At 72.0% G+C, this 48,352-nt stretch carries 46 protein-coding genes and 2 riboswitches (1 of these 48 only partly in view); of the genes, 23 read left to right on the top strand and 23 right to left on the bottom strand.

Annotated features, from left to right (window positions below):
- Positions 1–2,366 (bottom strand): nitrate- and nitrite sensing domain-containing protein (locus tag C2L59_RS21320; protein WP_199199178.1); only part of this gene is annotated, 2,366 nt, incomplete at its 3' end.
- 187 nt (positions 2,367–2,553) lie between these two features.
- On the opposite strand from C2L59_RS21320, the gene C2L59_RS21315 reads away from it, so the two are divergent.
- Together C2L59_RS21315 and C2L59_RS21310 are read left to right on the top strand one after the other, a co-directional pair.
- Positions 2,554–3,519, top strand: a complete 966-nt coding sequence (locus C2L59_RS21315) for an ABC transporter substrate-binding protein (RefSeq protein ID WP_103351261.1) — start codon at positions 2,554–2,556, stop codon at positions 3,517–3,519.
- 58 nt (positions 3,520–3,577) lie between these two features.
- Positions 3,578–4,963 (top strand): FAD-dependent oxidoreductase, encoded by a 1,386-nt coding sequence (locus C2L59_RS21310; protein ID WP_103351260.1) that lies wholly within the window; start codon positions 3,578–3,580, stop codon positions 4,961–4,963.
- On the opposite strand, the gene C2L59_RS21305 is transcribed toward C2L59_RS21310, so the two are convergent.
- Positions 4,960–5,601, bottom strand: coding sequence for a hypothetical protein (locus C2L59_RS21305; protein ID WP_103351259.1), 642 nt, complete (start codon positions 5,599–5,601; stop codon positions 4,960–4,962). The two genes, C2L59_RS21310 and C2L59_RS21305, sit on opposite strands and share 4 nt — an antisense overlap.
- Before the next feature lie 89 nt (positions 5,602–5,690).
- Here C2L59_RS21305 and C2L59_RS21300 point away from each other — a divergent pair, with 89 nt between their 5' ends.
- From C2L59_RS21300 to C2L59_RS21290, 3 genes are all read left to right on the top strand, one after another.
- Positions 5,691–7,337 carry a DNA repair helicase XPB gene (locus tag C2L59_RS21300; RefSeq protein WP_103351258.1) on the top strand — a complete coding sequence of 549 codons (1,647 nt, stop codon included), beginning with the start codon at positions 5,691–5,693 and terminating at the stop codon, positions 7,335–7,337.
- An 820-nt stretch (positions 7,338–8,157) separates the two neighbouring features.
- Entirely contained in the window at positions 8,158–8,919 is a 762-nt protein-coding gene (locus C2L59_RS21295) for a DUF4253 domain-containing protein (RefSeq protein ID WP_103351257.1), read from the top strand.
- A 298-nt stretch (positions 8,920–9,217) separates the two neighbouring features.
- Positions 9,218–10,063 carry a DUF72 domain-containing protein gene (locus C2L59_RS21290; protein WP_103351256.1) on the top strand — a complete coding sequence of 282 codons (846 nt, stop codon included), beginning with the start codon at positions 9,218–9,220 and terminating at the stop codon, positions 10,061–10,063.
- A 107-nt stretch (positions 10,064–10,170) separates the two neighbouring features.
- Here C2L59_RS21290 and C2L59_RS21285 read toward each other — a convergent pair whose 3' ends face one another.
- Positions 10,171–12,966 carry an AfsR/SARP family transcriptional regulator gene (locus C2L59_RS21285; protein WP_103351255.1) on the bottom strand — a complete coding sequence of 932 codons (2,796 nt, stop codon included), beginning with the start codon at positions 12,964–12,966 and terminating at the stop codon, positions 10,171–10,173.
- 74 nt (positions 12,967–13,040) lie between these two features.
- Here C2L59_RS21285 and C2L59_RS21280 point away from each other — a divergent pair, with 74 nt between their 5' ends.
- The 3 genes from C2L59_RS21280 (at position 13,041) to C2L59_RS21270 (ending at position 14,756) form a co-directional block, all read left to right on the top strand.
- The gene (locus C2L59_RS21280; RefSeq protein ID WP_103351254.1) at positions 13,041–13,970 is read left to right on the top strand and encodes an o-succinylbenzoate synthase; all 930 of its coding nucleotides are present in this window, start codon (positions 13,041–13,043) and stop codon (positions 13,968–13,970) included.
- Positions 13,971–14,048: 78 nt separating this feature from the next.
- Complete coding sequence (locus C2L59_RS21275; protein WP_103351253.1) at positions 14,049–14,267, top strand: PspC domain-containing protein; 219 nt, start codon at positions 14,049–14,051, stop codon at positions 14,265–14,267.
- Between the two features lie 171 nt (positions 14,268–14,438).
- Entirely contained in the window at positions 14,439–14,756 is a 318-nt protein-coding gene (locus tag C2L59_RS21270) for a hypothetical protein (RefSeq protein ID WP_103351252.1), read from the top strand.
- Between the two features lie 50 nt (positions 14,757–14,806).
- On the opposite strand, the gene groL is transcribed toward C2L59_RS21270, so the two are convergent.
- The 5 genes from groL to C2L59_RS21245 form a co-directional block, all read right to left on the bottom strand.
- The gene (groL, locus tag C2L59_RS21265; protein ID WP_086857657.1) at positions 14,807–16,435 is read right to left on the bottom strand and encodes a chaperonin GroEL; all 1,629 of its coding nucleotides are present in this window, start codon (positions 16,433–16,435) and stop codon (positions 14,807–14,809) included.
- Between the two features lie 873 nt (positions 16,436–17,308).
- The gene (locus tag C2L59_RS21260) at positions 17,309–18,817 is read right to left on the bottom strand and encodes a serine/threonine-protein kinase (protein WP_199199177.1); all 1,509 of its coding nucleotides are present in this window, start codon (positions 18,815–18,817) and stop codon (positions 17,309–17,311) included.
- A gap of 64 nt (positions 18,818–18,881) precedes the next feature.
- Positions 18,882–19,088 carry a cold-shock protein gene (locus tag C2L59_RS21255; protein ID WP_003085446.1) on the bottom strand — a complete coding sequence of 69 codons (207 nt, stop codon included), beginning with the start codon at positions 19,086–19,088 and terminating at the stop codon, positions 18,882–18,884.
- A gap of 111 nt (positions 19,089–19,199) precedes the next feature.
- Positions 19,200–19,823 carry an AIM24 family protein gene (locus tag C2L59_RS21250; protein WP_103351250.1) on the bottom strand — a complete coding sequence of 208 codons (624 nt, stop codon included), beginning with the start codon at positions 19,821–19,823 and terminating at the stop codon, positions 19,200–19,202.
- Positions 19,823–20,500, bottom strand: coding sequence for a TIGR00266 family protein (locus C2L59_RS21245; protein WP_103351249.1), 678 nt, complete (start codon positions 20,498–20,500; stop codon positions 19,823–19,825). The genes C2L59_RS21250 and C2L59_RS21245 overlap by 1 nt, the downstream gene beginning before the upstream one ends.
- A gap of 73 nt (positions 20,501–20,573) precedes the next feature.
- Between C2L59_RS21245 and glp the strand changes: the two genes are divergently transcribed.
- Positions 20,574–21,767 (top strand): gephyrin-like molybdotransferase Glp, encoded by a 1,194-nt coding sequence (glp, locus tag C2L59_RS21240; protein ID WP_103351248.1) that lies wholly within the window; start codon positions 20,574–20,576, stop codon positions 21,765–21,767.
- On the opposite strand, the gene C2L59_RS21235 is transcribed toward glp, so the two are convergent.
- A complete protein-coding gene (locus tag C2L59_RS21235) occupies positions 21,721–22,974 on the bottom strand; it encodes an MFS transporter (protein ID WP_103351247.1) in 1,254 nt (417 codons plus the stop codon). The two genes, glp and C2L59_RS21235, sit on opposite strands and share 47 nt — an antisense overlap.
- Positions 22,971–23,531: a helix-turn-helix transcriptional regulator gene (locus C2L59_RS21230; protein ID WP_103351246.1), complete on the bottom strand. Its 561-nt coding sequence runs from the start codon at positions 23,529–23,531 to the stop codon at positions 22,971–22,973. The genes C2L59_RS21235 and C2L59_RS21230 overlap by 4 nt, the downstream gene beginning before the upstream one ends.
- Positions 23,532–23,603: 72 nt before the next feature.
- Between C2L59_RS21230 and C2L59_RS21225 the strand changes: the two genes are divergently transcribed.
- The gene (locus C2L59_RS21225) at positions 23,604–23,888 is read left to right on the top strand and encodes a GlsB/YeaQ/YmgE family stress response membrane protein (RefSeq protein ID WP_103351245.1); all 285 of its coding nucleotides are present in this window, start codon (positions 23,604–23,606) and stop codon (positions 23,886–23,888) included.
- Positions 23,889–23,927: 39 nt separating this feature from the next.
- Here C2L59_RS21225 and C2L59_RS21220 read toward each other — a convergent pair whose 3' ends face one another.
- On the bottom strand, positions 23,928–24,140 hold the full coding sequence (locus C2L59_RS21220; RefSeq protein ID WP_103351244.1) for a hypothetical protein: 213 nt from the start codon (positions 24,138–24,140) through the stop codon (positions 23,928–23,930).
- A gap of 237 nt (positions 24,141–24,377) precedes the next feature.
- Here C2L59_RS21220 and C2L59_RS21215 point away from each other — a divergent pair, with 237 nt between their 5' ends.
- The 3 genes from C2L59_RS21215 (at position 24,378) to C2L59_RS21205 (ending at position 28,532) form a co-directional block, all read left to right on the top strand.
- Positions 24,378–25,103 carry a phosphatidylserine decarboxylase gene (locus tag C2L59_RS21215; protein ID WP_103351243.1) on the top strand — a complete coding sequence of 242 codons (726 nt, stop codon included), beginning with the start codon at positions 24,378–24,380 and terminating at the stop codon, positions 25,101–25,103.
- Positions 25,104–25,106: 3 nt separating this feature from the next.
- Positions 25,107–26,057 (top strand): CDP-diacylglycerol--serine O-phosphatidyltransferase, encoded by a 951-nt coding sequence (gene pssA, locus C2L59_RS21210; protein WP_103351242.1) that lies wholly within the window; start codon positions 25,107–25,109, stop codon positions 26,055–26,057.
- A 213-nt stretch (positions 26,058–26,270) separates the two neighbouring features.
- Entirely contained in the window at positions 26,271–28,532 is a 2,262-nt protein-coding gene (locus tag C2L59_RS21205) for an AAA family ATPase (RefSeq protein ID WP_103351241.1), read from the top strand.
- Between the two features lie 46 nt (positions 28,533–28,578).
- On the opposite strand, the gene C2L59_RS21200 is transcribed toward C2L59_RS21205, so the two are convergent.
- Together C2L59_RS21200 and C2L59_RS21195 are read right to left on the bottom strand one after the other, a co-directional pair.
- Positions 28,579–29,265 carry a LytR C-terminal domain-containing protein gene (locus tag C2L59_RS21200; RefSeq protein WP_233223615.1) on the bottom strand — a complete coding sequence of 229 codons (687 nt, stop codon included), beginning with the start codon at positions 29,263–29,265 and terminating at the stop codon, positions 28,579–28,581.
- Positions 29,262–29,570: a DUF3263 domain-containing protein gene (locus C2L59_RS21195; RefSeq protein ID WP_003101701.1), complete on the bottom strand. Its 309-nt coding sequence runs from the start codon at positions 29,568–29,570 to the stop codon at positions 29,262–29,264. The genes C2L59_RS21200 and C2L59_RS21195 overlap by 4 nt, the downstream gene beginning before the upstream one ends.
- Before the next feature lie 154 nt (positions 29,571–29,724).
- Between C2L59_RS21195 and C2L59_RS21190 the strand changes: the two genes are divergently transcribed.
- Positions 29,725–30,303 (top strand): peptide deformylase, encoded by a 579-nt coding sequence (locus tag C2L59_RS21190; RefSeq protein WP_103351240.1) that lies wholly within the window; start codon positions 29,725–29,727, stop codon positions 30,301–30,303.
- A 223-nt stretch (positions 30,304–30,526) separates the two neighbouring features.
- Here C2L59_RS21190 and C2L59_RS21185 read toward each other — a convergent pair whose 3' ends face one another.
- Positions 30,527–32,701, bottom strand: a complete 2,175-nt coding sequence (locus tag C2L59_RS21185; RefSeq protein ID WP_103351239.1) for a glycoside hydrolase family 15 protein — start codon at positions 32,699–32,701, stop codon at positions 30,527–30,529.
- A gap of 202 nt (positions 32,702–32,903) precedes the next feature.
- On the opposite strand from C2L59_RS21185, the gene C2L59_RS21180 reads away from it, so the two are divergent.
- The 4 genes from C2L59_RS21180 (at position 32,904) to C2L59_RS21165 (ending at position 37,025) form a co-directional block, all read left to right on the top strand.
- Positions 32,904–33,815 (top strand): S1C family serine protease, encoded by a 912-nt coding sequence (locus C2L59_RS21180; RefSeq protein WP_103351238.1) that lies wholly within the window; start codon positions 32,904–32,906, stop codon positions 33,813–33,815.
- 38 nt (positions 33,816–33,853) lie between these two features.
- A riboswitch (TPP riboswitch) is annotated at positions 33,854–33,975 on the top strand.
- Positions 33,969–35,606 (top strand): phosphomethylpyrimidine synthase ThiC, encoded by a 1,638-nt coding sequence (gene thiC, locus C2L59_RS21175; protein ID WP_103351237.1) that lies wholly within the window; start codon positions 33,969–33,971, stop codon positions 35,604–35,606. (Overlaps the previous riboswitch by 7 nt.)
- Positions 35,603–36,403 (top strand): bifunctional hydroxymethylpyrimidine kinase/phosphomethylpyrimidine kinase, encoded by an 801-nt coding sequence (gene thiD, locus C2L59_RS21170; protein WP_103351236.1) that lies wholly within the window; start codon positions 35,603–35,605, stop codon positions 36,401–36,403. The genes thiC and thiD (C2L59_RS21170) overlap by 4 nt, the downstream gene beginning before the upstream one ends.
- 43 nt (positions 36,404–36,446) lie before the next feature.
- Positions 36,447–37,025 (top strand): dihydrofolate reductase family protein, encoded by a 579-nt coding sequence (locus tag C2L59_RS21165; protein ID WP_103351235.1) that lies wholly within the window; start codon positions 36,447–36,449, stop codon positions 37,023–37,025.
- Here C2L59_RS21165 and C2L59_RS21160 read toward each other — a convergent pair.
- The gene (locus C2L59_RS21160) at positions 37,022–37,417 is read right to left on the bottom strand and encodes a helix-turn-helix domain-containing protein (RefSeq protein WP_103351234.1); all 396 of its coding nucleotides are present in this window, start codon (positions 37,415–37,417) and stop codon (positions 37,022–37,024) included. The two genes, C2L59_RS21165 and C2L59_RS21160, sit on opposite strands and share 4 nt — an antisense overlap.
- Positions 37,418–37,508: 91 nt before the next feature.
- On the opposite strand from C2L59_RS21160, the gene C2L59_RS21155 reads away from it, so the two are divergent.
- The gene (locus tag C2L59_RS21155) at positions 37,509–38,432 is read left to right on the top strand and encodes an NADP-dependent oxidoreductase (RefSeq protein ID WP_103351233.1); all 924 of its coding nucleotides are present in this window, start codon (positions 37,509–37,511) and stop codon (positions 38,430–38,432) included.
- On the opposite strand, the gene C2L59_RS21150 is transcribed toward C2L59_RS21155, so the two are convergent.
- Positions 38,429–39,439, bottom strand: coding sequence for a phosphatidylinositol-specific phospholipase C domain-containing protein (locus C2L59_RS21150; RefSeq protein ID WP_103351232.1), 1,011 nt, complete (start codon positions 39,437–39,439; stop codon positions 38,429–38,431). The genes C2L59_RS21155 and C2L59_RS21150 overlap by 4 nt on opposite strands.
- A gap of 105 nt (positions 39,440–39,544) precedes the next feature.
- Here C2L59_RS21150 and thiD (C2L59_RS21145) point away from each other — a divergent pair, with 105 nt between their 5' ends.
- Positions 39,545–40,372, top strand: coding sequence for a bifunctional hydroxymethylpyrimidine kinase/phosphomethylpyrimidine kinase (thiD, locus tag C2L59_RS21145; RefSeq protein WP_103351231.1), 828 nt, complete (start codon positions 39,545–39,547; stop codon positions 40,370–40,372).
- A gap of 59 nt (positions 40,373–40,431) precedes the next feature.
- Positions 40,432–41,235 carry an ion transporter gene (locus C2L59_RS21140; RefSeq protein ID WP_103351230.1) on the top strand — a complete coding sequence of 268 codons (804 nt, stop codon included), beginning with the start codon at positions 40,432–40,434 and terminating at the stop codon, positions 41,233–41,235.
- Here the strand turns inward: C2L59_RS21140 and C2L59_RS21135 are convergent.
- The 4 genes from C2L59_RS21135 to thiO form a co-directional block, all read right to left on the bottom strand.
- Entirely contained in the window at positions 41,232–41,657 is a 426-nt protein-coding gene (locus tag C2L59_RS21135; RefSeq protein ID WP_103351229.1) for a MarR family winged helix-turn-helix transcriptional regulator, read from the bottom strand. The two genes, C2L59_RS21140 and C2L59_RS21135, sit on opposite strands and share 4 nt — an antisense overlap.
- Positions 41,658–41,944: 287 nt before the next feature.
- A complete protein-coding gene (locus C2L59_RS21130; RefSeq protein WP_103351228.1) occupies positions 41,945–42,703 on the bottom strand; it encodes a thiazole synthase in 759 nt (252 codons plus the stop codon).
- A gap of 1 nt (position 42,704) precedes the next feature.
- A complete protein-coding gene (gene thiS, locus C2L59_RS21125; RefSeq protein WP_103351227.1) occupies positions 42,705–42,905 on the bottom strand; it encodes a sulfur carrier protein ThiS in 201 nt (66 codons plus the stop codon).
- Positions 42,905–43,978: a glycine oxidase ThiO gene (gene thiO, locus C2L59_RS21120; protein ID WP_103351226.1), complete on the bottom strand. Its 1,074-nt coding sequence runs from the start codon at positions 43,976–43,978 to the stop codon at positions 42,905–42,907. Before thiO ends, thiS begins: the two co-directional genes overlap by 1 nt.
- A riboswitch (TPP riboswitch) is annotated at positions 43,972–44,077 on the bottom strand. It overlaps the preceding gene by 7 nt.
- 31 nt (positions 44,078–44,108) lie before the next feature.
- Between thiO and thiE the strand changes: the two genes are divergently transcribed.
- Positions 44,109–44,768, top strand: coding sequence for a thiamine phosphate synthase (gene thiE, locus C2L59_RS21115; RefSeq protein WP_103351225.1), 660 nt, complete (start codon positions 44,109–44,111; stop codon positions 44,766–44,768).
- Between the two features lies 1 nt (position 44,769).
- Here the strand turns inward: thiE and C2L59_RS21110 are convergent, their stop codons facing one another.
- Entirely contained in the window at positions 44,770–45,498 is a 729-nt protein-coding gene (locus tag C2L59_RS21110; RefSeq protein WP_103351224.1) for a hypothetical protein, read from the bottom strand.
- Between the two features lie 147 nt (positions 45,499–45,645).
- Here C2L59_RS21110 and C2L59_RS21105 point away from each other — a divergent pair, with 147 nt between their 5' ends.
- Positions 45,646–46,596 carry a threonine/serine dehydratase gene (locus C2L59_RS21105; protein WP_103351223.1) on the top strand — a complete coding sequence of 317 codons (951 nt, stop codon included), beginning with the start codon at positions 45,646–45,648 and terminating at the stop codon, positions 46,594–46,596.
- 103 nt (positions 46,597–46,699) lie between these two features.
- Here the strand turns inward: C2L59_RS21105 and C2L59_RS21100 are convergent, their stop codons facing one another.
- Positions 46,700–48,226, bottom strand: coding sequence for an MFS transporter (locus C2L59_RS21100; RefSeq protein WP_103351222.1), 1,527 nt, complete (start codon positions 48,224–48,226; stop codon positions 46,700–46,702).
- A gap of 44 nt (positions 48,227–48,270) precedes the next feature.
- Positions 48,271–48,352: the final stretch of a GntR family transcriptional regulator gene (locus C2L59_RS21095; RefSeq protein WP_103351221.1), read on the bottom strand. 674 nt of this gene lie beyond the right edge of the window; 82 of the gene's 756 nt are visible here — the last part of the coding sequence; its start codon lies beyond the right edge, outside the window; its stop codon occupies positions 48,271–48,273.

Raw genomic sequence — 48,352 nt, 5'->3', positions numbered from 1 at the left:
GCGGCGAGCGCGTGGCGGGGCTGGGGTGCGGCCGGGCGGGGCTGCTCGGCGACCGGGCGGGGCTCCGCCGGGTGCCGCGGTGCTTCGGGCGCGGCCGAGGCGTCGAACCAGCGGGACAGGACGTCGCGGTAGGCGGGCATCCGCTCCGTCGGGGCGTCGAGGTCCAAGTGGGCTTCGGCGTCCACCGTGGGCCACTCCGGCGCGTGGTCGCGGGCCACCACCGGCGCCCGGCGCGGCGGGCCGGCCTCGATCGACGGCGGGCTCAGTTCCTCCCGCTCGGGTTCCGGCTCGGGTTCGGGCTCCGGCGGCGTCAGCGGCGCGAGCGGCGCCAGCAGCTCGGGTTCCGGGGCCGCGGGCGGCTCGGCGGGCGGGGGCGGCGCGGGCATCGGCGGCAGCTCGACGATCAGCGCGGCGGGCACCAGCACCGTCGCGACCAGCCCGGATTCCGCGCCCGCGCTGAGGCTGACGTCGATGTGGTGGCGGGTGGCCAGCGTCGCGACGACGAACAGGCCCATCCGGCGCGACACCTCGACGTCGACGTCCGGCGGGTGCGCCAGCCGGACGTTGGTCCGGTCGATCTCGGCCTGCGGCATGCCGGCGCCGTGGTCGATGATCTCGATCTGCCAGTCGCCGTCGTGGGTTTCGGCGCTGGCGACCGTGACCGGCGAGTCGCCGGAGTAACGCGTCGCGTTCTCCAGCAGCTCCGAAACGACGTGCACGAGGTCGTTGACGGCCTCGCCGCGGACCGCGACCTGCGGCGCCGGGCCGAGTTCGATGCGCTGGTAGTCCTCGACCTCCGACAGGGCGGCGCCGATGATCTCGTCGGCCGCCACCGAGCCGGCGTCCTCGCGCGCCGAGTCCTGACCGGACAGGACCAGCAGGTTTTCGCTGTTGCGCCGCATCCGCGTCGCCAGGTGGTCGAGTTCGAACAGCCCGGCGAGGGTGTCCGGGTCCTGCTCGTCGGCCTCCATCCGGTCGAGCACCGACAGCTGCCGTTCGACCAGGTCCTGGCTGCGCTGCGAAAGGTTGACGAACATCGCGTTGACGTTCTCGCGCAGCATCGCCTGTTCGCCGGCGAGCCGGACGGCCTCGCCGTGCACCGCGTCGAACGCGCGCGCCACCTGGCCCAGTTCTTCGCGGGTGAACACCGGCACCGGCGCGACGGCGAGCCGTTTCCGCAGGTTCTCGGGCGCGGGTTCGGGGTCGGTGAGCAGGTTCTGCACGGCCGCGGGCAGCCGGTGCTCGGCCACCTCCAGCGCGGTCCGGCGCAGGATCCGCAAGGGGCGCAACAGGGACCGGGCGATGACCACCGACAGCACGCCGGCGACGAGCAGGACGCCGAGCACCACGCCGCCGTCCCACAGCGCGGCCGTGCGGGCCTGCGCCGCCAGGCTGTCCGTGCGTTCCTGCAACTGGACCAGCAGCGCCTGCTGCACCTGGTGGGCGAGGTTCACCGTGTGCGTCGCCGAGGTGTCCCACTGGTTCGGGTCGAGCCCCGAGAGGTCCTGGCCGTTTTCGGTGCGGGTGAGCGCGGATTCGACCATGTCGTTGCCGATGTCGACGACCAGCCCGATCACCGTGTCGTCGTACATCCGCTGCTGGTCGGGGGTGGCGAAGGTGCGGTAGTCGCTGCGCGCGGCAGCGAGTTCGGCTTCGGCGCCGAGCAGCGCGCGCGTGCGGTCGCGGTTGAGGGTGCCGGCCGCGAGCGCCTCGGCCATCACCGCGCGCTTGACCGACATCTGGTCCTTGATCCGGGCCAGCGCGTTGCCGGCCAGGCGCATCCGCGCGAGTTCCGGGTCGGAGACGTCGGCGGCGGCGGAGTCGCTGATGTCGAGCAGGCCGGAGATCAGCTCGCTGTAGGAGCGCAGCACGGCGTCGGCCGGGAACGCCGAATGCTCCGCGGAAAACCGCAGGCCGCCGAGCACGCGCAGCCGGTCGTCGGTCTGCTGCAGGCTTTCCGCGGCCTTCGCGTCGAGCCGCGGCTTGCTCTCGGCGAGCGTCCGCTCGAAGGCGCCGACGGCCTGGTCGACGCGGTTGCGCTGGGCGGTGAGGTCCGCGGTGTCGCCCTGGCGGTTCTGGGCGACGAACCGGACGGAGAGGTCGCGCTCGCGTTGCAGCTCGTGCAAGGCTTCGGCGACCGTGCTGTCGACGCGGCCGCGCGTGGCGAACTCGGCGAGCTGGCGGGCGTCGCGCAGGTCGGAGCTGATCCGCAGGCCGACGAGCGCGATGACGGCCAGCGCCGGGATGAGGAGGACGGCGAAGAGCTTCGTGCCGAGACGCCAGTTCCGCAACCGCCAGCGGCCGCCCGCCGGACGCGGATCCGCCGCGTCGCCGCCCTTGCGGGGACGCTTGTCGCGACGGGTCACCTGGTTTCCTTTTCCGCCGCGGGCGGGAACCCGCGGATCGAACGGCACATCGAACCTACTGAACGGTAGCTCGCTCCATGAAGATCCGAAAGCCGCGCTGGCACGATACGGCCCTGCCCGCGATCGTATGGGGCGCGGACCATACGATCCAGCACGAGAACCAGATTCTCGCGGTAGGTGAAGGTTCATGATCAGACGCGGACGGACGATTCCGCTGGTGGCGGCGCTCCTGGCGACCGCGGGGTGCAGCGTGTTCTCTTCCGGCGGTTCCGCGGCCCCGCCGCCGCCGGAACGCAGCACCCTGCGAGTCGGTGTGGGCAACGCCATCGACACGGCCCCGCTGCGGATCGCCGTCGCGGCCGGGAAGTTCGGTTCCGCGGGGCTGACCGTGCGGCTCGTCGAACTCGGGGCCGACGACGGGCTGGCGAAGCTGGCCGCGGGCGACCTCGACGTCACCTTCGCCTCCGACATCGCGATGTTCCGCGCGGCGGCCGGCGGGACGGCGTTGCAGCTGCAGGGCGAGGCCTACACCTCCGGCCCGAACACGATGGCGCTGGTCACGCTGCCCGACTCGGACTACACGGTGCCGACGGCGAAGCGGGCCCCCAAGATCGCGGTCAACATGCTCGACGACGTCGGCGCGCTCGTCGCACGTTCGGTGCTGGGCACCGCGGGCGTCGACGAAGCGAAGATCAAGTTCCAGCAGGTGCCGTTCGACCGGATGCCGCAGGCCCTGCAGGCGGGCGACGCCGACGCCGCGCTGATGATCGAGCCGTACATCACCCGCGCCGAGAAGGACCTCGGCGCCCACATCCTCGCCGACGGCGCCCGCGGCTCGACGCTCGACTTCCCGCTCTCCGGCTACGCGGCGACCAAGCCGTTCGCGCAGGCCAACCCCCGGACGCTGGCGGCGTTCCGCACCGCGCTCGGCGCGGCCCAGGAGAGCGCGACGGACCCGGCGGTCGTGCGCGACGCGCTGCCGAAGTTCTCCGACATCGACGCGACGACGGCCGCGCTGATCTCGCTGGGCTCGTACCCGGCGTCGCTCAACGGCATCCGGCTGCAGCGCGTCGCCGACCTCATGCACAACTCGGGTCTGCTGGCCGACCGCCTCGACGTCCAGGGCCTGCTGCCCGGCAAAGCCGGGTATTAGCCACCGCAAAACCTGCACCTGGTCTACTTTTGCACTCAGTCTAGTTGAGGAGTGCGTGATGACCGACGTCCTGATCGCCGGAGCCGGCCCGACCGGCCTGCTGACCGCCGCCGAACTCGCCCTGGCCGGCGTCGAGGTCACCGTGCTCGAACGCCGGACGGGACCGGGGCTGCCGCGCCCGGTCGGCCTGCAGCCCCGCACCGCCGAGCTCCTGGACCTGCGTGGCCTGGGCCCGGCCGAGCAGGTGATCGACGGACCGAGCGGGCACTTCGCCGGGTTGCCCGTGCCGCTCGACCACGGCGTCTGGCGGACCCGGTACCCGCGGGTGCTCAACCGGACGCAGGACGACGTCGAGGCGGTGCTGGCCGCGCACGCGGCCGAGCACGGGGCGGTGGTGCGCCGGGGGCACGAGGTCACCTCGGTGGCCGCCGGCGCGGACGGCGTCACGGTCGACGGGATCCGGGCGCGCTGGCTGGTGGCCTGCGACGGCGCGCACAGCACGGTCCGGCGCCTGCTCGGGGTGCCGTTCCCCGGCCGCACCGAGACCTACGTCGCCACACTCGCGCACATCCGGCTCGCCGCCGCGTCCGACCTGGTCCCGGCCCGCGCCACGCACTTCAGCCAGGTCACGCGGCAGGTGGCCGGCTACTGGTCGATGCTCACGCCGCTCGACGACGGCGGCCACCGGTTCGTCTTCGGGACCACCGCGGGCCAGCCGGGCCGCGACGCACCCGTGTCGGACACCGAAGTGACCGAAGCGCTGACGGCGCTGTACGGCGCCGAGACGCGTCTGGGCGAGGTGTACGGCGCTTCGCGGTTCAACGACGCGACACGGCAGCTGACGCAGTACCGGCACGGCCGGGTCCTGTTCGCCGGCGACGCCGCGCACATCCACCCGCCGCTCGGCGGGCAGGGGCTCAACCTCGGCGTCCAGGACGCGATGAACCTCGGCTGGAAGCTGGCCGCGACGGTCCGCGGCACCGCGCCGGCCGGGCTGCTGGACACCTACCACGCCGAACGCCACCCGGCCGCCGCGCGCGTCCTGCGGCACACCGCGGCCCAGCGCGTGTTCACCGCGCCGGAACGCAGCGAGAACGTCGAGGCGCTGCGTGAGATCGTCGTCGACCTCATGCGGCTGCCGGACGCGAACCGCTACTTCAGCGGACTGCTCTCCGGCCTCGGGCTGAGCTACCCCGGCGCGCACCGCGTCCCCGACCTGGACCTGACGACGGCGGCCGGGCCCACCCGGCTCTCGGCGTTGCTGCACGGCGGCCGCGGGCTGCTGCTCGACCTCGGCGACCACGCCACGCCACCCGGGTTCACCGGGCAGGTCGGCGTCGTGCGCGCGGGCACCGAAGCCGACGGGTACCGCGGGCGGCTGCTGCTGATCCGGCCGGACGGGTACGCCGTCGAGCCGGCCGAGCTGACCCGGTGGTTCGGCTAGATGTTTTCGCCCGGCGGCAGCAGGCACACCACCCGGGCCGGCGGACCGTAGTAGACCCGCACGTCGTCGGCGTTTTCGCAGGCCTCCCCGTGGCTGTAGCCGGCGACCACCCGGGCGCGCTCCTTCGCCGCCGGGTCGGTACAGCTCACCTTGGCGATCGTGGCCTCGTCGTCGACGTCGCGGAGGCAGTCCCCGGTGCGGACGTTCAGGGCGAGGCAGAGCGTCCGCCCGGCGCCGGAACCGGTCGAGGTCCGGAACCGCACGTAGCCTTCGGAGGGACAGGTCAAGGTGCTGGTGTAGGACCGGTCGACCTGGTAGGTCGCGTCGGCCGCGGTGCAGCCGACGCGGTGGTAGGCGAGCTTGCCGCCGGCTTCGCGCGTCAAGTACAGGCAGTCGCCTTCCGACGGCGGGCCGCTGCGGATGGCCCAGGAGATGCCCAGCGCACCGACCGTGCCCAGGCCCAGCGCCGCGACGACGCACGCGATCAACGTGATCCGCACCTTGGTGCTGAACCAGTGCGGGATCGGCTGGTGCCCCGGCGGCATCGGCATCGGCGGCGGCGGCGCCGCGTAGTCCGGCGACGACGCCGCGTAGTCCGGCGACCGGAACGGGTTGTCGTCGGACGGTGGTGTGGTCAACGTGCCCTCCAGTGATCCCCTCGGCACCTCGGCCCACCGGCGGACCCGCGACGGGAGCGGGCCGGAGCGAGGCACGTATAACAGTAGTTGTGACTGATGGCCCGCTGATCGTCCAGTCCGACAAGACCGTGCTCCTGGAGGTCGACCACCCCCAGGCCGATGACGCGCGCATCGCGATCGCGCCGTTCGCGGAGCTGGAACGGGCGCCGGAGCACGTGCACACCTACCGGATCACGCCGCTGGCGTTGTGGAACGCGCGCGCGGCGGGGCACGACGCCGAGCAGGTCGTCGACGCGCTGACCACGTACTCGCGGTTCCCGGTGCCGCAGCCGCTGCTGATCGACGTCGTCGACGTGATGGGCCGGTTCGGGCGGCTGCAGATCGCCAACCACCCGGCGCACGGGCTGGTGATGTCGACCACCGACCGCGCGGTGCTGACCGAGGTCGCCCGGAACAAGAAGATCAGCCCGATGCTCGGCGCCAAGATCGACGAGGACACGGTCATCGTGCACCCGTCCGAGCGCGGGCGGCTGAAGCAGGCGCTGCTGAAGGTCGGCTGGCCGGCCGAGGACCTCGCCGGGTACGTCGACGGCGAAGCGCACCCGATCGCGCTGGAGGAGGACGACTGGCAGCTGCGCGACTACCAGCGCCAGGCCGCGGAGGCGTTCTGGGCGGGCGGCTCGGGCGTCGTCGTGCTGCCGTGCGGCGCCGGGAAGACGATGGTCGGCGCGGCGGCGATGGCGAAGGCGGCGGCGACCACGCTGATCCTGGTGACGAACACGGTCGCCGGGCGACAGTGGAAGCGCGAGCTGATCGCGCGGACGTCGCTGACCGAGGAGGAGATCGGCGAGTACTCCGGGGAGAAGAAGGAGATCCGGCCGGTCACCATCGCGACCTACCAGGTGATCACCCGCAAGACCAAGGGCGAGTACAAGCACCTGGAGCTGTTCGACTCGCGGGACTGGGGCCTGGTCGTCTACGACGAGGTCCACCTGCTGCCGGCGCCGGTGTTCCGGATGACGGCGGACCTGCAGTCCCGCCGCCGCCTCGGCCTGACCGCGACGCTGGTGCGCGAGGACGGCCGCGAGGGCGACGTGTTCTCGCTGATCGGGCCGAAGCGCTACGACGTCCCGTGGCGCGACATCGAGGCCCAGGGCTGGATCGCCCCGGCGGAGTGCACCGAGGTCCGCGTCACCCTGACCGACGCGGAGCGGCTCGAGTACGCCACGGCCGAGGCCGACGAGCGGTACAAGCTGGCGGCGACGGCGCTGACGAAGACCCCGGTGATCAAGTCGATCGTGGCCAAGCACGCCGGCGAGCCGACCCTGGTGATCGGCGCGTACCTGGACCAGCTGGAGATGCTCGGCGACGAGCTCGACGCCCCGGTGATCCAGGGCGCGACCCGCAACAAGGAGCGCGAGGAGCTGTTCGACAAGTTCCGCCGCGGCGAGATCCGGACGCTGGTCGTGTCGAAGGTGGCGAACTTCTCGATCGACCTGCCCGAGGCATCGGTGGCGATCCAGATCTCCGGCACGTTCGGCTCCCGGCAGGAGGAGGCCCAGCGGCTCGGGCGCCTGCTGCGTCCGAAGGGCGACGGGCGGCAGGCGCACTTCTACTCGATCGTCTCGCGCGACACGGTGGACACGGAGTACGCGGCGCATCGGCAGCGCTTCCTGGCGGAGCAGGGGTACGCGTACCACATCGTGGACGCGGACGACCTGCTCCGGCCGCTCTAAGCCGGTCGTTCGAGGAGCGCCTGCGCCTCGGCAGCCTCCGTGACGGCGGTGCCGCCGGTTCTCAGCTGCGCCCCAGACCCGTTCGACCGCGGCGGCTTCGAGCTCGTCGCGAAGCACGCCGTCCGCCACTCCGGCCAGCTCCGTCACCGCCCACGGCAGGCTCGAGCCCGGCTCCGCGAGGAACGCGAGGAGCTCCACCAGCCGGCCACGGGCCTGCGGCCGCCGCACGCCCGACGGGGCCGCCCGCATCCAGTTCCACCAGCCGGCCGTCCGCCGGGCTTCCTCCTCGGACTCCCACAAGCGTGTCACCCGGTCGTCCAGCGGCAGGCTCAGCTCGCGGAGGACGGCGGGACTGTAGATCCCCCGCACCCGGAAGTCCTCGAGGTGGTGCCGCGCGGCGACCAGCCGGGCGAGCCGCCCCCGGCCCCGGCCGCGGTGCCGCCCGAGGACGACCACGCTTTCCCCGCCATCGCCCCACTGCGGCGGCAGCACCCACACCTTCGCACCGGGCGCGAAGTGCTTCAAGCCGCGCCGAACGTCTTCGCTGCCTTCACCGTGCGTCGTCTCGGCGAGCACGTTGGCGACCACGCACCACGCCAGGAATTCCCCCTCTTTCACGGGTGCAGCCCAGCCTGGCCACCCCTTCGGCCCAGCGCATCGTCACAGGAGCAACTTCCGCAACTTTGCTTTCACACGACGTCCTGACCTGCGGTTTTCCGTATTCACCCGAACGGTTGAGCGGCCCGGACGCTGGAAATTGTCAGACCCTCGAACTACTGTTCGACATGCAGTAGCCGAACACTAGTTCGAGGGGACGTCCATGACGATCGCACCGCTCCGCCCCGGTACGCCCGCGCCGCCGGTCCAGACCCTGCCACCGGGGGCGTGGCACGGCCGGCTGTGGGTGTCCGACCTGCCGCTGACCCGGCCCGAGCGCTACCTCGGCTGCGTGGCCGAGTTCGAGCGGTCGGGGTTGTGGCCGGTGCTGATCCCCCACGACCAGCGGTTCGCGGCGAACGGCGAGGACTGGATCGACGACCGGGGCCGCCTGGCCCCGGCGGGCCACCGCGTGCCGTCGGCGGACGCGGCGGGAGCGTTGTCCCGCTGGTGGGACGGCTCCTGCTGCGACGGCGCGTGCCTGCGCCCGTTCGGCGCCCGGTTCCCGGGCCTGGCGAAGCGCAGCCCACGCCGGTCGGACCCGCTGGCGGAGGCGGGCAACACGGGTTCGATCCTGGCCAACCGCGCCCCCCACCGCCTCGGCCTGGTCCAGACCGAGCGCCCGGCGGACATCCCGGCCCTGCTGGGCTGGACGGGCATGATCAAGTGCACGGACCAGGTGGCCGAGCTGTCGGCGGTGCTGCGCAGCTGGGAGGACCGCTTCGGAGCAACACTGGTGGTACTGGGCTTCGACGCGATCGAGCTGTCGGTGGCGGCGCCCCCGAGGAACCAGGCCCGGGCACTGACGGTGGCGGCGGAGCACCGGGCGTTCAGCCTGCCGACGTTCGCCGCCCAGCCGGGAAACCTGCGGGAGTACGCATCAGGCCTGGTCCAGTCGAGGCATTGGCGGTTTTCCTGGGCGTGAAGCGGAGGCCGGGGCCGGGGCACGGCCACCCCAACAGAACTGGGTGGTCATCCCGTCGACGGGATGACCACCCAGCGACCCCACCGTAAAGGCGACCCGAAAGCACCCCCAGGGTCATCCCAGAGCCTGCCCGTCCGGCGAGGCCAGCTTTTCCCCGCACCGCAGCAGAACAGCCCCCTCAACAAGCAGACGAGCACCCCGAAACTCAGGACGACTGCCCCAACGACCGGACCACCCGTCCCACCAGACCCGCGTTTGGCCCCCCACCCCACCGGGAATCACCCACCCCGGAAGGGCGGTGAGGGCGATCGCCGAGATCCGGATCGGAACCTCCGGGTGGCGCTACACCCCGTGGCGCGGGGTCTTCTACCCACCCAAGCTCGCTCAGCGGCGAGAGCTCGAATACCTCTCCCGGCGGATGAACGCCGTGGAAATCAACGGTTCCTTCTACTCCCTGCAACGCCCCGAGCGGTACCGGGCCTGGTTCGACGAGACCCCCGCCGACTTCCGCTTCGCCGTCAAAGGCGGGCGTTTCATCACGCACATGAAGCAGCTCCGGGACGTCGAGACCGCGCTCGCCAACTTCTTCGCCTCCGGTGTCCTCGCGCTCGGGACGAAGCTCGGGCCCTTCCTCTGGCAGCTCCCGCCGCGGCTGGCCTTCGATGCCGACCGGCTCGTCAACTTCTTCGCGCTCCTGCCGCGGACCACCACCGAGGCCGCCCAGCTCGCCACCAAGCACGACGACAAGCTCAAGGGCGTCCCGTTCCTCGAAGCCGGCCCGCGCCGGCCGCTGCGGCACGCGCTCGAAGTCCGGCACCCCAGCTTCGCCCAGCCCGCCGCGACAAAACTGCTGGAAGAACACGGCATCGCCCTCGTCGTCGCCGATACCGCCGGCAAGTGGCCGTTCCTCGAAGACCAGACCGCCGACTTCAGCTACGTGCGGCTGCACGGCGACGAAGAGCTCTACGTCAGCGGCTACTCCGACCGGGCCCTGCGCACCTGGGCGGGCAAGATCCGCGCCTGGCACGACGACGGCCGGCGGGACGTGCACGTCTACTTCGACAACGACGTCAAGGTCGAGGCGCCGCGGAACGCCGAGAGCCTCGCCGATCTGCTCGGGGTGGCGCCGCAAACCGGACAGTGAAAACCGGACAGTGAGTGGACAGTGAGCGCCGTCGGCTTGGATCAGCTCACGGGCCGGACCGGCTTGCGTGCTGTCGCTGGGGGTCGGCACGCGAGCCGTCCGGGCCCTCAACCACCCACGACCACCAGGGCCGCCAGCTTGGCCCGGACGTCGTCCGCGTCCGGGTGGCCCAGCTCCGTCAGCAGCCGCACCGACCGCAGCCAGCACTCGCGGGCCGGCGCCGCGTCGCCGTGGCGGAGGTACATCGTGCCCAGCTGGGCCAGTACGTCCGCCGCCTCGTACTGCTCGTCCATCGCGAAGAACATCTCGACCGAAGCGCGGATGCACGCGATGCCCTCGTCGAGGCGGCCCAGGCCGACCAGGGCCAGGCCACGCGTGTGCTGCGTGAACCGCGTGTCCACCGGCTCGCCGTCCGGGCCGAGGATCGCCAGCGCCGCGTCGGCCAGCCGCAGCGCCTGCTCGTGATCGCCCATCGACGTGCAGATGTCGCCCAGCGCCCGCAGCACACTCGCCTCGAAGTGGCCCAGCCCCAGCTCGCGGACGATCTCCAGGGCCTGCATCCCGTGCTCGTACGCCCAGGCGCAGTCGTCGAGGTTGTGCGCCGCCATCGCCAGGTTGTACTGCGCCCGCGCCTCGCCTTCGCGCGCCCCGAGCTCGCGCTGGATCGCCAGCACCTGCTCCAGGTACCGCCGCGCCTGGGCGTACTGCCGCGCGACCCCGTTGACCACGCCCAGCCCGCTCAGGATCCCCGCCTCGCCCGGCCGGTGGCCGCTCGCCCGCGCGGCTTCGAGCGCCACCGCGAACACCGACCGCCAGTCGTCGAGCCGCGAGCGCGTCACGAAGTAGCTTTGCAGCAGCCAGGCCAGCTTCCAGCAGACGTCGTCGCGGCCCCGGCGCCGCGCCAGGTGCACCGCCGCGATGAGGTTGCCGTACTCCTCGCCGAACCAGTCCAGCGCGTCGTGGTACTCGGGGAAGGCCGGCCCGCCTTCGAGGTCGTCGAGCTCCAGCAGCCGGTAGTAGCGCTCCGGCCGCATCCGCCGTGACGCGTTCAGCGCCGACGCCAGGTACCAGCCGAGCAGCCGGTCCGAAGCGGCCTCGCGCTCGGCCGCCGGGTCCAGCTGCGAAGCGGCTTCGCCCGCGTACGCCCGGATGAGGTCGTGGAACTGGTAGCGGCCCGGCCGCGGCTGGGCGAGCAGGTGCGCCGCGGCCAGCGTTTCGAGCATCGGGCGGGTCGCCGTGACGTCCAGGCCGGCGACCGCGGCCGCCGCCGGCGCGGTGAAGTCCACGCCGGTGTGCAGCCCGAGCAGCCGCAGCAGCCGGGCCGTCGACGGATGAAGAGCCTGGTAGGAGTAGGAAAACACCGAGCGGATGTTGGTGCCTTCGCCGTCGGCGAGGTCGAACGAGCCGAGCAGGTCGCCGGCCAGTGAGCCGGCGAACTCGTCGAGCGCCAGGTCGGGGAACTGCGCCGCGCGCACGGCCAGGATCCGGATGGCCAGCGGCAGCCCGCCGCAGTGGCGCACGAACCGCCCGGCCGCCGCCGGGTCGCGGGCGACGCGGTCGTGGCCGATCGTGGACGCCAGCAGCGCGACGGCGTCCTCGTCGCCGAGCTCCTCCAGCGCGATCCGGCGGGCGCCGTGCGTCGCGACCAGGGCGCGCAGCTGCCAGCGGCTGGTGACCAGGACCAGGCAGCCGGGCCCGGGCAGCAGCGGGCTCACCTGCTCGGTGCGGTTGGCGTTGTCGAGCAGGACCAGCAGCCGCCGTCCCGCGGTGTGCGTCCGCCAGCTCGCCGCGCGGCCGTCGAGGTCGCCGGGGATCGCCTCGCACGGCACGCCCAGCGCGGTCAGCATGGCTTCCAGCGCCGCCGACGGCTCGACCGGCTCGCCCGGGCCGTAGCCGCGCAGGTTGAGGTGGACCTGCCCGCCGGGGAACCGGTCGGCGACCTCGTGCGCGAAGTGCACGGCGAGCGTCGTCTTCCCGATGCCGCCCATGCCTTCGACGGACGCGATCGGCGTCGACGCGTCGGCGTCCACAGCCTCCGGCAGCAGCGCGTGCAACGCCTTGAGGTCGCACTCGCGTCCGGAGAAGGTCCGCAGGTCGGCGGGCAGCTGGTGGGGCACCTGCGGGTCGACGCCGAGCCGGTAGCGCGCCGGCGCGGGCGTGGTGCCGCTGTCCGTGCCGGTGAGGATCGCCTGGCGGGTGCGCTGCAGCGACGGCCCGGGGTCGAGCCCGAGTTCGTCGGCCAGCACGCGGCTGATCCGGCGGTGGACGTCGAGCGCCTCGGCCTGGCGGCCCGACCGGTACAGCGCGATCATCAGTTGCTCGTGCAGCCGCTCCCGCAGCGGGTTCTCCCTGGTCAGCCGGGCGAGCTCGGGGATGACCGTGCCGTACTCGCCGACTTCGAGCAGCGCGTCGGCCCACTGCTCGCGCACGCGCAGCCGTTCCTCGGCCAGCTGGCCGGCTTCGTCGCGGTGCAGGGCGTCGGACTCGACGTTCAGCAGCGCCGGCCCGCGCCACTGCGCGAGCGCCTCGGCGAAGTGCGCGGCCGCCCGGCGGCTCTCGCCGCGGTCCATCGCCGCCTTGCCGCGGACGGCCAGCGCGCGGAAGCGGGTCAGGTCGAGCAGGTCGTCGGCGAGTTCGATCAGGTAGCCGCCGCTCTCCGTGCGGATCGCGACCTGGTCGCCCAGCGCCCGGCGCAGGCGCAGCACGTACGTCTGGAGGGCGCCCTTGGAGCGGCGGCGGTCGTCGTGCCACAGCCAGCGGCCCAGCTCGTCGACCGGCACGACCCGGTTCGCGCGCAGCAGAAGCCCGGCCAGGACGATCAGCGGCCGGCTGCCCCCGAGCGGTACCGGGCGGCCGTCGGCCGTGACCTCGGCCGGACCCAGCACGCGGAAATCGAGGACCACGGAGCCATTCTGGCCGGAAACACCCAGTCCGGCACCTGTTTGCGAAACCCGGGACGGTGGCATGATCGGGCTCGATGAAGGTCTACGCGATCCCCCTGCGCACCCGGTTCCGCGGCATCACCGTCCGTGAGGGGGTGCTGCTGCACGGTCCGGCGGGCTGGGGAGAGTTCTGCCCGTTCGCCGACTACTCCGACGCCGAGAGCGTGCCGTGGCTGCGGGCGGCGCTGGAGGCGACCGAAGCAGGCTGGCCCGCGCCGGTCCGCGACCGGGTCGAGGTCAACACGACGGTCCCGGTGGTCGGCCCGGAGCAGGCGTACGAGCTGGTCCGCGCCTCCGGCTGCCGGACGGCCAAGGTGAAGGTGGCCGATCCGCGCGTCTCCGTGGCCGACGACTGCGCGCGGGTGGAGGCGGTCCGCGCCGCGCTCGGCCCGGACGGCGCCGTCCGCATCGACGCGAACACAGCCTGGGACGTCGACACGGCGGTGCGGGCGATCACCGACCTCGACAAGGCGGCGGGCGGCCTGGAGTACGCGGAACAGCCGTGCCCGTCGATCGAGGAGCTGGCGGCAGTGCGGCGCCGGGTGGGTGTCCGCATCGCGGCCGACGAGTCGATCCGCCGGGCGGAGGACCCGCTGAAGGTAGCGGTCGCGGGGGCGGCGGACATCGCGGTCCTGAAGGTTTCCCCCCTCGGCGGCGTCCGGCGCGCGCTGGAGGTGGCCGAGGCGTGCGGGCTGCCGTGCGTGGTGTCCTCGGCGGTGGAGACAAGCGTGGGTCTCGCGGCGGGCCTGGCGTTGGCGGGCGCGCTGCCGTCGCTGGAGTTCGCCTGTGGACTGGGCACGATTTCGTTGCTGCAAGGCGATGTTTCCGCGAATCCACTGTCCCCTGTGGACGGTTACCTGCCGGTGCCCAGGGAGGCCCCGGAGCCGGTGGACGCGTTCCCGGCGCCGCCCGAGGTGGCCGCGGCGTGGGAAGAGCGCCTGGCGCGGGTACGCGCGCTCGCCTGACCCCGAGGGCGAAGTTCAGGGTCGGGGTCGGGGCCGTTCCGGATGTGGTCAGGGTGCCCCGGGCGCGAGTATTGAGCCATGACGAACAGCGTGTACACCCCGGAAACCACCAAGAAGGTCCGCCGCAGCCGGACCGACAAGATGCTCACCGGCGTCTGCGGCGGGTGGGCCACCTACCTCGGCATCGACGCCAACGTCCTGCGCATCGGCCTGGTCGCCGCCGTGTTCCTGTCGGTCGGCATCGCCATCCCGATCTACGTGGCCGCCGCCATCCTGACGCCGGAAGAGGACTCCTGAACGAGGGCGGGCGCCGGTTCGCAGGGGGAACCGGGGCCCGCCGGCTGACGGGGTGCACGAAACGAACGGCCCGGGCGCCAGGGGACGCCCGGGCCGTTCGGCCGAGGCGGCTGGGCCGAACGGCACAAAAGCGCGGCGCGAATCCCGTTCGAGGGGTTAGGGTTCGCGCTCGTGGATCAAGGGAGCAGAACGGCCGCGAAGGTCGTCGTCGGGATCCTCGGCGGGCTGTACCTGATCGCCGGGCTGGGCCTGACCGCCCTCGCCGCGTTCCTCGCGCTGGACGACCCGGGCGGCCGGTCCGCGACCAAGGTCGTGCTCTACGCCGCCGCCGCGTTCGCGATCTGGGTGCTGCTCACCGGGATCGGCGCGGTCGTCCTGGCGATGGAAGCGGAAGAAGCGAGCACGGCCTGGCTCGGGGGTCTCTTCGTGCTCGCGCTCGGCGTTGTCACCGTCGGCGCCTTCGCCGTGTGGTTCTTCACCAAGCCGTAGAAACGGAAAAGCCCGGCCCGCCGAAGCGGACCGGGCTTTCCCTGCGTGGATCAGAAGTCCATGCCACCCATGCCACCGGACGGGTCGGCGGGAGCGGCCGAAGCCTTCTCCGGCTTGTCCGCCACGACGGCCTCGGTGGTCAGGAACAGCGCCGCGATGGACGCGGCGTTCTGCAGCGCGGAGCGGGTGACCTTCGTCGGGTCCGGCACGCCGGCGGCGAGCAGGTCCTCGTAGACACCCGTGGCGGCGTTGAGGCCGTGACCCTGCGGCAGGCCCTTGACCTTCTCCACCACGACGCCGCCCTCAAGGCCGGCGTTGATCGCGATCTGCTTGAGCGGGGCCTCGACGGCCACCTTGACGATGTTGGCACCAGTGGCCTCGTCGCCCTCGAGCTTCAGGCCCGCGAAGGCGGCCTCGGCGGCCTGGATCAGAGCCACGCCACCACCGGCGACGATGCCCTCTTCCACGGCGGCCTTGGCGTTGCGCACCGCGTCCTCGATGCGGTGCTTGCGCTCCTTGAGCTCGACCTCGGTCGCGGCGCCGGCCTTGATGACGGCCACGCCGCCGGCCAGCTTCGCGAGCCGCTCCTGCAGCTTCTCGCGGTCGTAGTCCGAGTCCGAGTTCTCGATCTCGGCGCGGATCTGGTTGACGCGACCCTGGATCTGGTCGGCGTCGCCCGCACCCTCGACGATGGTCGTCTCGTCCTTGGTGATGACGGCCTTGCGGGCCTTGCCCAGCAGGGACAGGTCCGCGTTCTCCAGCTTGAGGCCGACGTCCTCGGAGATGACCTGGCCACCGGTCAGGATCGCGATGTCCTGCAGGATCGCCTTGCGGCGGTCACCGAAGCCCGGCGCCTTGACGGCGACGGACTTGAAGGTGCCGCGCATCTTGTTGACGATGAGGGTGGCCAGGGCCTCGCCCTCGACGTCCTCGGCGATGATCAGCAGCGGCTTGCCGGACTGGATGACCTTCTCCAGCAGCGGCAGGACGTCCTTGACGGTGGAGATCTTGGAGCCGAAGAGGAGGATGTACGGGTCCTCGAGCTCGGCTTCCTGACGCTCCGGGTCGGTCACGAAGTAACCGGAGATGTAGCCCTTGTCGAAGCGCATGCCCTCGGTGAGCTCGAGCTCGAGACCGAAGGTGTTGCTCTCCTCGACGGTGACGACGCCTTCCTTGCCGACCTTGTCCAGCGCCTCGGCGATCAGCTCGCCGATGGTGCGGTCAGCGGCCGAGATCGAGGCGGTAGCAGCGATCTGCTCCTTGGTCTCGATCTGCACGGCGGCCTTGTGGAGCTGCTCGGTGACGGCCTCGACGGCCGCCTCGATGCCACGCTTGAGGGAGATGGGGTCGGCGCCGGCGGCGACGTTGCGCAGCCCCTCGCGGACGAGGGCCTGGGCGAGCACGGTGGCGGTGGTGGTGCCGTCACCCGCGACGTCGTCGGTCTTCTTGGCGACCTCCTTGACGAGCTCGGCCCCGATCTTCTCCCACGGGTCTTCGAGCTCGATCTCCTTGGCGATGGAGACACCATCGTTGGTGATGGTCGGCGCGCCCCACTTCTTTTCGAGCACGACGTTCCGGCCCCGCGGGCCGAGGGTCACCTTGACGGCTTCGGCGAGGGTGTTCAAGCCGCGCTCGAGACCGCGGCGGGCGTCCTCGTCGAACGCGATCAGTTTGGCCATTGCGGTGTGGTCCTCCGGTATTGGGCGCAGCCGCCGCGCTGTGGTTCTTTGCAGCGGCGGCAGCAGGACTCTTTCCTCGGCCAGGCTCGGTGCCCGCGACGGACGACTGGACCCGGGTGGGGGTACAGCCTCACCGTCCCGACCTTTGGCACTCAACGGCGTCGAGTGCCAAGTTCGTGTTTAGCACTCTCAGGGGGAGAGTGCAAGAAGCCCAGCTCAGCGTCGCACGATCAGGAGCTTGTTCCGGTCAGGCCGCCGCGTCCCGCGCGCACGGGCAGCAGGCGGCAGAACGTCATGCGGCGGCCGACGGCAGAACAAGCTCCTCAGGGAGCCTGGCTCTTTCACCCTATGCCTCCTCCTATGCCGGAGGACCACGGCTCCGACCGGCTGAAACACGCGCTGCGTACCCCGCGACTACCTCACATGCCCGGATGGGAAGCCACCATCGGCCAAGTGGTCGTTCGCGCACTGATCGCCGGCTCCGAAGGCGGGAGCGACCTTCCCTGGCGGTCGGCTCGCTCCCGGCTCAAAAAGCAGCTTCGGAACGCGCTCGGCACGGCTCCGGCCGAGCCGTTGGGTGTGCTCGAATCGGTCATGGCGGAGGCGGACCCTCAACGCTTTCGACGCACGGCGGTCGAGCTTGCGCTGGGGCCGCGCCTATTACCTCCTCGGCGTGCCGGCGGTCATCCTCGCGACCACCGCCGGCGCCACCGGCCTCGCGACCGCGGCGGGCCGAGTCGTCGCCGCCGTCACAAGACGTGTTCGAGTCGACCTACTGGGAGAAAGTTCTCGAACCACACCGCAGGAAGGGTCACCTCCTGCGAGGTGACGTGCCTCCAGGCAAGTTCACCGGCGAGAGCGGCCTCCGTGCACTCAGGAGCTTGGCTTGATGCTGATCGACGTCGGCGGTGCGTTGAGCGACGACGAAGGCGCGTTGGTCGACGAGCCGCCGTCGGGGCCCACCGGGATGTTCGGCGCCGTCGTCTGGGTGCCGCCGCCACCGCCGCCGCTGTCACCGAAGAGGAAGATCGCGCCCACGACCAGGCCGGCCACGACCACCAGGCCCAGCACGATGAAGATCCACTTCTTGCCGCCGCCGCTCTTCGGCTGGTGGAACGCGCCCGCGCCGCCCGCGGGCATCGGCGGGCGCAGGCGCATCGGGTCGCCCGGCGGGCCGTAGCCCGGTGGCGGACCCTGCGGGGGCATGCCCTGCTGCGGGTAGCCGTACCCCGGCGGCGGGCCCTGGGGCGGCATCCCCTGCGGCGGCATGCCCTGCGGGGGGTAGCCGTAACCCGGCGGCGGACCCTGCGGCGGCGGGCCCTGCGGCCCACCAGGGCCCTGCGGTCCACCAGGGCCCTGCGGTCCGGGCCCCTGGCCGTAGCCGGGCTGCTGCTGTCCTCCGTACGGGTGCACGGGGGCCCCCTCTCCCTGCGGTGCGCTGTTCTGATGCGGCCCCTGTTGTACCTGACCAGGACGCTGCGGCGCGGGGATTCCGCCCGAATGGGACCCGGGCGGGCCCGGCGGGGTGTCGGACGTGGCCAGCGGGCCGAGCGCGCGGCGCGCGGCCGCGACCATCTCGACGCAGCTGGCGTAGCGGTCGGCCGGGTTCTTGGCCATGCCGCGGCGGATCACCTCGTCGATCGACGGCGGCAGCGCGACGGCGCGGGAGATCGCCGGCGGCTCGCCGTTGAGGTGGCCCTTGATCACCGTCGGCACGTCGCCCTTGAACGGCGGGCTGCCGGTGAGGCACGCGTAGAGGACGCACGTCAGCGCGTACTGGTCGGTGCGCCCGTCCAGCGGCTCCCCGCGCAGGTGCTCGGGAGCCGCGTACGTGGGCGAGCCGAGGAAGTCGCCGCCGCGCGTGCGGTGGCCGGTCGCGCCGCGGCGCGTCAGCCCGAAGTCGGCGACGTACACGTGCTCGCGCGAGGTCTCCTTCTTCGTCACGAGCACGTTCGCCGGCTTGACGTCGAGGTGGACCAGACCACGGTTGTGCAGCGTGTCGAGCGCGTCCGCGACCTGGTCGAGCATCGTCAGGGCGCGGGCGGGCGCGATGGGTCCCCCCGAGATCAACCCGGCGAGATCGCCGCCGTCGACCATCCGCATGGCGATGTAGAGCATGCCGTCGAGCTCGCCGAAGTCGTACAGCGGCACGACATTGGCGTGGTCGATCGCGGACGTGTTGCGCGCCTCGTCGACGAACCGTTCGCGGAACTCGGCGTCGGCCCCGAGGTGGTCACCGATGACCTTCAGGGCCACCTTGCGGCCGAGCCGCACGTCGGTGGCCTTGTAGGTCACGCTCATGCCGCCCTTGCCGAGCACCCCGTCGATGCGGTAGTTGCCCAGCCGGCGACCGGTGAGGTCCCCCGACACATCGCCTGTCACGCCCGAAGCCTAACGCCCCTGGTTCGGCGCCTGACGGGGGTTCACCGATCACCCGGCAGGCGGGTTACGAAACCTTTCGAACGTCGGCTGCCTGGCTACGACCGTCTCGGCCGGACTGCACTTCGAACTCGACGCGGTCGCCTTCGTCCAGAGTGCGGAATCCTTCGGACTGGATGGCCGAATAGTGGACGAACACGTCCGGGCCCTCCGTCGATTCGATGAACCCGTAGCCCTTTTCCGAGTTGAACCATTTGACGGTGCCGACAGCCACGGCGCCCTCCCTCAGCACAAAGGATCCGCTGGCCCGAGCGGATGCCAGCGGCGGAGTGCCAATCACGCTACCGGAATTATTGTCCGCGGCAATGGGCAATTCGTCCGAAGATCACGAACCCGAAAGGCGCCGGTTCCGCGCGTGCACGAGCACCGTCCCGGGACCCGCGAAGTCGACCGCGAGTCCTTCGCCGGTGCGCAGCGACTGCGGTCCGCCCGGGTCGAGGGCCCGCAACCGGCACTGCACGGTGTCCGGGTAGGCCAGCAGGTAGTCCGGCCGGACCGTGACCAGCTCGCCCTTGCCGAGCTCGAACGCGTCCACCGGGCCGGGCGCGGCCAGCACGAGCGGCCCGGTTCCGCTGTAGTGCTCGAGGAACCCCGAATCGGCGCCGAAGAGCTGCTGCAGCGGCACCCAGCCGGTGTCGTGCCGGACCGACGACGGCCGCACGAGCACCGCGTCGCGGTGCACCGACCAGCCCGTGCCGCCGCCGAGCTCGAGCGGGTAGACGTCGCCGGGGCGCAGCGGCGCGAAGTCGATCCAGCCGCCGTCGGACGGCGCGGTGTATACCGCCGTCGCGGCCTTGCCAGCGCGGACGCCGCCGCGGCCCGCCGGCGTCTCGGTGACGCCGAACCGGCTGGCCAGCAGGGTTTCCGGCGCCGCCCGCACGGCCTCGCCCGGGTCCAAGAGGACGCGGGCGACGCCGAAGGCCGGCGTGTGCCGGGTCTGGACGCGCATCAGCGCGACGGGACGTGCGAGACGATCCAGCCGACCAACGCGGACGGGTTGCGCGTCTGCGTCATGATCTGGCCGGGGCCGACGAAGTCGAACACGAGCCCTTCGCCGCTCTTCATCGACTGGATGATGCCCTGCGCGACCTTCCGGATCTGGTACTGCACGGTGTCGGCGTACGCGACGACGTGCCCGGTGTCGACGGTCACCATCTCGCCCTGCTGCAGCGTGATGGTCTCGACCGCGCCGTAGCAGCTGACGAGCAGCTGGCCCTGGCCGGTGGCGTGGGTGAGGAAACCGCCCTCGCCGCCCATCAGGTTCTTCATCCCGCCCCACTTGGTCTCCGTCTGCACGCCGTGCGACGACGCGAGCCAGCAGCCGCGGGTGACGGCCCAGCCGGTGCGGCCGTCGAGGGTGATCACCTGGATGTCGCCGGGCAGGTTGGCGGCGACGTCGACCCAGCCGCCGTTCTGCGGCGCGGTGAAGGTGGAGATGAAGAAGGACTCGCCGGAGAGGAAGGCGCGGCCGAGGCCCTTCATGATCCCGCCTTGGGCCTGCGACTGGACCTGCACGCCGTAGCTGGTGGCCATCATCGCGCCGGACTCGACCTGGCACGGCTCGCCGGGCGCCAGCATCAGCCGGGCGACGGCGAACGAGGGCTGTTGACGGATTCCGACCTGCATGCGTACTCCCCATCGGCGTGCTCGTGACGGGGCAGAGTCTTGCACGCTCCGGAAAGCCGGGGAGGATGGTCCGGTGATCTCCGTCGACGACTACCGCGACCGGGTTGCCGCACTCCTCGGCACCGCGCCCGCGACCGCCCTGCCCCTCGCCGCCGCGGCCGGTCTCGTCCTGGCCGAGGACGTGACGGCGACCGTGTCCCTGCCACCCTTCGACAACTCCGCGATGGACGGCTACGCGGTCCGCGCGGCCGACGTCGCCACCGCGCCGGTGACCCTGCCGGTCGCCGACGACATCCCGGCCGGCCGGGTCGACGTGCAGCCCCTCGAACCGGGCACCGCGCACCGGATCATGACCGGCGCGCCGCTGCCGCCCGGCGCGGACGCCGTCGTGATGGTCGAGGACACCGACGGCGGCACCTCGCAGGTGACCATTTCTTCTCCCGCGCGCGAAGGGGCGCACATCCGCCGGACCGGCGAAGACGTCGTCGGCGGCAGCGTGGCGCTGCACGCCGGCACCGTGTTGAGGCACTCCCAGCTCGGCCTGGCGGCCGCGGTCGGGCTCGCCGAGGTGCGGGTGCACCGGCCGCTGCGGGTGCTGGTGGCGTCGACCGGCACCGAGCTGATCGACGCCCCGGCCCCGCTGCGCCACGGCCAGATCTACGAGTCCAACAGCGTGATGCTCGCCGCGGCGATCCGCGACCTCGGCTGCGAGGTCGACGTGGTTCGCAGCGTCGTCGACGACGTCGAGGAGTTCCGGAAGGTCATCGAGCCCAAGCTGGCCGGCGCCGACCTGCTGGTGACGTCCGGCGGCGTCAGCGCGGGCGCGTACGAAGTGGTGAAGGACGCGCTGACCGGTCAGGGCGTCGAGTTCGAGAAGGTCGCGATGCAGCCGGGCGGCCCGCAGGGCTGCGGGCGCTGGCAGGGCGTGCCGGTGGTGACGCTGCCCGGCAACCCGGTCAGCGTGCTCGTGTCGTTCGAGGCGTTCCTGCGCCCGGCGATCCTGACCGCGCTCGGCCACACCGACGTCTCGCGACAACAGGTGCGCGCCCGGCTGACCGAGGAGATGCCCTCGCCCGCCGGGCGCCGCCAGTACCGCCGCGGGGTGTTCACGCCGTCCGACGGGGAGGTCACCGGGATCGTCGGGCCGCGCGGCGGGCCGGGCTCGCACCTGCTCGGCGCGTTCACCCAGGCGAACTGCCTGATCGTGCTGCCGGAAGACGTCACGTCGGCAGCGGTTGGCGACGAGGTGGACGTCCTGCTGCTCTGACCGGGAAGTCCCGCAGCTTCCGGTAGGGCGCGAGCAGCGGCAGCGCGAGGAGCGAAACCGCCGCGGCCGCCCACAGCGTTTCGCGGACGCCGATCGCTTCGCCCAGCACGCCGCCGAGGACACCGGCCAGCGGGATCGACCCGTAGTTGACGAGCGACATGCTGGAATTGACCCGGCTGAACAGCTCGGGCGGGCAGTACTGCTGCCGGAACGTCGTCACCAGCACGTTGCCGGCGACGACACCGGCACAGACGCCGAACTCCGCGAGCACGAACAGCACGAGTCCCCCGCCGGGGCTGCTCAGCGGCCCGAGCAGCAGCATCGGTGCCGCGAAGACCTCGCACAGCAGCCACGCGCGGGCGGCCCCGAAGCGCGCGGCGAGCCGTCCGGCCACCGCCGCGCCGAGCACCCCGCCGGCCGCGGCCGTGGCCAGGACCAGGCCGAGCAGGCCGGGTGCGGTGCCGAGGGTGCGGGACAGGAAGACGATCTGGACGGCCTGGTAACCGGCGAGCGCGAGGTTGGAGACGGCGCCGAACACCATGAGCGTGCGCAGGTACCGGTCGTGCACGACGAACCGCAGCCCTTCGGCGATCTGGCTGCGCAGCGGCGAGCGCTCGGCGGGGACGACGGTCTCGCGCGCCCGGATCGTCCGCACGCACAGCACGGAGACGCCGAAGCTGACCGCGTCCGCGAGGATGCCGCTGACCGGGCCGAACGCCTGGGCCAGCAACCCCGCCAGGCCCGGTCCGGCGACCTGCGTCGCGGACTCGCTGCCCTGGAGCTTGGCGTTGGCGGCCAGGAGTTCGTCGTCGCGGACGAGGGCCGGGAGGTACGCGCGGTAGGCGAGGGTGAAGAACACCTTCGCGAAGCCGCCGAGCAGGGCCGCGGCCAGCAGGTACGGCATGGTCAGCACGCCGAAGACGGCGGCGAGCGGGACGCTGCCGAACACCACCATCGAGACGGTGTTGCTGACGAGCATCACCGGCCGCTTCGGCAGCCGGTCGACCCAGGCGCCGGCGGGCAGGCCGACGAGCAGCCACGGGAGCCAGGCCACCGCGGTCAGCAGCGCGACCTCGAAGGTGCTCGCCTGCAGCGTGACCACCGCGACCAGCGGCAACGCCGTGGTCGCGACCATGCTGCCGAGCATGCTGGTGGTCTCGCCGGTCCACAGCAGCCGGAAGTCCCGGTTCCCCCAGAGCCCTTTCACGGCTTGCCCAGCGACGCTCGCGCGGCGAAGAAGACCGGGCGGCGCTCGACGCCGTCGCCCGGTTCGGTGCGGTTCTCGAACTCGCTGATCAGCAGGAAGATCCGCTCGTTGAGCTCGTCGAGCTCCTCCTTGGACAGCCGCACCCACGTGTCGATGCTGAACGGCGCCCCGCGCCACTGTTCGGGGTAGGTCTCGCGGCTGGCGATCCAGTCTCGGGCGACCGCCGTCTGGTGGTCGAGCACGAGGACCTCGGCGGCTTCGGCGACCGGGTCGCCGGGGAAGTCGCCGGCCGCCCACCGCAGCGTCCTCGCACTGCGCTTCCACCAGCGTTCACGCTGGTCACGGGCCAGTTCCGGAGCTTCCTCGACCAGCTTCGCCGCGGCCAGGACCTTCATGTGGTGGCTGACGTTGCCGACCGCCTGGCCGGTCTTCGCGGCGAGCACCGACGCCGTCGCCGGGCCGTCGAGGTGGAGCAGTTCCAGGAGCCGGCGCCGCAGCTGGTGCGACATGGCGGCCAGCACCTTCGAATCGCGGATCTCCCTGATGTCATCGCCCATAACGCACAAGACTAGTTGTACAAGACCTCTTGCGCAATGGCGCTTGTGCAACTGCCCGCGTAAGCTTCGGGCATGGGTTTCGTCGCATGGGTGATCTTCGGCGCGATCGTCGGCTGGGCCGCGAACCTGGTCGTCGGCGGGCGCGCGCGGCACCGGCAGGGTTGCCTGGTCAGCGTGCTCGTCGGGGTCGTCGGCGCGGCGCTGGGCGGGCTGCTCTACCGGCTCGCGACCGGCCAGGCGAAGACGTTCGACTTCGACTTCCCCAGCTTCGGCGTGGCCATCCTCGGCGCGGTCGTGCTGCTGGCGATCCTGCGGCTGGTCAGCGGGCGCACCCGGCGTCCGAGTGACCGCTGGTAACTATTCTCCGGCGAACGGTGATCAAGGGGCCGCCGGCCGCTAGACTGCTCCCTCACGCGCATCTCCCGGTGGCCGGGTGCGTGCGCCGTCGGGGGGCGGATGCACCCGGCCCCTCTTCTTCGCTTCGATGACCACGTCGACCGCGCGCACCGGGTCGACGAGCGGCGGCACGGGCACCTCGTCGATCTCCTGACGCCACGCGCCCAGGAGCTCGCGAAGGCGGGCTTCGGCAGGATCGTGGCGCTGGATCATCGGTCCTCACAGGTCACACGGGGCAGCGCCCCGAACGGCGGCAACTACTTAGAGTCATCGCTGAAATCGACCATGCGTTACGACCGGGCGATCATTCCCACCCGCCGCGGTGACCCCCTCGCGGAGGAGCCGGGTGGGGCGCACGGACACGCTCACCTGGGGCAGCGGTAGCGTGGTGGCGCCCGCCGGACCTCCGGCGCCGACCATGCTTCCGACACGAAACCAGGGGACCCGACCATGAGCGGCACCCGGCCGGAGTCCGCCGGCAACCCAGTCGCGCACGCCCTCCAGCTCGCCCGCGAGACGCTGCCGCCGATGCACCCCGCGGGTCGCCCGTTCGTGGCCGGCGGCGTCGCCGCGACGCTGCTGGCCCGCCGGTTCTCGAAGGGCCTCGGGCTCGTCGGGGCGCTGGCGACGGTGGCGACGGCCGCGTTCTTCCGTGAGCCCAAGCGCGTCCCGCCGCCGCGTGACGGCGTCGCGCTGGCCTCGGCCGACGGTCTCGTGTCGCTGATCGAGGAAGCCGTGCCGCCCGCCGAGCTGGGCCTGCCGGCCGAGCCGCGGATGCGCGTCTCGGTGTTCCTCTCGGTGTTCGACGTGCACGTCCAGCGCGTGCCGGCGAACGGCGTGATCGAGCGCGTGGCCTACCGGCCGGGCAAGTTCCTCTCCGCCGACCTGGACAAGGCCAGCGACGACAACGAACGCAACTCCGTGCTGATGCGCACCGAAGACGGCCACGAGCTCGTCGTCGTGCAGATCGCCGGGCTGGTCGCGCGCCGCATCCTCTGCGAGATCCGCGAGGGCGACAAGGTCGGTGCCGCGTCGACGTACGGCATCATCCGGTTCGGCTCCCGGGTGGACCTCTACCTCCCGCCGGGCTCGACGGTGCTGGTCAGCAAGGGCCAGCGCACGGTCGGCGGCGAGACGGTCATCGCCGAACTCCCTGCCGCGCCCGCGAAAGGCTGATCGATGGTCCGCGTGACCACCCCGGGCGTCCGGCTGCTGCCGAACGCCATCACCGTGCTGGCGCTGTGCGCGGGCCTGTCGGCCGTGCAGTTCGCGCTGACCAGGAACTACGCGATGGCGATCGCCTCGATCGGCATCGCGGCGGTGCTCGACAGCCTGGACGGCCGGATCGCCCGTCTCTTGGACGCGACGTCGAAGATGGGCGCCGAGCTGGACTCGCTGTCCGACGGCATCTCCTTCGGCGTCGCGCCGGCCCTGGTGATCTACGTGTGGCAGACCGGCGCGGACCGGATCGGCTGGGTGGCGTCGCTGATCTTCGCCGTCTGCATGATCCTGCGGCTGGCCCGGTTCAACACGCTCTTGGACGACACCGAGCAGCCGCCGTACGCGAGCGAGTTCTTCGTCGGCGTCCCGGCGCCCGCGGGCGGCCTGCTGGGGATGCTGCCGCTGGTGGCCTACCTGCAGTGGGGCGAGGGGTGGTGGTCGTCGCAGTACGTCGTGTGGGCGTGGACGGTCGCCATCGCGGCACTGCTGATCAGCCGCATCCCGACGCTGTCGCTGAAGACGGTCAAGGCGCCGCCCAAGGCGATCGCGCCGCTGCTGCTGGGCGTCGCCCTGCTGGCCGCGGCGATCATCCAGTTCCCGCTGGTCGCGCTGATCGCGGCGATGGTCCTGTACCTGGCGCACATCCCGTACTCGATCTACCGGCACCGCTGGCTGGCGGCGCACCCGGAGGCCTGGACGGTCCCGCCGAGCGAGCGCCGCGCGATCCGCCGGGCCCGCTCCCCCCGCCGCCTGGGCCTGCGGCGCCCGCTGCGCCGCCGCGTCGCGGGCGCGGCCATGCGCGCGGTCCGCCTCCCCCGCGAGACGGCCCGCATCCCCCGCAGCCCCTCGGACAACGGCCAGGGCCCCCGCCGCCGCACCTGGCGCCAGATCGGCCTCCGCCGCAAGTAGTGTCGCCCCCCAATCACGCGAGTTACGCCCCCAATCACGCGAGTTCCGTCCCTGATCACGCGAGTTCGCCGTTCCGGTACGGCGACCCCGCGTGATCCGGCAGGCATCTCGCGTGATCGGGCGGGCATCTCGCGTGCTTGAGGGGGCATCTCGCGTGTTCGGGAGGTCGACACGGGAGCGCCGGGGACGCGGTGGCTCGCTAGGGTTGACGGCGTGAGCCACCCGCAGATCACGCTGACCGTCCGGCACACGCCGTCCGCGCTGGACACGCGCCGGGGCGTTGTCCGGCTGCATCCCGAAGTCCTCGACGCGCTCGGCCTGCGGGCCTGGGACGCCGTGCACCTCACCGGGGCGCGGGTCAGCGCCGCGCTCGCCGCGCCCGCCGACGAGACCGGCGTGCCCGGTGTCCTGCTCACCGACGACGTCACCATGTCGAACCTCGGCGTCACCGAGGGCGCGGAGGTCGTCGTCGCGCCCGCCGAGGTCGCGGCCGCGAAGACGGTGACCGTCGCCGGGTCGCGGCTGGCCAGCGTGTCGGTCAGCCCGCACATGCTGCGGCTCGCGCTGATCGGCAAGGTGCTCACCATCGGTGACGCCGTTTCGCTGCTGCCGCAGGACCTCGCGCCGTCGCCGGGGTCGGACCCGGCCGGCCTGCGCGGCCAGCTGTCCCGCGCGATCGGCGCCACCTGGACGAACGAGCTGCTCACCGTCACCGCCACCGAGCCCGCCGGCACCGTCGCCGTCGGACCGTCCACAGTGGTCACCTGGCGGGACGGCGCGCGCCCGGCCGCCGAAGCCGCCGTGCCGCGGACGGCGACCGCGCTGGTCCGCACCTCCGCCGTCACCGCGGCCGAGGAGTGGATCGACGCCGAGGTCGTCGAGGACGAGGTCGTCACCGAAGAGGAGCCGGCCGTGCCGCTGGCCGACCTGATCGGTGCCGAGGCCGCCGCGCGCAAGCTCGGCGAGTGGTTCGACCTGGCCTTCCACCGGCCCGAGCTGCTGGCCCGGCTCGGCGCGCCCGCCCACCTCGGCGTCCTGCTGTCCGGCCCCGAGGGCGTCGGCAAGGCGACGCTCGTGCGCTCGGTGGCCCACGAAGCCGACATCAGAGTCGTCCCGCTGGCCGCGCCGAACCTCGCCGTGCTGGACCCGAACGTCGCCGTGGCCCGCCTGCGCGAGGCCGTCCGCGCGGCCGACGGCCCGACCGTCCTGCTGCTCACCGACGTCGACGCGCTGCTGCCCGCGGCGAGCCCGCCGCCGGTCGCCACGGTCGTGCTGGAGGAGCTGAGGACAGCCCTCAAACGCGAGCGTTTCGCCGTCGTCGCGACGACGGCCCGGGCGGAGTCCGCCGACCCGCGGCTGCGCGCCGCCGACCTGCTGGACCGTGAGCTCGGCCTGGCCCTTCCGGACGCGAAAACCCGCCGTGAGCTGCTCAACGTCCTGCTCCGGGACGTCCCGCTCGACCAGGGCATCGACTGCGGCGTCCTCGCCGAGCGGACGCCGGGCTTCGTGGCGGCGGACCTGATCGCGCTGCGCCGCGACGCCGCGTTGCGGGCGGCGCTGCGCCAGCGCGACACCGACGAGCCGCGCATCTCGCAGCGGGACCTGCTGGACGCGCTGGCCACCGTCCGGCCGGTGTCGATGTCCACTTCGGACAACCTGGCCACCGGCGGGCTGACCCTGGACGACGTCGGGAACATGGTCGACGTCAAGCAGTCGCTCACCGAAGCCGTGCTCTGGCCGCTGCGGTACCCGGACTCGTTCGCCCGGCTCGGCGTCGAACCGCCGCGCGGGGTGCTGCTGTACGGGCCGCCCGGTGGTGGCAAGACGTTCCTCGTGCGGGCGCTGGCCGGCACCGGCGCGCTGAACGTCTTCGCGGTCAAGGGCGCCGAGCTGATGGACAAGTGGGTCGGCGAGTCCGAACGCGCGGTCCGCGAGCTGTTCCGCCGGGCCGCCGAGGCCGCGCCCGCGCTGATCTTCCTGGACGAGATCGACGCGCTCGCCCCGCGCCGCGGCCAGTCGTCCGACTCGGGCGTCGCCGACCGCGTGGTCGCGGCCCTGCTCACCGAGCTCGACGGCGTCGAGCCGATGCGCGAGGTCGTCGTCCTGGGCGCGACGAACCGGCCGGAGCTGGTCGACCCGGCGCTGCTGCGGCCGGGCCGGCTCGAGCGCCGCGTCTACGTGCCGCCGCCGGACGCCGGGTCCCGCGCGGCGATCCTGGCCGCCACCTCGAAGAACACGCCGCTGGCCGACGACGTCGACCTGGCCGCGGTGGCGTCCACTCTGGACGGTTACTCGGCGGCCGACTGCGCGGCGCTGATCCGCGAAGCGGCGTTGACGGCGATGCGCGAGTCGCTGGAGGCTCGCGAAGTCACCGCGGCCCACCTGGAGACGGCCCGGAAGACGGTCCGGCCGAGCCTCGACCCGGCCCAGCTCGCCACCCTCGAGGCGTACGCGAAGACCCAGTCCGGCGAATGAAAAAGGGGCGGCCGTCGCGCGACGGCCGCCCCTTTTCCCGGAAGCTTCAGCTGCCCTTGTGGCCGCTCTGGTATTCCTTCGTCACGATGACGATGACGCCGGGGGTCGCGCTCTGGATGCCTTCGAAGCGCGGCTCGGCCTTGATGTCGAACTCCTGGGCCAGCTGCTTGGCCGCGGCTTCCTCGTCGGTGCCCGGGCGGTAGTACGCCGTCGTCGTCGGGATGATGCCCTGGGAGTAGTTGCCGACCTCGTTGACGTTCCAGCCGCCGCCGCGGAAGTCCTCGGCCGCCCGGTCCGCCAGGCCCTTGATCGTCGAGTTGTTGAGCACCCGGACGGTCACCCACTTGTTGGACGCCTGCTGGTCACCGCCCGGCTGACCGGGTTGACCCGGTTGGCCGGGCTGCCCCGGCTGGCCGGGCTGCCCCGGCTGGCCGGGCTGCCCGGGGCCGGCCGACGTCGGCTGACCGGGCGCCGGCGAACTCGGCGACGACGGCGTGGCCGACGAAGAGCTCGCCGAAGTCGAAGGCGGTGTCGAAGCAGAGCCCGACGGCGGCGCCGATGTCCCGCCGGACGTACCCGGCTGCGTCGCGGTGCCGCTCGGCCCGGCTTCGTTCGACCCGTCGCCGCCACCCAGCGCCGTGATCCCGCCGATCACGGCGGCGATGATGGCCACCCCGACCAACGCGACGCCCGCGGCCTTCATCGGCCGGGACATACCCGAAAACACACTCATTTCAGCTCGATCCCCAGTCGCCGGGCGCCTCGCTTGCGCTGGCGGGCGGCCCGCGTTTTCCGCAGCCGCTTCACCAGCATCGGGTCGGCTTCGATCGCCTCCGGCTTCTCCAGCAGCTTGTTGAGCAGCTGGTAGTAGCGTGTAGCAGACAAGTCGAAGCGTTCGCGGATGGCGTTCTCCTTCGCCCCGGCATGCCGCCACCACTGACGCTCGAAGGCGAGGATCTCGACCTCGCGTTCGGTCAGGCCGGGCACGGGCTTCGGCGGCGACGGCTGCGGCTCAGCCATCGACTCCGCGGCGTCCATCCGAGTCCCTCTCAATCGGGCGTCCTGGCGATTCAGACCTAGCTCTCCGCGGGCGCCATTCAACCACGGAAGCCACCGGCGACGTGGGCATCGACGTCGGCGCGTCACGGTCTGATGCAGGTCTACCAGAGGGGTCCGACTAAACTGGCTCGCCGTGACCATCCACCCCATCGTGATCGCCGGCGAACCCGTGCTGCACCAGCCGACTCGGAAGATCACCGAGTTCGACGAGAAGCTGCGCACGCTCGTGGACGACATGTTCGAGACGATGTACGCCGCCGAGGGCGTCGGCCTCGCGGCCAACCAGATCGGCCTCGACCTGCGGGTGTTCGTCTACGACTGCCCGGACGACGAGGGCGTGCGCCACAAGGGCGTCGTCGTCAACCCGAAGCTCGAGACGTCGGAGATCCCGGAGACCATGCCGGACCCGGACGACGACTGGGAGGGCTGCCTCTCGGCGCCCGGCGAGTCGTACCCGACGGGCCGCGCGAAGTGGGCGAAGGTAACCGGCGCCGACCTCGAAGGCAACCCGATCGAGGTCGAGGGCACCGGCTACTTCGCGCGCTGCCTGCAGCACGAGACCGACCACCTCGACGGGTACATCTACCTGGACCGCCTGGTCGGCCGGCACGCGCGCGCGGCGAAGAAGATGTTGAAGCACAACAAATGGGGCGTCCCGGGCAACTCGTGGCTCCCGCCGCGCACCCCCGAGGACGACGGCGCCGTCATCTGACCCCGCCCCCAGCGCCCCAATGTGGCGTTGGTTGCGTCCAACGCACCCAATGTGGCGTTGGTTGCGTCCAACGCACCCAATGTGGCGTTGGTTGCGTCCAACGCACCCAATGTGGCGTTGGTTGCGTCCAACGCACCCAATGTGGCGTTGGTTGCGTCCAACGCACCCAATGTGGCGTTCGGTGCGTTGGACGCACCGAACGCCACATTGGGGCGCTTGAGACTCAGCAGCCGAGGAAGTGGCAACGGACGACGCGAGGCGTCTCCAGCACCGAACCTGCCTTGACGTCCTGCGCGAGCCGGACGTACTGCGCGTGCGTCCAGGCCAGCGGGGTCGCCGACGTGTTCGGCGTGCCGGCCGGGAAGCCGGTCTGGCCCGACGGCGGGTTCTCGTCCCACACCTGCTCCGGCATGGTCTCCGCCGAGCTGCTCACCCGTCCGAGGTCACGCAGCCGCCGCGCGGCCGACGCCGGGTCGCCGAGCGTCAGTTCGTACTCGCCGCGCTCGCCGGCGAGCAGCGGCCACAGCCGGCCGAACGTCGTGCGGCTCTCCGCCGGGAACGTGTAGTCCCACGGCGAGCCGTCGGCCTGCTCGCCGTAGCCGTCCTTCGTGTAGCGGTGCCAGAACTGGCCGGTCGGCGTGGTGAAGGCGATGTCCTTGTCGGTGACGCGCACGCTGTTGCGGATCACCGGGTCGTCGGCGCGGTAGATGCCGAGCCGGACGAGGTCGAGGAACCCCGCGTCGGTGACCGCGCGCTGGTCCATCGTCACGCTCGAGTTGCCGAGGTTGTACGTCGTACCGTTGTTCGCGTCGGCGTCCTTGGTCAGGCGGACGAAGTACGGGTCCTTCGACAGCGGCCCGTTCGTGGTGATCGTCTGCTTCGGCAGGTCGGCCTTCATCTTGTCGGCCGCGGCGAGGTAGCGGGCGGCGTCGGCCGAAGCGCCGTTGTGCGTGGCGATGTCGGCGGCGCAGACGAGCCCGGCGATCACCGAGGCGATGGTCGACGGGGACCAGCCGTCCTGCTCCTCCCAGCGCTCCTGCTGGGTGTACGGCGACGGCTGCCCGTCCGGCCCCCGGTAGCCGAGGATGAAGTCGGCGGCCTTGCGGACGCCGGGCCACAGGTCGTTCCGGCCGAGCTGCTGGGCGAGCACGATCGGGAACGCCGTCTCGTCGAGCTGGATCGACGTCCAGTAGGGGACGCCGTCGACCCGGCTGTTCTGCGGCATGTGCCCGTCGGCCTGCTGCTGCGTGCCGAACATGTAGGACACCGCGCGGTTCGCCGCGGCCGTGTCGCCGCCGGCGGCCAGGCCGGTCGCGATCTGGTAGAGGTCACGCGGCCAGACGAGGTGGTAGGTGCCGGACGGCGACCACTCCGGGTCGTTGTTCCCGAACCGCCACGGCATGCTCGGCGACGCGATGAACGCGCCCGGGTGGTGCTTGTCCTCGCTGGCGGCGAGCGTGAGCATCGACGCCTGGTAGAGGTCGCGCTCGGCGTCGGTCTTCAGCGACGACGGCGGCTTGCTCACCCCGCGCAGGTACTGCCGCCAGCCGCGGTCGTACGCGCGCGTGATGTCGCGGACGCCGCGTCGCTGCGACGCCTGCGCGCTCTTCAGCGCGTCGGCGGCCTTCACGCCCATGCCGAGCGCGAGGGTGACGTGCCGGTTGCGGAGCCCGTCGGCGGCCGTCTGCCCGGTCAGCACGACGTTGCCCGTGGCCGCGGTGTCGTACTGCTTCAGCTGGAAGGTCTTGGTGAGCTGCGTGTTGCCGTCGGACGCGCCCGCGTAGCCGACGCTGGTCTTCGTGAACGCGGGTTTCGCGGTGAGGGCGGCGGCGTTCGTGGCGTCCTGCGCGGTGACGGCGTCACCGGCGCGGGCGGCCGAGTCGTCGGAACCGTCGTTGGTCAGGTCCGGGTCGGCGACCGCGTAGAGCTGGTAGGGCCGCCCGGTGAGCGACTGGAAGTCGACGTCCACCAGCACGGTCGTGGCGGCCGGGTCGGTGACGTAGGTCTTGCGGAGGCGCCAGCGGTGCTGGTCGTCGGTGATGGTCTGCTCGTAGGTCAAGCTGTCGTCGTCGATGCGCCGCACCTGCTGGGACTTCGCGGTGTAGTCCGCGACGGCGAAGCTGCGGCCGTCCGTGACGACGAAGTTCATCGAGCGGACGCTGGGCGTGGACAGGTCCGGGTAGTAGACCTCGGACAGCTGGCCGCCCTGGAGGGTGAACCAGACGTTGCTCGACCGGTCGTGGGCCGTGCCGAACCCGGTCTTGTTCGCGGGCAGCCAGCTCGGGTGGGCCCCGGGTGCGCCGGGTGCCGGTCCCGAAGCCACCTCGGCCACCGCGGTCGCCGGGATCAGGCCGGCGATCAGCAGTCCGGCGAAGGCGCCGGAAATGAGTTTGCGCATATCAACCCCACAGAAGATCGCTTTCTGCACCGTTACAGAAGCGACTTGGGAGTCTGCCGCCGATCCTTCACCGGCGCATGAGCCGATCCGGTGAACCACTGACCGTCACTGGTCCGGTGAACCGGTTCACGGACAGCGAACGTCCGCGGTTGATTTCCCGGCGCAGACTTGTAGGACCTGCAACGGTGTAATCGAGGTACGCATGGACGAGGCGATGGACGCCTACTCGCGCGCGGTCAGCACCGTCGCGAAGACCGTCACCCCGCACGTCGCCGGGGTCCAGCTCGCGCGCGGGAGCGGCTCGGCGGTCGTCTTCACCGAGGACGGCCACCTGCTCACCAACGCCCACGTCGTCGCCGACCACCGCCGCGGGGCCGCCACCTTCGCCGACGGCAGCGAAGTGCCCTTCGACGTCGTCGGCGCCGATCCGCTGTCCGACCTCGCCGTGCTGCGGACCCGCGGCGAGACGCCGGCGGCCGCCGCGCTCGGGGACGCCGACCGGCTCGTCGTCGGGCAGCTCGTCGTGGCCATCGGGAGCCCGCTCGGCTTCTCCGGCACCGTCACCGCCGGGGTCGTCAGCGCGCTCGGGCGGGCGCTGCCGGTGCGGCAGGGACGCACCACCCGCGTGATCGAGGACGTCATCCAGACCGACGCCGCGCTCAACCCGGGCAACTCCGGCGGCGCGCTCGCCGACTCCGCCGGCCGGGTCGTCGGGATCAACACCGCCGTCGCCGGGGTCGGGCTCGGGCTCGCGGTGCCGATCAACGCGACGACGCGGCGGATCATCGACACGCTCCTCGTCGAGGGCCGGGTGCGGCGCGCGTACCTCGGCGTGGTCGGTGTGCCCGCGCCGCTGCCGGACGACGTCGCCGGGCGGACCGGGCAGGGCGCCGGGCTGCGGGTGCACGAAGTCGTGTCCGGCGGCCCCGCGGACCGGGCCGGCCTGCGCGCCGGGGACCTGGTGCTGACCGTCGGGCGCACGCGTGTTTCGGACGCGCAAGGCATCCAGCGGCAGCTGTTCGCGGACGTGATCGGCACCGCACTGCCGATCACCGTGCTGCGCAACGGGGCCATGGTCGACGTCTACGCCACACCGGCAGAGTTGGCCGGGTGACTTGAGTATCCCGACCCGGCGTGGCATGGTCGGGGTTACAACACCAACGCGGGAGCTCGCGCCATGGCGGGCTGAGAGGGTGACTTGCGTTTCGCAGGCGTCACCGACCGCATGAACCTGACCGGGTAATGCCGGCGTAGGGAGTGAAAGTCGTTGACGACGCTTGAGAACAATGCTGCCGTAAAGGTGACCACGGGTCCGATCACCGGCTCGCACAAGGCATACCACCAGACCGAATCCGGCCTCCGCGTCCCCGTCCGGCGGATCGATCTGTCGAACGGTGAACACTTCGACGTCTACGACACTTCGGGCCCGTACACCGATCCGGACGCCGGGATCGACGTCCACAGTGGACTTCACCGGCTGCGGGCCGGCTGGGCCGACGGGCGCGAGCACAACACGCAGCTCGGCTGGGCCAAACAGGGCGTGATCACCCGCGAAATGGAGTACATCGCGGCCCGCGAGCGCGTCGAACCCGAGTTCGTGCGCGACGAGGTCGCCCGCGGCCGCGCGGTCATCCCGGTCAACCGCAAGCACCCCGAGTCCGAGCCGATGATCATCGGCAAGAACTTCCTGGTGAAGATCAACGCCAACATGGGCAACTCGGCCGTCTGGTCGTCGGTCGAGGAAGAGGTCGACAAGATGGTGTGGGCCACCCGCTGGGGTGCCGACACGATCATGGACCTCTCCACCGGCAAGCGGATCCACGAAACGCGCGAGTGGATCATCCGCAACTCGCCGGTCCCGGTCGGCACCGTGCCGATCTACCAGGCGCTGGAAAAGGTCGACGGCGAACCGGAAAAGCTGTCGTGGGAGGTCTACCGCGACACCATCATCGAGCAGTGCGAACAGGGTGTCGACTACGTCACCGTGCACGCCGGCGTGCTGCTGCGCTACATCCCGCTGACCGCGCGGCGCATCACCGGCATCGTCAGCCGCGGCGGGTCGATCATGGCCGCGTGGTGCCTGGCGCACCACCAGGAGTCCTTCCTGTACACGCACTTCGAGGAACTCTGCGAGATCCTCCGGCAGTACGACGTCACGTTCTCCCTCGGCGACGGCCTGCGTCCGGGGTCCATTGCGGACGCCAACGACCGCGCCCAGTTCGCCGAGCTGGAAACCCTCGGCGAGCTGACGCACATCGCGCGCTCGCACGACGTCCAGGTGATGATCGAAGGCCCGGGTCACGTGCCGATGCACAAGATCAAGGAGAACGTGGAGCTGGAAGAGAGGCTCTGCGGCGAGGCGCCGTTCTACACCCTCGGTCCACTCGCGACGGACATCGCGCCGGCGTACGATCACATCACCTCGGCCATCGGCGCGGCCCAGATCGGCTGGTACGGCACGGCGATGCTGTGTTACGTCACGCCGAAGGAGCACCTGGGCCTGCCCAACCGCGACGACGTCAAGACCGGCGTGATCACGTACAAGATCGCCGCGCACGCCGCCGACCTGGCCAAGGGGCACAAGTACGCGCAGGAGTGGGACGACGAGCTGTCGAAGGCGCGCTTCGAGTTCCGCTGGAACGACCAGTTCAACCTGTCGCTGGACCCGGACACCGCGCGCTCGTTCCACGACGAGACGCTGCCCGTGGAAGCCGCCAAGACCGCGCACTTCTGCTCGATGTGCGGCCCGAAGTTCTGCTCCATGCGGATCACGCAGGACGTCCGCAAGTACGCCGAGGAACACGGTCTGTCCACTGTGGAGGCCATCGAGGCCGGCATGGCTTCGAAGTCGGCGGAGTTCACCGAGGCCGGCGGCAAGGTCTACCTGCCGGTGGTGCAGCCGTGACACCGAGGACCGCCCTCACCATCGCCGGCTCGGACTCCGGCGGTGGTGCGGGCATCCAGGCGGACCTGCGCACGTTCTTCGCCAACGGCGTGCACGGGCTGGTCGCGCTGACCGCGGTCACCGTGCAGAACTCCTTGGGCGTGCAGGGTTTCACCGAGGTTCCCGCGGACGTCGTCACGGCGCAGATCAAGGCGGTGGCGTCGGACATGGGCGTCGACGCGGCCAAAACGGGGATGCTGGCCACGGCGGAGATCATCCGCGCGGTGGCGAAGACCCTGGACGAGCTCGGCCTGGACGTCCCGCTGGTGGTCGACCCGGTGGCGGCGTCGATGACCGGACATTCGCTGCTGCGCGAGGACGCCCTGGAGGCAATCCGCACGGAGCTGTTCCCCCGGGCGACGCTGATCACGCCGAACCTCGACGAGGTCCGGTTGCTGACGGGTATCTCGGTCACCGACGCGGCCACGCAGCGGGCCGCGGCCGAGGCGCTGCTGGAGTTCGGCTCGCGCTGGGTCCTGGTCAAGGGCGGCCACATGCCCGGCACCGAGGACTGCGTGGACCTGCTGTCGAACGGCCGCGAGTACATCTCGCTCAGCGGCCCGCGGTACGCCACGGAGAACACCCACGGCGGCGGGGACACGCTGGCGTCGGCGATCACGGCGTCGCTGGCGAAGGGCGCTTCGGTGCCGGACGCGGTGGCAGCGGGGAAGAAGTTCATCGAACGCTGTGTCGCGGAGGCTTACCCGCTGGGTGCCGGCGTGGGCCCGGTCTCGCCGTTCTGGGTGCTGTCAGACTGAGCCGCCGGGATCCCGGCGCCGACTGACGGAAAGGCATCGCAGCATGCGGAAGCTGGTCTACGGCATGAACCTGTCCCTGGACGGCTACATCGCCACGCCGGACGACGACCTCGGCTGGAGCGAGCCGAGCGACGAGCTGTTCGAGTGGTGGCTCGAGCGGGAGCAGGCGATCAGCCTGTTCCTCTACGGGCGCAAGCTGTGGGACACCATGAGCTCCCACTGGCCGACCGGCGACCAGCAGCCGGGCGCCACCCCGGCGCAGGTGGCGTTCGCGCGGAACTGGCGGGACACGCCGAAGGTGGTCTTCTCCTCGACGGTCGGCGACGTCGGCTGGAACACCCGGGTCGTCACCGGCGACGCCGTCGAGGAGATCACCCGGCTCAAGGCCGGGGACGGCGGGCCGATGCGGGTCGGCGGCCCGGCCCTCGCCGCCGCGGCCATGCGGGCCGGGCTGGTCGACGAGTACGAGATCGTCACCCACCCGGTGCTGCTGGGCGGCGGCGCGCCGTTCTTCACCGCGCTGGACAGCTGGGTGAAGCTGGACCTGGTGGAGACGCGGACGTTTCCCGGCGGCGTGACGCTGGCCCGGTACGAGACGCGGACGCCTCCGGTGGTGCCTTAGCGGACCGGCTGCAGTTCGCGGCCGTCGTACTGCTCGCGGGCCGTCCTGATCCGGCCGAAGTTCGCCTGGCTCCACGCGCTCAGCGCGATCAGGTGCGCCCCGACCTCCGCGCCCATCTCCGTCAGCGCGTACTCCACCGTGGGCGGGGTGGTCGGGTACACCGTGCGAGTCACGAAGCCGTCGCGCTCCAGCTGGCGGAGGTTCTGCGTCAGCATCTTCTGGCTGATCCCGTCGACCGCGCGGCGCAGCTCGCCGAAGCGGTGCGGGGCGCGGGCCAGCGCGCCCAGGACCAGGGCCGTCCACTTGTTGGCCAGCAGGTCCAGCACGTCGCGGCACGGGCAGTTGCGGAGGTACACATCCCAGGGTCCGCCCTGGTCACAAGTGGTATCCATCAGGTACCTACAATACAGACAAGTGCCTTCTGGCGAAAAGTGACCGGCGACCCGAGGATGGAGCCGACCCCGAAGCAGAAGGAGTGAAGCAATGCGCATCGTGACCCAGCAGGCCCTCGGCGGGCCGGAGGTGCTCCGCGTCACCGAGGCACCGCGCCCCGAACCCGGGCCGACCGAGGTCCTGGTGCGGGTGAAGGCTGCCGGGATCAACCCGGTCGACTGGAAGGTGCGGCGCGGCGGCGGGTTCCTCGGCGAGCCGCCGTTCACCGTCGGCTGGGACGTCGCCGGCGTCGTCGAACAGGCCGGCTTCGGCGCCACCGGACTCGAGGAGGGCGACGAAGTCCTCGGCATGCCGTGGTTCCCGCGGCCGGCCAACGCCTACGCCGAGTACGTCACCGCGCCCTCGCGGCAGTTCGTGCGCAAGCCCGCCGGGCTGTCGTTCGCCGAGGCCGCCGCGCTGCCGCTCGCCGGGCTCACCGCCTGGCAGGGCCTGGTCGACGTGGCGGACGTCCACAAGGGACAACGGGTGTTCGTCGACGCCGCCGCGGGCGGGGTCGGGCACCTCGCCGTGCAGCTCGCCAAGGCCCGTGGCGCGCACGTCATCGGCACGGCCAGCGCCGGGAAGCACGCGTTCCTGCGCGAACTCGGTGTCGATGAACCGATCGACTACCACGACGAAAGCGCGACCGCGTCCGATGTGGACGTCTACTTCGGACTCGTCGGCGAGGAGAGCGACCTGCGCTGGCTGCCCGCCATCAAGGAGGGCGGCCTGCTGATCGGCGTGCCCAGCGGCGTCGCCGACAACGTCGAGAAAGCCGCCGCCGAGCGGAACGTGCGGACCAAGCGGATCCTCGTCGAACCGGACCGCGGCGGGCTGACCGGCCTCGTCGAACTGATCGAGGCCGGTCAGCTGCAGGTCCGCGTCGAACAGACGTTTCCGCTCGAAGACGCGGCCAAGGCGCACGAGCTGGGCGAATCGGGCCGGGTGTCCGGCAAGCTCGTGCTGACGGTCTAACCGCGCGCGAGCACCTGGGGCAGCACCGTCGTGAGCCCGGTCCAGTCCGCCGTGACCACCGACGCGTGCTGCTTCGCCAGGTCGGCGACGCGCTGGTTGGCCTGGTCGACCGTCGGGTTGTGGGCGTCGATGGCCGGCGCCACGTTCTGCCCGTCGGTCATCACGACGTAGTAGTGGTTGGCGTCGTACCACCACGGCCCGGTCTGGGTCACCCACGCGTTCGCGTCGCCGTCGAAGACGACGAACCACGGCTTGAGGTCGGCGGTGTACTTGTCCCGCGGGTCACCGCCGGCCGCGCCGTGCACGGTCGGGAAGATGTTCGCGTCGCCGAGCTTGCCGGCGTTCTTGAGGCCGACCAGGTAGCGCGCGTACTCGACGTCGGTCTTCAGCGTGTCGGTCGGGTTCCCCTCCTCGACCGTGCCCGGGATGATCTCGGTGATCACCCGGCCCCGCAACGCGTCCACGGACGGCCAGTTGTCCGCCTTGGCCGCGTCGTCGAGCGTGGCGTAGCCGCCGAGCAGCTCGGCCGGGCGGAAGGCGACGCTGCCGAGGTGCGCGCGGAAGGTGGCGTCCAGCTCGTCCGGGCCCAGGCCGGTGTTGTCCGAGAAGCCGGTCTTCAGCTCGATCTTGAGCGTGATCGGCGGGCGCCCGGGGTGGGCGGCCAGCCAGATCCGGATGTCGTCGAGGCAGTACTCCAGGTTCTTGTTCCTACCACCGCTGTAGAGCTGCGCCGCCGACGTCGCCGCGACGCAGTTGTTGTTGTTCCCCAACGGGTTCGAGTGGCTGACCTTCCACTCGTGGGTGAAGAAGTCCGGCCAGACGTCCAGCTCGATCAGCGACGAACCGGCGTCGAGCGCCTGGGCGAGGTAGCCGTAGGCCGCCGGGTCGTAGGTGTTGTGCACACCGACGGTCGTGACGTGGGACAGCTTGGGACTGTCGGCGTTGGCCGCGGTCGCCCCGGAGAGCGTGAGCGCGGCCGAGAGGAGTACCACCGAGAAGAGCTTCATCCAGGCTCCTTCGAACGTGAGTAACGTTCACAATGTCCCACCGTGGTTGACTGTTCATGAAGCAAAAGAGGCTGATTGGCCTAGACCAGAAGTCGGGAAACCACCATGACGACGAGCCTGCCGACCGCGTTGACCATCGCCGGATCGGACTCCGGCGGCGCCGCCGGGCTGCAGGCGGACCTGCGCACGTTCCTGACCTGCGGCGTGCACGGCCTGGTCGCGGTCACCGCCGTCACCGTGCAGAACACCCTGGGCGTGCACGACCGCGCCGACCTGCCGCCGCACATCGTGGCCGGGCAGATCGAGGCCGTGGCGGCGGACATGGGCGTCGGCGCGGCCAAGACCGGCATGCTGGCGTCGGCCGGGATCATCCACGCCGTCGCGGCGGCGTGCGACCAGGCCGAAATCGGCCGGAACGCGAAGATCCCGTTCGTCGTGGACCCGGTGGCGGCCTCGATGCACGGCCACCCGCTGTTCGACGAGGCGGGGCTGCACGCGTTGCGCGACGAGCTGCTGCCGCGCGCGACGGTGCTGACGCCCAACCTCGACGAGGTCCGGCTGCTCACCGGGATGACGGTGACCGACCGCGAGGGCATGCACACGGCGGCGGTGGTGCTGCACCGGATGGGCCCGCGGTACGTCCTGGTCAAGAGCGGCCACCTGCAGTCCGACCCGGAGTGCGTGGACCTGCTCTTCGACGGCTCGACGTTCGTGGAGCTGCCGGGCAAGCGGTATTCGACCCCGCACACGCACGGCGCGGGCGACACGATGGCCTCGGCGCTGACGGCGGGCCTGGCGAAGGGCATGTCGGTGGTGGAGGCGGCCCGCTACGGCAAGTGGTTCGTGTCCCACGCGGTCGAACACGCGTACCCGATGGGCGCGAAGGTCGGGCCGGTGTCGGCCTTCTGGCGGCTGGCTCCCGAGGAGCGCTGAGTACCCACCCCGCTACCATCCCTGCGTTTACTCATCCTTGACCAACGCAGGGGGCGGCCTTGACCGGACGCGAGCGGGTGGCGAAGGCCCTCGAAGACCGCCGCTTCCAGAACTTCATCATCGCCGTGATCGTCTTCAACGCCGGCACGCTCGGCATGGAGACGTCCACGTCCCTGATGGACGGCTACGGCAGCCTGCTGCACGCCCTCGACCACGTTGCGCTGGGCATCTTCGTCGCCGAGCTGCTGGCGAAGTTCTACGCCTACCGCGGGGCCTTCTTCCGGGACAACTGGAACGTCTTCGACCTGCTGGTCGTCGGCATCGCGGTGATCCCGGCGACCGGGCCGTTCGCCGTGCTGCGGTCGTTGCGCGTGCTGCGCGTCCTGCGGCTGATCTCCGTCGTGCCGTCGATGCGCAAGGTCGTCTCCGGCCTGCTGGCCGCGATTCCCGGGATGGCGTCGATCGCCGCGCTGCTCGCGCTGATCATCTTCGTGGCCGGCGTGATGGCGACGAAGCTGTTCGGCGGCATCGACCCCGGCGACTTCGGTGACCTCGGGACGTCGCTGTTCACGCTGTTCCAGGTGATGACCGGCGAGGCGTGGCCCGACATCGCGAAGACGATCATGGAACAGGCGCCGATGGCCTGGATCTTCTTCGTCGTCTACATCCTGGTGTCCAGCTTCGCGGTGCTGAACCTGTTCATCGCCGTCGTGGTCAGCGGCATGGAGGACGAGCTGCGCCAGGACATCCGCGAGGAGGAGGCGAAGCAGGCCGAAGCGCAGGCCGCGGCCAACCAGGAAATCCTCGACGAGCTCCGCGCCCTGCGCGCGGAGCTGGCCGAACTGCGGCAGAAGGCGGCTTAGTCGTCCGCGATCAGGGCTTCGAGCGCCGGGATCGCCGCCGTCAGGGCTTCGCGGTGCTCGGGCGAGAGGCGGTCGAGCCGGCGGTTCAGCTCCTGGACCCGCGTCGACCGGACGCCGGAGACGAGGCGCTCGCCCTCCTCGGTCGCCTTCGCCAGCCACGCCCGGCGGTCGACCGGGTCGGACTCGCGGCTGACGTACCCGGCCTCGACCAGGGACGCGATGATCCGCGACATCGTCGCCGCGGCCACGCCCTCCTTGGCCGCGAGGTCGCCGAGCCGGAGCTGGCCCGCGTGCACCAGCGTCGCGAGCGCCGAGATGGCGCCGTGGCCCGGCCCGGGCACGCCGGCCTGGCGCAGCGACCGGGACAGCCTGCCGACGGCGAGGTACAACCTGCCCGAGGTGTCCTGAACCGATGTGGTCACGGCTGGCTCCTTCTGCGCTGCCCGGCCGCGGATGCGCCGGAAAGTGCCGTCCACCTTACGGGCTCGTGGTGCACGCTCGGCGTGAAGGCGCCCGGTGTTATATCGGGGCTTCGCCCCGGGCCGGGGGCTCCGCCACCCGGAGCCCCCGAAAACCAGCAGTGTTATCCCGGAGCTTCGCCCCGGGCCGGGGGCTCCGCCACCCGGAGCCCCCGAAAACCAGCAGTGTTATCCGGAGCTTCGCCCCGGGCCGGGGGCTCCGCCACCCGGAGCCCCAGAAAACCAGCAGTTCACCGAGGTGGACTCGACGCCTGCGCCCAGAAGCGCTGCGGAACGCGTCCGGCCTCGCGGGCCAGCCGTCCGGCGAGGACGCCGGCCCGCATGGCCGCGGCCATCCGCTCGGGATCGGCCGCCCGGGTGACGGCGGTGGACAGCAGGACGGCGTCGCAGCCGAGCTCCATCGCCAGGGTCGCGTCCGACGCCGTACCGATTCCGGCGTCCAGGATCACCGGGACACCCGCCCGCGAAACGATCAGCTCGATGTTGTGCGGATTCCGGATCCCGAGGCCGGTGCCGATCGGCGCGCCCAGCGGCATCACCGCGGCGCAGCCGGCCTCCTCCAGGCGCAGCGCGAGCACCGGGTCGTCGTTCGTGTAGACGAACACGGTGAACCCGTCGGCGGCCAGCCGTTCGGCGGCGTCGAGCGTTTCGACCGGGTCCGGCAGGAGCGTCCGGTCGTCGGCGTGGACCTCGAGCTTGATCAGGTCGGTTTCCAGGGCTTCGCGCGCGAGCTGCGCGGTGAGCACGGCCTCGGCGGCCGTCCGGCAGCCCGCCGTGTTCGGCAGCAGCTCGATGCCGAGCCGCTTCAGGAGTTCGAGGACGCCGGAGCCGCCCTCGGCGTCGGCGCGGCGCATGGCGACCGTGGTCAGCTCGGTGCCGGACGCGACCAGCGCGCGTTCGAGGACGGCGAGGTTGGCCGCGCCGCCGGTGCCGATGATCAGCCGGGACGTCAGCTTGGTCGTACCGATGACCAGGGGTTCCACGTCCATCTCAGCCTCCCTGGACCGCGGTGAGCACGTCGAGGACCGCACCCTTGGGGACGGCGGTGGTGGCCCAGTCGGCGCGGCGGACGACGACGCCGTCGACCGCGACGGCGATGCCGGGCCGCTGCCCGCCGGTGGCGTCGAGGACGTCGGCGACGGTGGCGGCGTCCGGGAACGCCGTCCATTCGCCGTTGAGCTTGATCTCCATCACACGTGCTCCTTTTGGTGCAGGCGGGCGGGGGACGAGGCCGCGGTGCCTTCCGGCGGGTCGTCCCCCTCGAGCCAGGCGACCACGGCGTCCGCGGTCACCGGGGCCATCAGCAGGCCGTTGCGGTGGTGCCCGGTCGCGGCGAAGACGCCGTCGTCCAAGGCGCCGAGGTACGGCAGCGCGTCCCGGCTGCCGGCACGCAGGCCGGCGGCGGTCTCGGTCAGCTCGTACTCGGTGATCGCGGGGAAGACGCGTTCGGCGCCTTCGAGCAGCTCGCGCACCCCGCGGGCGGTGACGGCCTGGTCGAACCCGGCCTCGTACTGGGTGGCGCCGAGGACGAGCTCGGAGTCACCGCGCGGGACGAGGTAGATCGGCCGGCCCTCGACGACGGCCCGGACGGTGTGCGCCGGCGGCGGCAGGCACCCGCGGCGGGGCCTGAGCCGCAGGATTTCGCCCTTGAGCGGGCGGACGGCGTCGGCGAGCTGCGGGTGCAGCCGTCCGGTCCAGGCGCCCGCGGCGAGGACGACGGCTTCGGCGTCCGGGAGCTCTTCGACGCGCTGGCGTTCGAACCGGACTTGGCGGTTGACGCAGGCGGCGTACAGGGCTTGCAGGAGTTTCCGGTTGTCCACGGCCAGGTCGCCGGGCACGTGGAGTCCACTTCGGACGGAACCGAGGCCCGGTTCGAGCCGCTTGGCCGCCCGGCCGGTGAGCCGCTCGGCCGCGCGGCCGAGGTCGTGCAGGTGGCCGGCCAGGATGTCCAGGTAGCCGGCGTCGGCGCTGTCGAAGGCGACGACGAGCGTCCCGTGGCCGGCCAGGCCGGGGTCGATGCCTTCCTGCGCGAGGTCGCGGGCGAAGCCGGGCCAGCGCCTGAGCGACTCTTCACCGAGGCGGAGGACGTCCTCCTCGCCCGGCCACGCCTCGGTGACCGGGGCGAGCATGCCGCCGGCCAGCCAGGACGCGCCGCCGCGGACGGGCTCGGGGTCGTAGAGGGTGACTTCCCGGCCGGTGCGCGCGGCGCGCCACGCTGCGGACAGGCCGATCACGCCGCCGCCGACCACGGCCAGGTTCGTCATGGGATCACGCTCCCTGCGCCGGCATGACCCGGATCAGGTTCCACGGTCGGAGCGGCAGCTCCCTCTCAGCCCGTGCCTCGGGCTCCCGTGCGGACACCTCCACCTTAACGGGACAGGTACGGTCGCCGCTATGCCCGCCCTCTCCGGTGACAAGATCCGCGCCCGCCTCGACTCGGCGCGCCTGTACCTCTGCACGGACGCCCGCACTTCGCGCGGCGACCTGGCTGCCTTCGCCGACGCGGCCCTCGCCGGCGGCGTCGACATCATCCAGCTGCGCGACAAGACCGGCGCCCTGGAGGCGGCCGGCGAGATCGCGGCGCTGGAGGTGCTCGCGGAGGCGTGCGCCCGCCACGGCGCGCTGCTGTCGGTGAACGACCGGGCGGACGTGGCCCTGGCGGTCGGGGCCGACGTGCTGCATCTGGGCCAGGACGACATCCCGGTCCCCTTGGCCCGCCGCATCCTGGGCGACGACGTCGTGATCGGCCGCTCGACCCACTCCCTCGACCAGGCCCTCGCGGCGGCCGCGGAGCCGGGCGTGGACTACTTCTGCACTGGCCCGTGCTGGCCGACGCCGACGAAGCCGGGCCGCCCGGCCCCGGGCCTGGACCTGGTCCGGTCGACCGCGGCGTGGGCCCCGGACCGCCCGTGGTTCGCAATCGGCGGCATCGACGGCCCGCGGCTGCCCTCGGTGCTGGAAGCAGGCGCGTCCCGGATCGTGGTGGTCCGGGCGATCACCGAAGCCGAAGACCCCGAAGCCGCGGCACGCGACCTCCGGACGCGCCTGGCCTGACTCACGGCGTCGGCGTCGTCGCCGCGCCCTTGCTGGTCGGCGGGGTGGCCGTTGTGGCCGGGGCCGAGGTCGACGGCTGGTCCGTTGTCGTGCTCGGGGTTGTCGTCGGGGTCTCGGACGGTGTCGGCGCCGTTGAGGTGCCGGTCGGGCTGGTGGTCGTCTCCGTCGGGGACACCTGCGTGTCCTCCGTGCTGGGAGCCGGCGTGGTCGACGGCGTCTTGTCCTCGTGGCCGCTGCCGCCCGTGAAGATCTTGCCGATGCTCGAGCCCGTGCCGCCGCCGATCTGGGTGCCCGTGGCCGACTCGAAGCCGACGATCGACAGGATCGCCACCGCGAACGCCGCCACGCTCGTGCCGATGATCAGCGGCCAGCGCAGCTTGCGCAGCCGGGCCGACAGCCGGGACGGCTTCTCCAGCTGGACCGTCGGCTGGTCGGTGATGTCCACGGGCGCCTCCGCCGGGCCGCGCCGCCGGATTCCCGACGTCGCCAGCTGGCGCGCCTTGAGCGCCGCCGCGCGGGTGCGTTCGAGCGAGCGCAGGTACAGCTCGCTGCCGACCGTCGACACCACGCTCGCCACGCCGGCGCCGATCACCGTGCCCGCCACGCCCAGCGTCGAGCCGAGCAGTGCCGCGGTCACCGCCGCCAGCGCCGCCGCCAGGACCTGCGCGATCCGCAGGCCCGACTTTTCCTTCTCCTCCGTTGCCGAAGCCGCTGCTTTCTCCTTGGTCATGATCCCGATCTAGGTAGTCCGTGTTCTCCCCTGTCCAACGTCTGAGGCGCGCGAGGCACTCCCCACGTTGCCACGGCGTGAGGAGGACCACGTCGTCTGTCCATAATAGACACTCCAAACCGCACGCTTTCTTGACATACTCGGCACATGGAACTGGTGACGATCTCTGACATCGAGGCCGCCGCGAAGCGCGTCGAAGATGTCGCCGTACGCACGCCCCTGCTGCTCCAGACCTGGGATCCCCGCGGAACCCTGTGGCTCAAACCCGAAAACCTGCAGCCGGTCGGGGCGTTCAAGGTGCGCGGCGCGTTCAACGCGATCGCCTCGCTCGACGACGCGGCCCGCGCCCGCGGCGTCGTCGCGTACTCGAGCGGCAACCACGCGCAGGCAGTCGCGTACGCGGCGCAGCGGTACGGCGTGCCCGCGGTGATCGTCGTGCCCGACGTCGCGCCGCGCATCAAGGTCGAGGCCACCCGCTCCTACGGCGCCGAGGTGATCGAGGTCCCGATCGGCGAACACGAGGGCAAAGCGCGTGAACTGGCCGCCGAACGCGGGCTGACCCTCGTCCCACCCTTCGATCACGCGGCCATCATCGCCGGGCAGGGCACGGCCGGCCTGGAGATCGCCGAGGACCTCCCGGACGTCGACGTGGTGCTGGTGCCGGTCAGCGGCGGCGGGCTGGCGGCCGGCGTCGGCACCGCGATCCGGGCCCGCTGCCCGCGGGCGCGCGTGATCGGTGTCGAGCCCGCGCTGGCCGCGGACGCCGCCGACAGCCTCCGGCAGGGCGAGCTGGTCCGCTGGCCGCAGGCCGACCGAGCCCGCACGATCGCCGACGGCCTGCGTTCCCAGCCGTCGGAGCTGACCTTCGCCCACCTGCGCGAGGTGGTCGACCAGATGGTGACGGTCACCGAGGACGAGATCCGCGACGCGGTCCGCGTGCTGGCCCGCAAGGCCCGCCTGGTGGCCGAGCCGAGCGGCGCGGTGACAACGGCGGCGTACCTGTCCCACGCCGACGAGCTGCCGCCGGGCAAGACGGTCGCCCTCGTCTCGGGCGGCAACGCCGACCCGGCACTGTTCGCCGAGATCCTGGCGGGTTAGGAGCCGGCCCCGAACACCCCAATGTGGCGTTCGGTGCGTCCAACGCACCCAATGTGGCGTTCGGTGCATCCAACGCGCCCAACGCCACATTGGGGCGCTTTGGCTAGGAGCCGGCGACGGAGGAGCCCCGGCGGATGTGCGTCGGCGGGCCCTCGACGCCGCAGTGGTAGCAGTCGCCCAGGTGGGGGCACTCGTCGTCGGGCTTGGCGTCTGACGACGACGGCGGCGCGAGGACGCCGTTGTGGATGCCCAGCGCGATCAGGCCGCCCGCAATCGCCAGGGCCGCGCAGATGACCAGCGCCGTCCGCCAGCCCGCCGTCAGGGCCACCGGGTCCGTGTACGCCTCGCCGGTCAGCCCGGCCGCCGCCGGGAGCACCGCCACCGCCAGCAGGCCACCCGATCGGGCGATCGCGTTGTTGACGCCGGACGCGACGCCGGCGTAGCGGTCCGGGGCCGCGGCGAGCACCGTCGCGGTCACCGGGGCCACCACCGTCGCCAGGCCGAGGCCGAACACCACCACCGCGGGCAGCACCGCGCCGAGGTAGGACGCGCCCGGCGCGATGCGCAGCATCAGCAGCATCCCGACGCCGACCACGATCGGCCCGACGACCAGCTGCGTCCGCGGGCCGATGCGCTGCGCGAGCGCGCCGGAGCGGCCGGAAAGCAGCAGCATGATCACCGTCAGCGGCAACCCGGCCAGCCCGGACGCGGTCGGCGAGTAGCCGAGCGAGACCTGCAGCTGCATGACCAGCAGCATCATCACCCCGCCGAGGGCCGCGTAGACGACGAAGGTCAGCGCGTTCGAGAGGGTGAACGTGCGGTCGCGGAACAGCGACGGCGGCACGAGCGGCTCGCGCGAGCGGTGCTGGACGGCGACGAACGCGGCCAGCCCGGCGATCCCCAGCAGGCCCGCGACCAGCACCAGCGGGTCGCCGACGCCGCGGGCGGGCGCCTCGACCAGCGCGCCCGTCACCCCGGCGAGGCCGAGGGCGCCGAGCGCGGCGGCGCCGAAGTCCGGGTGCCCGGTGGCGTCCGGGTCACGCGATTCGGGGACGAACCTCCGGGCCATGAGCACCACGGCGACCGCGATCGGCACGTTGATCAGGAACGCCAGCCGCCACGACCAGACCTGCACGAGGAAGCCCCCGAGCAGCGGCCCGGCGGCGGCCGCGATGCCGCCGAGGCCGGACCAGGCGCCGATCGCGCGGGCGCGGGCGTCGTGCGCGAAGGACGACTGCAGGATCGCGAGCGACCCCGGCGTCAGGAGGGCGCCGCCGATGCCCTGCAGGATCCGCATCGCGACGAGCATCTCGGTGGACGTCGCGGCGGCGCACAGCCCGGACGCGACGCCGAACCAGACCACCCCGACGAGGTACATGCGGCGCCGGCCGTACCGGTCGCCGAGCGAGCCCGCGACGAGGATCAGCGCGGCGAGCGCCAGCAGGTAGCCGTCGAGGATCCACTGGAGCCCGGCGACGGAGGCGTTGAGCTCGGCGCCGATGCGGGGCAGGGCGACGTTGACGATGGTGCCGTCGAGCATCGCCATGCCCGAGCCGAGGATGGTGGTCGCGAGCAGGCCGCGGGCGGCGCCGGTACCCCACCGGATCCCGGTGTCTTCAGTGGCAGTCACCCGGTCACCTTCACCGTGACCGGGGACCCCCGTCAACCGCGCGCCTACGGCAGCAGCGTCGTCACGAACTTGTAGCGGTCGCCGCGGTAGACCGAGCGGGCGAACTCGACCGGCTTGCCGTCGGTG

The sequence above is a fragment of the Amycolatopsis sp. CA-128772 genome, assembly GCF_002904295.1.
In the GTDB taxonomy this organism is placed as follows: domain Bacteria; phylum Actinomycetota; class Actinomycetes; order Mycobacteriales; family Pseudonocardiaceae; genus Amycolatopsis.
The sequence above is the reverse complement of the archived record's forward strand: the minus strand, read 5'-3'. Positions and strand labels throughout refer to the sequence as shown.

Coding starts and splice junctions, on each gene's coding strand:
- C2L59_RS21315 (WP_103351261.1), top strand. CDS start 2,554: ATGATCAGACGCGGACGGACGATTCCGCTGGTGGCGGCGCTCCTGGCG.
- C2L59_RS21310 (WP_103351260.1), top strand. CDS start 3,578: ATGACCGACGTCCTGATCGCCGGAGCCGGCCCGACCGGCCTGCTGACC.
- C2L59_RS21295 (WP_103351257.1), top strand. CDS start 8,158: ATGACGATCGCACCGCTCCGCCCCGGTACGCCCGCGCCGCCGGTCCAG.
- C2L59_RS21280 (WP_103351254.1), top strand. CDS start 13,041: ATGAAGGTCTACGCGATCCCCCTGCGCACCCGGTTCCGCGGCATCACC.
- C2L59_RS21275 (WP_103351253.1), top strand. CDS start 14,049: ATGACGAACAGCGTGTACACCCCGGAAACCACCAAGAAGGTCCGCCGC.
- groL (WP_086857657.1), bottom strand. CDS start 16,435: ATGGCCAAACTGATCGCGTTCGACGAGGACGCCCGCCGCGGTCTCGAG.
- C2L59_RS21250 (WP_103351250.1), bottom strand. CDS start 19,823: ATGCGCGTCCAGACCCGGCACACGCCGGCCTTCGGCGTCGCCCGCGTC.
- C2L59_RS21245 (WP_103351249.1), bottom strand. CDS start 20,500: ATGCAGGTCGGAATCCGTCAACAGCCCTCGTTCGCCGTCGCCCGGCTG.
- C2L59_RS21230 (WP_103351246.1), bottom strand. CDS start 23,531: ATGGGCGATGACATCAGGGAGATCCGCGATTCGAAGGTGCTGGCCGCC.
- C2L59_RS21225 (WP_103351245.1), top strand. CDS start 23,604: ATGGGTTTCGTCGCATGGGTGATCTTCGGCGCGATCGTCGGCTGGGCC.
- C2L59_RS21220 (WP_103351244.1), bottom strand. CDS start 24,140: ATGATCCAGCGCCACGATCCTGCCGAAGCCCGCCTTCGCGAGCTCCTG.
- C2L59_RS21215 (WP_103351243.1), top strand. CDS start 24,378: ATGAGCGGCACCCGGCCGGAGTCCGCCGGCAACCCAGTCGCGCACGCC.
- pssA (WP_103351242.1), top strand. CDS start 25,107: ATGGTCCGCGTGACCACCCCGGGCGTCCGGCTGCTGCCGAACGCCATC.
- C2L59_RS21200 (WP_233223615.1), bottom strand. CDS start 29,265: ATGAGTGTGTTTTCGGGTATGTCCCGGCCGATGAAGGCCGCGGGCGTC.
- C2L59_RS21195 (WP_003101701.1), bottom strand. CDS start 29,570: ATGGACGCCGCGGAGTCGATGGCTGAGCCGCAGCCGTCGCCGCCGAAG.
- C2L59_RS21185 (WP_103351239.1), bottom strand. CDS start 32,701: ATGCGCAAACTCATTTCCGGCGCCTTCGCCGGACTGCTGATCGCCGGC.
- C2L59_RS21180 (WP_103351238.1), top strand. CDS start 32,904: ATGGACGAGGCGATGGACGCCTACTCGCGCGCGGTCAGCACCGTCGCG.
- C2L59_RS21165 (WP_103351235.1), top strand. CDS start 36,447: ATGCGGAAGCTGGTCTACGGCATGAACCTGTCCCTGGACGGCTACATC.
- C2L59_RS21160 (WP_103351234.1), bottom strand. CDS start 37,417: ATGGATACCACTTGTGACCAGGGCGGACCCTGGGATGTGTACCTCCGC.
- C2L59_RS21155 (WP_103351233.1), top strand. CDS start 37,509: ATGCGCATCGTGACCCAGCAGGCCCTCGGCGGGCCGGAGGTGCTCCGC.
- C2L59_RS21150 (WP_103351232.1), bottom strand. CDS start 39,439: ATGAAGCTCTTCTCGGTGGTACTCCTCTCGGCCGCGCTCACGCTCTCC.
- thiD (WP_103351231.1), top strand. CDS start 39,545: ATGACGACGAGCCTGCCGACCGCGTTGACCATCGCCGGATCGGACTCC.
- C2L59_RS21130 (WP_103351228.1), bottom strand. CDS start 42,703: ATGGACGTGGAACCCCTGGTCATCGGTACGACCAAGCTGACGTCCCGG.
- thiS (WP_103351227.1), bottom strand. CDS start 42,905: ATGGAGATCAAGCTCAACGGCGAATGGACGGCGTTCCCGGACGCCGCC.
- thiO (WP_103351226.1), bottom strand. CDS start 43,978: ATGACGAACCTGGCCGTGGTCGGCGGCGGCGTGATCGGCCTGTCCGCA.
- thiE (WP_103351225.1), top strand. CDS start 44,109: ATGCCCGCCCTCTCCGGTGACAAGATCCGCGCCCGCCTCGACTCGGCG.
- C2L59_RS21110 (WP_103351224.1), bottom strand. CDS start 45,498: ATGACCAAGGAGAAAGCAGCGGCTTCGGCAACGGAGGAGAAGGAAAAG.
- C2L59_RS21105 (WP_103351223.1), top strand. CDS start 45,646: ATGGAACTGGTGACGATCTCTGACATCGAGGCCGCCGCGAAGCGCGTC.